48 protein-coding genes (1 of these 48 running past the window's edge) are annotated in these 57,671 nt (G+C 60.9%); 18 read left to right on the top strand and 30 right to left on the bottom strand.

Annotated features, from left to right (window positions below):
- The 5 genes in view from J3P75_RS16390 to pepN are tightly spaced (at most 34 nt apart) and all read left to right on the top strand, a layout consistent with a single transcriptional unit that may run on beyond the window.
- On the top strand, positions 1–739 hold the 3' portion of the coding sequence (locus J3P75_RS16390) for a metallophosphoesterase (protein WP_203422064.1). Its footprint begins 236 nt before the window's first position; the window shows 739 of its 975 coding nt (coding positions 237–975); its start codon lies off the left edge, out of view; it ends in the stop codon at positions 737–739.
- Positions 736–1,605 (top strand): rhomboid family intramembrane serine protease, encoded by an 870-nt coding sequence (locus J3P75_RS16385; RefSeq protein WP_434707443.1) that lies wholly within the window; start codon positions 736–738, stop codon positions 1,603–1,605. The genes J3P75_RS16390 and J3P75_RS16385 overlap by 4 nt, the downstream gene beginning before the upstream one ends.
- A 34-nt stretch (positions 1,606–1,639) precedes the next feature.
- On the top strand, positions 1,640–1,900 hold the full coding sequence (locus tag J3P75_RS16380) for a YeaC family protein (RefSeq protein ID WP_042609561.1): 261 nt from the start codon (positions 1,640–1,642) through the stop codon (positions 1,898–1,900).
- Positions 1,897–2,727 (top strand): DUF2797 domain-containing protein, encoded by an 831-nt coding sequence (locus tag J3P75_RS16375; protein WP_203421741.1) that lies wholly within the window; start codon positions 1,897–1,899, stop codon positions 2,725–2,727. Before J3P75_RS16380 ends, J3P75_RS16375 begins: the two co-directional genes overlap by 4 nt.
- Before the next feature lie 10 nt (positions 2,728–2,737).
- Positions 2,738–5,395, top strand: coding sequence for an aminopeptidase N (pepN, locus tag J3P75_RS16370; RefSeq protein ID WP_434707442.1), 2,658 nt, complete (start codon positions 2,738–2,740; stop codon positions 5,393–5,395).
- 199 nt (positions 5,396–5,594) lie between these two features.
- Here pepN and J3P75_RS16365 read toward each other — a convergent pair whose 3' ends face one another.
- The 5 genes from J3P75_RS16365 to ribBA form a co-directional block, all read right to left on the bottom strand.
- The gene (locus tag J3P75_RS16365) at positions 5,595–6,749 is read right to left on the bottom strand and encodes an ABC transporter ATP-binding protein (protein WP_434707441.1); all 1,155 of its coding nucleotides are present in this window, start codon (positions 6,747–6,749) and stop codon (positions 5,595–5,597) included.
- 17 nt (positions 6,750–6,766) lie between these two features.
- Positions 6,767–7,576 carry an ABC transporter permease gene (locus tag J3P75_RS16360; protein ID WP_008088090.1) on the bottom strand — a complete coding sequence of 270 codons (810 nt, stop codon included), beginning with the start codon at positions 7,574–7,576 and terminating at the stop codon, positions 6,767–6,769.
- A 6-nt stretch (positions 7,577–7,582) separates the two neighbouring features.
- The gene (locus J3P75_RS16355) at positions 7,583–8,491 is read right to left on the bottom strand and encodes an ABC transporter permease (protein ID WP_434711321.1); all 909 of its coding nucleotides are present in this window, start codon (positions 8,489–8,491) and stop codon (positions 7,583–7,585) included.
- Positions 8,488–9,513, bottom strand: a complete 1,026-nt coding sequence (locus tag J3P75_RS16350) for an ABC transporter substrate-binding protein (RefSeq protein WP_434707440.1) — start codon at positions 9,511–9,513, stop codon at positions 8,488–8,490. Before J3P75_RS16350 ends, J3P75_RS16355 begins: the two co-directional genes overlap by 4 nt.
- 321 nt (positions 9,514–9,834) lie before the next feature.
- The gene (gene ribBA / locus J3P75_RS16345) at positions 9,835–10,944 is read right to left on the bottom strand and encodes a bifunctional 3,4-dihydroxy-2-butanone-4-phosphate synthase/GTP cyclohydrolase II (protein WP_434707439.1); all 1,110 of its coding nucleotides are present in this window, start codon (positions 10,942–10,944) and stop codon (positions 9,835–9,837) included.
- 68 nt (positions 10,945–11,012) lie between these two features.
- Here ribBA and J3P75_RS16340 point away from each other — a divergent pair, with 68 nt between their 5' ends.
- Entirely contained in the window at positions 11,013–11,309 is a 297-nt protein-coding gene (locus tag J3P75_RS16340; protein ID WP_434707437.1) for a DUF1330 domain-containing protein, read from the top strand.
- Between the two features lie 123 nt (positions 11,310–11,432).
- On the opposite strand, the gene J3P75_RS16335 is transcribed toward J3P75_RS16340, so the two are convergent.
- From J3P75_RS16335 to J3P75_RS16305, 7 genes are all read right to left on the bottom strand, one after another.
- Positions 11,433–11,996, bottom strand: a complete 564-nt coding sequence (locus J3P75_RS16335; RefSeq protein ID WP_434707436.1) for an NUDIX hydrolase — start codon at positions 11,994–11,996, stop codon at positions 11,433–11,435.
- Position 11,997: 1 nt separating this feature from the next.
- Positions 11,998–12,750 carry a GntR family transcriptional regulator gene (locus J3P75_RS16330; RefSeq protein WP_090282928.1) on the bottom strand — a complete coding sequence of 251 codons (753 nt, stop codon included), beginning with the start codon at positions 12,748–12,750 and terminating at the stop codon, positions 11,998–12,000.
- 58 nt (positions 12,751–12,808) lie between these two features.
- Positions 12,809–13,198 (bottom strand): carboxymuconolactone decarboxylase family protein, encoded by a 390-nt coding sequence (locus J3P75_RS16325; protein ID WP_434589462.1) that lies wholly within the window; start codon positions 13,196–13,198, stop codon positions 12,809–12,811.
- A 149-nt stretch (positions 13,199–13,347) separates the two neighbouring features.
- Positions 13,348–13,833: a flavin reductase family protein gene (locus tag J3P75_RS16320; RefSeq protein ID WP_203421748.1), complete on the bottom strand. Its 486-nt coding sequence runs from the start codon at positions 13,831–13,833 to the stop codon at positions 13,348–13,350.
- Between the two features lie 12 nt (positions 13,834–13,845).
- Positions 13,846–15,327, bottom strand: coding sequence for an aldehyde dehydrogenase (locus tag J3P75_RS16315; protein WP_206416021.1), 1,482 nt, complete (start codon positions 15,325–15,327; stop codon positions 13,846–13,848).
- Positions 15,324–16,157: an alpha/beta fold hydrolase gene (locus J3P75_RS16310; RefSeq protein ID WP_434707435.1), complete on the bottom strand. Its 834-nt coding sequence runs from the start codon at positions 16,155–16,157 to the stop codon at positions 15,324–15,326. The genes J3P75_RS16315 and J3P75_RS16310 overlap by 4 nt, the downstream gene beginning before the upstream one ends.
- 31 nt (positions 16,158–16,188) lie before the next feature.
- A complete protein-coding gene (locus tag J3P75_RS16305; protein ID WP_434707434.1) occupies positions 16,189–16,779 on the bottom strand; it encodes an amino acid synthesis family protein in 591 nt (196 codons plus the stop codon).
- Between the two features lie 437 nt (positions 16,780–17,216).
- On the opposite strand from J3P75_RS16305, the gene J3P75_RS16300 reads away from it, so the two are divergent.
- Together J3P75_RS16300 and J3P75_RS16295 are read left to right on the top strand one after the other, a co-directional pair.
- Positions 17,217–18,260: a WD40/YVTN/BNR-like repeat-containing protein gene (locus tag J3P75_RS16300; protein WP_434707433.1), complete on the top strand. Its 1,044-nt coding sequence runs from the start codon at positions 17,217–17,219 to the stop codon at positions 18,258–18,260.
- The gene (locus tag J3P75_RS16295) at positions 18,257–20,641 is read left to right on the top strand and encodes an efflux RND transporter permease subunit (protein ID WP_203421752.1); all 2,385 of its coding nucleotides are present in this window, start codon (positions 18,257–18,259) and stop codon (positions 20,639–20,641) included. The genes J3P75_RS16300 and J3P75_RS16295 overlap by 4 nt, the downstream gene beginning before the upstream one ends.
- A 313-nt stretch (positions 20,642–20,954) precedes the next feature.
- Here J3P75_RS16295 and J3P75_RS16290 read toward each other — a convergent pair whose 3' ends face one another.
- Positions 20,955–21,674: a FadR/GntR family transcriptional regulator gene (locus J3P75_RS16290; protein ID WP_434707432.1), complete on the bottom strand. Its 720-nt coding sequence runs from the start codon at positions 21,672–21,674 to the stop codon at positions 20,955–20,957.
- 199 nt (positions 21,675–21,873) lie between these two features.
- Positions 21,874–23,610 (bottom strand): IlvD/Edd family dehydratase, encoded by a 1,737-nt coding sequence (locus J3P75_RS16285; RefSeq protein WP_090282935.1) that lies wholly within the window; start codon positions 23,608–23,610, stop codon positions 21,874–21,876.
- Positions 23,611–23,804: 194 nt separating this feature from the next.
- On the opposite strand from J3P75_RS16285, the gene J3P75_RS16280 reads away from it, so the two are divergent.
- The 8 genes from J3P75_RS16280 to J3P75_RS16245 all read left to right on the top strand — a co-directional run bounded on the left by J3P75_RS16280 (position 23,805) and on the right by J3P75_RS16245 (position 30,754).
- Complete coding sequence (locus J3P75_RS16280) at positions 23,805–25,127, top strand: MFS transporter (RefSeq protein WP_434707431.1); 1,323 nt, start codon at positions 23,805–23,807, stop codon at positions 25,125–25,127.
- A gap of 155 nt (positions 25,128–25,282) precedes the next feature.
- Positions 25,283–26,275, top strand: coding sequence for an AraD1 family protein (araD1, locus tag J3P75_RS16275; protein ID WP_434707430.1), 993 nt, complete (start codon positions 25,283–25,285; stop codon positions 26,273–26,275).
- Positions 26,276–26,284: 9 nt separating this feature from the next.
- The gene (locus tag J3P75_RS16270) at positions 26,285–27,865 is read left to right on the top strand and encodes an aldehyde dehydrogenase (NADP(+)) (protein ID WP_434707429.1); all 1,581 of its coding nucleotides are present in this window, start codon (positions 26,285–26,287) and stop codon (positions 27,863–27,865) included.
- A gap of 245 nt (positions 27,866–28,110) precedes the next feature.
- Entirely contained in the window at positions 28,111–28,410 is a 300-nt protein-coding gene (locus J3P75_RS16265; protein WP_434589447.1) for a DUF5629 family protein, read from the top strand.
- Positions 28,410–29,585 carry a lactonase family protein gene (locus J3P75_RS16260; RefSeq protein WP_434707428.1) on the top strand — a complete coding sequence of 392 codons (1,176 nt, stop codon included), beginning with the start codon at positions 28,410–28,412 and terminating at the stop codon, positions 29,583–29,585. The genes J3P75_RS16265 and J3P75_RS16260 overlap by 1 nt, the downstream gene beginning before the upstream one ends.
- 155 nt (positions 29,586–29,740) lie before the next feature.
- Positions 29,741–29,920, top strand: coding sequence for a hypothetical protein (locus J3P75_RS16255; RefSeq protein ID WP_090282941.1), 180 nt, complete (start codon positions 29,741–29,743; stop codon positions 29,918–29,920).
- Between the two features lie 367 nt (positions 29,921–30,287).
- Complete coding sequence (locus J3P75_RS16250; RefSeq protein ID WP_090282942.1) at positions 30,288–30,500, top strand: hypothetical protein; 213 nt, start codon at positions 30,288–30,290, stop codon at positions 30,498–30,500.
- A complete protein-coding gene (locus tag J3P75_RS16245; protein WP_208937732.1) occupies positions 30,497–30,754 on the top strand; it encodes a hypothetical protein in 258 nt (85 codons plus the stop codon). Before J3P75_RS16250 ends, J3P75_RS16245 begins: the two co-directional genes overlap by 4 nt.
- A gap of 159 nt (positions 30,755–30,913) precedes the next feature.
- Here the strand turns inward: J3P75_RS16245 and J3P75_RS16240 are convergent, their stop codons facing one another.
- The 11 genes from J3P75_RS16240 to J3P75_RS16190 all read right to left on the bottom strand — a co-directional run bounded on the left by J3P75_RS16240 (position 30,914) and on the right by J3P75_RS16190 (position 45,984).
- Positions 30,914–31,510, bottom strand: coding sequence for a glutathione S-transferase (locus J3P75_RS16240; RefSeq protein WP_434707427.1), 597 nt, complete (start codon positions 31,508–31,510; stop codon positions 30,914–30,916).
- Positions 31,507–35,148 (bottom strand): AAA family ATPase, encoded by a 3,642-nt coding sequence (locus J3P75_RS16235; RefSeq protein WP_434707426.1) that lies wholly within the window; start codon positions 35,146–35,148, stop codon positions 31,507–31,509. Before J3P75_RS16235 ends, J3P75_RS16240 begins: the two co-directional genes overlap by 4 nt.
- On the bottom strand, positions 35,145–36,389 hold the full coding sequence (locus J3P75_RS16230) for an exonuclease SbcCD subunit D C-terminal domain-containing protein (protein WP_434707424.1): 1,245 nt from the start codon (positions 36,387–36,389) through the stop codon (positions 35,145–35,147). The genes J3P75_RS16235 and J3P75_RS16230 overlap by 4 nt, the downstream gene beginning before the upstream one ends.
- Positions 36,390–36,563: 174 nt before the next feature.
- Positions 36,564–38,201, bottom strand: coding sequence for a BatD family protein (locus tag J3P75_RS16225; RefSeq protein ID WP_434707422.1), 1,638 nt, complete (start codon positions 38,199–38,201; stop codon positions 36,564–36,566).
- The gene (locus tag J3P75_RS16220; protein WP_434707420.1) at positions 38,198–39,937 is read right to left on the bottom strand and encodes a VWA domain-containing protein; all 1,740 of its coding nucleotides are present in this window, start codon (positions 39,935–39,937) and stop codon (positions 38,198–38,200) included. Before J3P75_RS16220 ends, J3P75_RS16225 begins: the two co-directional genes overlap by 4 nt.
- Positions 39,934–41,013, bottom strand: a complete 1,080-nt coding sequence (locus J3P75_RS16215; protein WP_434707419.1) for a vWA domain-containing protein — start codon at positions 41,011–41,013, stop codon at positions 39,934–39,936. The genes J3P75_RS16220 and J3P75_RS16215 overlap by 4 nt, the downstream gene beginning before the upstream one ends.
- Positions 41,006–41,503 (bottom strand): DUF4381 domain-containing protein, encoded by a 498-nt coding sequence (locus J3P75_RS16210; protein ID WP_434707417.1) that lies wholly within the window; start codon positions 41,501–41,503, stop codon positions 41,006–41,008. Before J3P75_RS16210 ends, J3P75_RS16215 begins: the two co-directional genes overlap by 8 nt.
- Positions 41,500–42,444 (bottom strand): DUF58 domain-containing protein, encoded by a 945-nt coding sequence (locus tag J3P75_RS16205; protein ID WP_090282951.1) that lies wholly within the window; start codon positions 42,442–42,444, stop codon positions 41,500–41,502. Before J3P75_RS16205 ends, J3P75_RS16210 begins: the two co-directional genes overlap by 4 nt.
- 5 nt (positions 42,445–42,449) lie before the next feature.
- Positions 42,450–43,409, bottom strand: a complete 960-nt coding sequence (locus tag J3P75_RS16200; protein ID WP_007913915.1) for an AAA family ATPase — start codon at positions 43,407–43,409, stop codon at positions 42,450–42,452.
- 289 nt (positions 43,410–43,698) lie between these two features.
- Positions 43,699–44,052 carry a hypothetical protein gene (locus J3P75_RS16195; protein ID WP_434711319.1) on the bottom strand — a complete coding sequence of 118 codons (354 nt, stop codon included), beginning with the start codon at positions 44,050–44,052 and terminating at the stop codon, positions 43,699–43,701.
- Positions 44,053–44,790: 738 nt separating this feature from the next.
- Complete coding sequence (locus J3P75_RS16190; RefSeq protein WP_434707416.1) at positions 44,791–45,984, bottom strand: colicin-like pore-forming protein; 1,194 nt, start codon at positions 45,982–45,984, stop codon at positions 44,791–44,793.
- Positions 45,985–46,738: 754 nt separating this feature from the next.
- Here J3P75_RS16190 and J3P75_RS16185 point away from each other — a divergent pair.
- Complete coding sequence (locus J3P75_RS16185; RefSeq protein ID WP_434707415.1) at positions 46,739–51,634, top strand: NAD-glutamate dehydrogenase; 4,896 nt, start codon at positions 46,739–46,741, stop codon at positions 51,632–51,634.
- A gap of 62 nt (positions 51,635–51,696) precedes the next feature.
- Here the strand turns inward: J3P75_RS16185 and J3P75_RS16180 are convergent, their stop codons facing one another.
- From J3P75_RS16180 to J3P75_RS16160, 5 genes are all read right to left on the bottom strand, one after another.
- Positions 51,697–52,917 (bottom strand): hypothetical protein, encoded by a 1,221-nt coding sequence (locus tag J3P75_RS16180; RefSeq protein ID WP_434707414.1) that lies wholly within the window; start codon positions 52,915–52,917, stop codon positions 51,697–51,699.
- A gap of 334 nt (positions 52,918–53,251) precedes the next feature.
- Complete coding sequence (locus J3P75_RS16175) at positions 53,252–53,965, bottom strand: ATPase (RefSeq protein ID WP_434707413.1); 714 nt, start codon at positions 53,963–53,965, stop codon at positions 53,252–53,254.
- 217 nt (positions 53,966–54,182) lie between these two features.
- Positions 54,183–54,584, bottom strand: coding sequence for a cupin domain-containing protein (locus J3P75_RS16170; RefSeq protein ID WP_434707412.1), 402 nt, complete (start codon positions 54,582–54,584; stop codon positions 54,183–54,185).
- A 370-nt stretch (positions 54,585–54,954) separates the two neighbouring features.
- Positions 54,955–55,248, bottom strand: a complete 294-nt coding sequence (locus J3P75_RS16165; RefSeq protein ID WP_169430672.1) for a putative quinol monooxygenase — start codon at positions 55,246–55,248, stop codon at positions 54,955–54,957.
- 123 nt (positions 55,249–55,371) lie between these two features.
- Complete coding sequence (locus J3P75_RS16160) at positions 55,372–56,805, bottom strand: PLP-dependent aminotransferase family protein (RefSeq protein WP_434707410.1); 1,434 nt, start codon at positions 56,803–56,805, stop codon at positions 55,372–55,374.
- Between the two features lie 312 nt (positions 56,806–57,117).
- Between J3P75_RS16160 and J3P75_RS16155 the strand changes: the two genes are divergently transcribed.
- On the top strand, positions 57,118–57,558 hold the full coding sequence (locus tag J3P75_RS16155) for a carboxymuconolactone decarboxylase family protein (RefSeq protein ID WP_090282959.1): 441 nt from the start codon (positions 57,118–57,120) through the stop codon (positions 57,556–57,558).
- The last annotated feature ends 113 nt before the right edge of the window (positions 57,559–57,671 follow it).

Genomic DNA, 57,671 nt, shown 5'->3' with positions numbered 1-57,671 from the left:
CAACCACGAATTCAACGCGCTTGGCTGGAGCACCCCGGCGCCACCGGGCAGCGGCAAGCAGTTCGTCCGCGAGCACACGCCGCGCCACGCACGCTTGCTGCAGGAAACCCTGACCCAGTTCGAAGGCCATCCGGGCGACTGGCATGACTTCCAGCAATGGTTTTACCAATTGCCATTGTTCGTCGATGCCGGGCGTTTTCGCGTGGTTCACGCCTGTTGGGACGCCGGATTGATCGAACCGCTGCGCGGCCTGTTCCCCGATGGCTGCATCGATGAGCACTTTTTGCAGGCCTCGGCGGTGCCCGGCAGTTTCGCCTGCACGGTATTCGACCGCTTGCTGCGCGGCACTGACATGCGCCTGCCGGGCGGCCAGACCATGACCAGCGGCGACGGTCTGGTGCGTTCGTTCTTCCGCACCAAATTCTGGGAAGACGACCCGAAAACCTACGGCGACATCGTCTTCCAGCCCGATGCCTTGCCGGAGCCGGTAGCGCAGACGCCGCTGAGCTCCACGGAAAAGAACTCCCTGCTGCGCTACGGCGTCGACGAGCCCTTGCTGTTCGTCGGCCACTACTGGCGCAGCGGCAAACCGGCGCCGATTCGCCCGAATCTCGCGTGTCTGGATTACAGCGCGGTGCTCTACGGCAAACTGGTTGCCTATCGTCTGGATCAGGAAACACGCCTCGATCCGCAAAAATTCGTCTGGGTCGATGTCGAGCGGCCGGAGGTGCTGCAATGAGTGCGGTAGCGGTATTGCGCCTGCCGTTGGCGGTGGACCTGAGCGGTTTCGTCAAACTGCTGCAACGCATGCAGGTGCCGCACCGGGTCAGCGAAGAGGCGGGCGAGCAGGTGTTGTGGGCGCCGGCAGAAATCAGCGACGACGTGCGCTCGCTGTACGAGCGCTTCCCGGCCGGCGATCCCGACCAGCAGCTGGATATTCCTGTAGGCCAGACCTTCAAGCGTCCGAGCTTCGCCGAACAACTGAAACACGCCAAGGCCACCGGCTTGATCCTGCTGTTGAGCCTGATCGTCGGTGGTCTGACGTTCCTCGGCGAAAACCTTGAGACGCTGCGCTGGCTGACCTTTCTCGATTTTCGGGTGATCGGCGAGTACATCCACTTCACGCCATTGGCCGACAGCCTGGCGGCAGGGCAGTGGTGGCGGCTGGTCACGCCGATGCTGATCCACTTCGGCATTCTGCATCTGGCGATGAACGGCATGTGGTACTGGGAGCTGGGCCGGCGCATCGAATCGCGGCAGGGCAGCATCAACCTGATCGGCCTGACGCTGCTGTTCAGTCTGGTGTCCAACTACGCGCAGTTCGTCTGGAGCGGCCCGACCCTGTTCGGCGGCCTGTCCGGCGTGCTCTACGGCTTGCTCGGGCACTGCTGGATTTTCCAGTTGCTGGCGCCCAATCCAGCCTATCGTCTGCCGCGTGGTGTGCTGGCGATGATGCTGATCTGGCTGGTGGTGTGCATGTCCGGGCTGATCTCGTTGATCGGCTTCGGCCAGATCGCCAACGCTGCGCACCTGAGCGGGTTACTCATCGGATGCTTTACCGGTTTGTTGGGTGGTTTGTATAACCGCCGTAAACTGGCCGTCTGAATTTTTAGCGAATTGAAGAGCACGGAGACCCCTGATGTCCTCTTTTAACGACATGATCAGCAACATCACCCCGGACATCTACGAGAGCCTGAAACTGGCCGTGGAAATCGGTAAATGGTCCGACGGCAACAAGCTCACCGCCGAACAGCGCGAGCTGTCGTTGCAGGCGATGATCGCCTGGGAAATCCAGAACCTGCCTGAAGACCAGCGCACCGGTTACATGGGCCCGCAGGAATGTGCGTCGAAATCGATCGAAGTGCCGAACATCCTGTTCAAGTCGGATGCCATCCATTGATCGAGATTGGCCGCGGTGCAATCAGCAAAATGTCGGCGCGCCTGGACGGGCCGAACGTGCAATACGCGTTTCGTCTGGACGACGTCGAGGTGCCGGTCAATCCGTTGATCGGCAGCACGGTGCGTCTGGAGTACCTGGGGGCGATCCACTGCACCCATTGCGGGCGCAAGACCAAAACCAGTTTCAGTCAGGGTTATTGCTACCCGTGCATGACCAGACTGGCGCAATGCGACCTGTGCATCATGAGCCCGGAGCGCTGCCACTTTGACGCCGGCACCTGTCGCGATCCGGCGTGGGGCGAGCAGTTCTGCATGACCGATCATGTGGTCTATCTGGCCAACTCGTCGGGGATCAAGGTTGGCATCACCCGTGCAACGCAGCTGCCGACCCGCTGGCTCGATCAGGGCGCCAGTCAGGCGCTGCCGATCATGCGCGTGTCGACACGCCAGCAATCGGGGTTCGTCGAAGACCTGTTCCGCAGCCAGGTGGCCGATAAAACCAACTGGCGCGCGCTGCTCAAGGGCGACGCGGCGGCGGTGGATCTGGCGCAGGTGCGCGATCAGCTGTTCGAAAGCTGCGCCGAAGGCCTGCAAGGTTTGCAAGAGCGATTCGGCCTACAGGCGATTCAGACGATTGCCGATGTCGAACCGTTGGAAATCCGCTATCCCGTCGAGCAATACCCGGCGAAAATCGTCAGCTTCAACCTGGACAAGAACCCGATTGCCGAAGGCACGCTGCTGGGGATCAAGGGGCAATACCTGATTTTCGACACCGGCGTGATCAACATTCGTAAATACACGGCTTACCAGCTCGCCGTGCATCAATAAGGATTCCAGCATGCGCACCGAACAACCGAAGATGATTTACCTCAAGGACTATCAGGCGCCCGAGTACCTGATCGACGAAACGCACCTGACCTTCGAGTTGTTCGAGGACCACAGTCTGGTCCACGCGCAACTGGTGATGCGCCGCAACCCCGAGCGTGGCCCGGGCCTGCCGCCGCTGGTGCTGGACGGCCAGCAGCTGGAACTGCTCTCGGTAACGTTGGCCGACAAGGAGCTGAGCGCCGCGGACTATCAAGTCTCCGACAGCCACCTGACCCTGCAGCCGGGCAGCGACAGCTTCACCCTCGACACCAGCGTCAGGATCCACCCGGAAACCAACACCGCGCTGGAAGGCCTGTACAAGTCCGGCACGATGTTTTGCACCCAATGCGAGGCCGAAGGCTTCCGCAAAATCACCTATTACCTCGACCGCCCGGACGTGATGAGCAAGTTCACCACCACCGTGGTCGCCGAACAGCACAGCTACCCGGTGCTGCTCTCCAACGGCAACCCGATCGCTTCGGGCCCGGGTGAAGACGGCCGGCACTGGGCGACCTGGGAAGACCCGTTCAAGAAACCGGCCTACCTGTTCGCGCTGGTCGCCGGTGATTTGTGGTGCGTCGAAGACACCTTCACCACCATGAGCCAGCGCAACGTCGCGCTGCGCATCTATGTCGAGCCGGAAAACATCGACAAGTGCCAGCACGCGATGAACAGCCTGAAGAAGTCGATGCGCTGGGACGAAGAGGTCTACGGTCGCGAGTACGATCTGGACATCTTCATGATCGTCGCGGTCAACGATTTCAACATGGGCGCGATGGAGAACAAGGGCCTCAACATCTTCAACTCCAGTGCCGTGCTGGCCCGCGCCGAAACCGCAACCGACGCCGCGCACCAGCGGGTCGAGGCGATCGTCGCTCACGAATACTTCCACAACTGGTCGGGCAACCGCGTGACCTGCCGCGACTGGTTCCAGCTGTCGCTCAAGGAAGGCTTCACGGTGTTCCGTGACGCCGGTTTCTCCTCGGACATGAACTCGGCGACGGTCAAGCGCATTCAGGACGTGGCCTACCTGCGCACCCACCAGTTCGCCGAAGATGCCGGCCCGATGGCCCATGCCGTGCGCCCGGACAGCTTCATCGAGATTTCCAACTTCTACACCCTGACCGTGTACGAAAAGGGTTCGGAAGTGGTCGGCATGCTCCACACCCTGCTGGGCGCCGAAGGCTTCCGCAAGGGCAGCGATCTGTACTTCGAGCGTCACGACGGGCAAGCGGTGACCTGCGATGACTTCGTCAAGGCCATGGAAGACGCCAATGGCGTCGACCTGACGCAGTTCAAGCGCTGGTACAGCCAGGCCGGCACACCGCGTCTGGCGGTCAGCGAGTCGTACGATGCCGCAGCGAAAACCTACAGCCTGACCTTCCGCCAGAGCTGCCCGGAAACCCCGGATAAAGTTGAAAAACTGCCGTTCGTGATTCCGGTCGAACTGGGTCTGCTCGACAGCCAGGGCAACGAACTGGCGCTGCGTCTGGCCGGCGAAGCCTCGGCGCAAGGCACCACGCGGGTGATCTCGGTGACCGAGGCCGAGCAGACCTTCACCTTCGTCGATATCAACGAGCAACCGCTGCCATCGCTGCTGCGCGGCTTCTCGGCGCCGGTGAAACTGAGCTTCCCGTACAACCGCGATCAACTGATGTTCCTCATGCAGCACGACAGCGACGGCTTCAACCGCTGGGATGCCGGCCAGCAACTGGCGGTGCAGGTGTTGCAAGAGTTGATCGGCCAGCAGCAAAAGGGCGAGGCCATGGTCCTTGACCCGCGCCTGACCTCGGCGCTGCGCACGGTGCTGTCCGACGAGTCGCTGGATCAGGCGATGGTCGCCGAAATGCTCTCCCTGCCGGGCGAGGCCTATCTCACCGAAATCAGCGAAGTGGCCGACGTCGAGGCGATCCACAACGCCCGCGAGTTCGCCCGCAAGCAACTCGCCGAAGGGTTGTTCGAAGCGCTGTGGCTGCGTTACCAAGCCAACCGCGACCTGTCCAAACAAACGCCGTACGTGGCCGAAGCCGAGCATTTTGCCCGTCGCGCCTTGCAGAACATCGCGCTGTCGTACCTGATGCTCAGCGGCAAGCCGGAAGTACTGGCGGCGGCGCTGGAGCAGTTCGAAAACGCCGACAACATGACCGAGCGCCTGACCGCGCTGGCCGTGCTGGTCAACTCGCCGTTCGAAGAGCAGAAAGCCCTGGCGCTGGCCAGTTTCGCCGAGCACTTCAAGGACAATCCGCTGGTCATGGATCAGTGGTTCAGCGTGCAGGCCGGCAGCACCTTGCCGGGCGGGCTGGCGCGGGTCAAAGCGTTGATGCAGCACCCGGCGTTCAACATCAAGAACCCGAACAAGGTCCGCGCGCTGATCGGTGCATTCGCCGGGCAGAACCTGATCAACTTCCACGCGGCGGACGGTTCGGGTTATCGCTTCCTCGCCGATCTGGTGATCGAGCTGAACGGCTTCAACCCGCAAATCGCCTCGCGCCAACTGGCACCGCTGACCCGCTGGCGCAAATACGATGCCGCGCGTCAGGCCTTGATGAAGGCCGAACTGGAGCGGATTCTCGCGTCCGGGGCGTTGTCGAGTGATGTGTATGAGGTGGTGAGCAAGAGTCTGGCTTGAGGGCATCCTCGAGTCGGTTTTGCGCACTTGAAAAAAAGGCCACCTCAGCCCGACGCTGAGGTGACCCGAGGGTGAATGCGGTCCAATTGTAGGAGTGAGCCTGCTCGCGATGGCGGTGTGTCAGTTGAAGAGGTATCCACTGATACACCGCCATCGCGAGCAGGCTCACTCCTACAAGGGATTGTGTGAGTCAGGAGAATCAGTGCGAGCCGGCAGCCTTGTTCAGGTCGCTTTCGGTCCATTCGGTGTAGACGCAGGCGTCGGTGGTCGCCCAGCGTACATGCACCGGGTCGCCGGCCTTGAGCGGCATGCCGGCGGCTGACAAGGCTTTCACTGTCATCGAGGTTCCGCCTGCGGTGACCACGCTGCAGGTCTGGCTTTCACCGAGAAACAGCACTTCCACCACGGTCGCTGACACTTCGTTCCAGCCAGACGGCAGCGGTTCGCGGGTTGCCTGCTGCACGCTCAACGCCAAGGCCTTTTCTGGCCGCACCATCAGCAACACATCCTGGTCAGTCTGCAACCCTGCCGTCAGCCGGATCGACAACGGCTGCCCCTCGAAACTCGCCGCGGCATTACCCTGGGCCTTGAGCTTGAGGAAGTTCGAGTTGCCAAGAAATGAGGCGACAAAGGCATTCGGCGGATTTTGATAAAGGTCATAACCGCTGCCCAGCCCGACAATCTTGCCGTGGCTGAAAATCGCGATGCGCTGGGACAAACGCATTGCTTCTTCCTGATCGTGAGTCACGTAGACGATGGTGATGCCCAGGCGCCGGTGCAGTTGGCGCAGTTCGTCCTGCAAGTCCTCGCGCAGCTTTTTGTCCAGCGCACCGAGCGGTTCGTCCATCAGCAGAATGCGTGGTTCGTAAACCAGCGCACGGGCGATGGCCACGCGTTGCTGCTGGCCGCCGGACAGTTGCGAAGGGCGGCGATGGGCGAATTGCTCCAGTTGTACCAGTTTCAACATCGCGTCGACGCGCTTGTCGCGCTCGGCCGCCGCCAGTTTGCGAATCGCCAGTGGAAAGGCGATGTTGTCGCGCACCGACAGATGCGGGAACAGTGAATAACGCTGGAAGACCATGCCGATGTCGCGCTTGTGCGGCGGCACGTTGACCAGTGACTGGCCGTTGACGAGGATCTCGCCGCTGCTCGGTGTTTCGAACCCGGCGAGCATCGACAGCGTGGTGCTTTTGCCCGAGCCGCTGGAGCCGAGGAAAGTCAGGAATTCGCCGTCCTTGATGTCCAGCGAGATGTTGTCGACGGCGGCAAAGTCGCCGTAGTGCTTGTTCAGGTTGCGCAGGCTGACCAGGGGCTTGTCGTTCTGCTGGGAGGCGTCTTTGATCACGGCACTCATGTCGTACTCCTCGGCGCTCAGGCGCTGATTTCGTTGCGCCGGCGCAGAGCGGCGGCGATCACCATGACCAGGACCGACAGGCCGATCAGCAGCGTCGAAGCGACGGCGATCACCGGGGTCAGGTCCTGGCGCAGGGTGGTCCACATTTTCACGGGAAGGGTTTGCAGCGTCGGGCTGGCCATCATCACGCTGAGCACCACTTCGTCCCACGAAACCAGAAAGGCGAAGAGGGCGCCGGCGACCATGCCCGGACGAATTGCCGGAAACGTCACCTTGAACACCGCTTGCAGGCGTGAGGCGCCGCAGATCACCGCCGCGTCTTCAATCGACTGATCGAACAGCTTCAGCGAGTTGATGATCGAGATAATGGTGAACGGCAGCGCGACGATCACATGGCTGACGACGAACGCGAACATCGTCCCGGTGTAACCGAGCTTGAGAAACAGTGCGTACACCGCCACGGCAATGATCACCAGCGGCACGATCATCGGCAGGGTGAACAGGCCGTACAGCATTTCCCGGCCAGGAAAGCGCCCGCGCACCAGCGCAAACGCGGTCGGCAAGCCGAGGGCCACGGCGCAGATCGTGGTCAGCACGGCCACCTTGAGGCTGGCCGCAGCGGCGCTCATCCAGTCCGGATTGGAGAAGAACTGGCCGTACCATTTCAGCGTCCAGCCCGGTGGTGGAAAGACCAGCCACTGCGAGGAACCGAACGACAGCAGCACGATGAACACGATCGGCAACAGCAGGAACAGACCGATCAGCCCGGTGGTGGCATACAAGCCGAAACGCATGCGCCGGCTCATGGCGTTGGGAGTCAGGAGCATGTCGGCTTACCTCGCGTTGCTGGCGCCAACCGGGGATTCCGGCTGAAGCTTCAGGTAGAAGTAGAACAGCACCAGCGTGATCGCGATCAGCAACGCGGCACCGGCACTGGCCAGGCCCCAATTGAGGAACGATTGCACCTGCTGAATGATGAACTCCGGCAGCATCATGTTCTGCGCGCCGCCGAGCAGCGCCGGGGTGACGTAGTAACCGAGCGACATCACGAACACCATCAATCCGCCGGAAGCCAGGCCCGGCCGGCACAGCGGCAGGAACACTCGGAAGAAGTTGGTCCACGGGCTCGCGCCGCAGATCGAGCCGGCCTGCAGGATCATCGGATCGATGGCCTGCATGGTCGCCTGCAACGGCAGCACGATGAACGGGATCATGATGTAGCTCATGCCGATCACCACGCCGGTGAGGTTGTGCACCATTTCCAGCGGCTGGTCGATGATGCCCATGGCCATCAGCGCCTTGTTGATCACCCCCGAGGCTTGCAGCAACACCAGCCACGAATAGGTGCGGGCGAGCAGGCTGGTCCACATCGACAGCAGCACGATGTTCAGAATCCAGCGTCCCCAGCCGCGCGGTACCAGGGTGATCGCCCAGGCCAGCGGAAAGCCCAGCAGCAGGCTGAACAGGGTCACCAGCCCGGCCACCGAGAAGGTGTTGAGCAGCACCCGCGCATACGCCGAGTTGGCGAACAGTTGTTCATAGTTGCCAAGGCCTGGCGTCGGTTCGAGCACACCACGCAACAGCAGGCCAATCAACGGCGCGAGAAAGAACAGGCCGAGGAACAACAGCGCCGGGGCGAGGTTGCCGGCGCCGCGCCAGCGTTGCTTGAGGGACGCACCGGCAGCGCCGGCGGCGCTCCCGGTGGCAGTGGACGGAACGGGCGCAGTGGCCGCCATTTTCATTTGACCAGCCATTCGTTCCACCGTGTCGCGATGGCCGGACCGTTCTTGGCCCAGTACGCGAAATCAAGAGTGATCTGATCCTTGGCGTAGGCAGTCGGCAGGTTGGGGGCCAGCGTCGAATCCAGACGCTCCACACTGTCGAGGTTGACCGGCGCGTAGGCGGTCAGGTTGGAGAAGTCGGCCTGGCCTTTGGCGCTGCTGGCGTTGGCGAGGAACTTCATCGCCGCGTCCTTGTTCTTCGCGCCTTTGGGCACGACCAGAATATCGGCCATGACCAGGTTCTGCTTCCAGCTCACGCCGACCGGCGCGCCGTCTTCCTGTAGAGCGTGGACGCGACCGTTCCAGAACTGGCCCATGCTCGCTTCACCGGAGGCCAGCAGTTGCTGCGACTGCGCGCCACCGCCCCACCAGACGATGTTTTTCTTGATGGTGTCGAGTTTCTTGAACGCGCGGTCCAGGTCGAGCGGGTAGAGTTTGTCTGCCGCGACGCCATCGGCCAGCAGTGCGAGCTCGAGCACGCCGGGGCTTGGCCATTTGTACAAGGCGCGTTTGCCTGGGTAAGTCTTGGTGTCGAACAGGGCGCTCCAGTCCTGCGGCTTGTTGGCGCCGAGCTTGCCTTCGTTGTAGCCGAGGACAAAGGAGAAGAAGAACGAGCCGACGCCGTGATCGTTGACGAAGCGCGGGTCGATCCTGTCGCGCTGGATCACTTTGAAATCGAGGGGTTCGAGCAGGCCTTCAGCCGCGGCGCGCAGGGCGAAATCGGCTTCGACATCGACCACGTCCCACTGCACGTTGCCGCTCTCGACCATGGCCTTGAGTTTGCCGTAGTCGGTCGGCCCGTCCTGGACGACGGTGATGCCGCTGGCCTTGCTGAACGGATCGGCCCAGGCCTGTTTCTGCGCATCCTGGGTGCTACCGCCCCAACTGACGAAGTTGACGCTTTCGGCAGCCATCGCAGCCTGGCCGGTGACGCTGAGCAGTCCCGCAAAAAGAATTGCGGTTGCAGCTTTGTTCAACACCATTTTTACGCCCTCATTGTTGTGTTTATTGAGCGGGCTTGCGTTGTTGCCCGCCTCACGGGAGCAGTAGATGGACGTTCGTTGGAGTGTCCGGTCTATGGAATATCATATTATGGTATTCCAAACTTTGTGCAAGCACTTTGCCTTACCGGTTATCTGGCGAGTGGGCTTTTATGTTGTTTGAAGGACTCGATCTGAAATGCAAAACCCCTGTAGGAGTGAGCCTGCTCGCGATAGCGGTGTATCAGCCGACATCATTATTGAATGTCACACCGCTATCGCGAGCAGGCTCACTCCTACATTTGGATTTGTGCTCGTCTTGGGTTATTCGGTGAACGGAATACTCTCGACCACCTCAAGGTCATACCCGGTCAACCCCGCATATTTCAGCGGCGGCCCCAGATGCCGCAGCTTGCCAACCCCGAGGTTCTGCAGAATCTGCGCTCCGGTGCCGACCTCCGAATAGATCCGCGACTGCGAGCGGCTGAACTGCCGCGGTGGCTGGGTCAGTTGCGGCACCCGCTCCAGCAGCGCCTGTGACGACTCATGGTTGGCCAGCACCACGACCACCCCGTGACCTTCGGCAGCGACCCGTTGCAGCGCCGCCCACAGCGTCCAGTTCTTCGGCCCGCTGTATTCTGCACCGACCAGATCGCGCAGCGGATCGATCACATGCACGCGCACCAGGGTCGGCTCATCACGGCGCAGATCGCCCATGACCATCGCCATGTGCACGCCGCCTTCGATGCGGTCTTCAAAGGTGATCAAGCGGAAGGTGCCATGCACCGTCGGCAGTTCACGTTCGCCGATGCGTTCGATGGTGTGCTCGGTGCTCAGGCGATAGTGGATCAGGTCGGCGATGGTGCCGATCTTGATCCCGTGCTTGCGTGCGAACAGTTCCAGATCCGGGCGCCGGGCCATGGTGCCATCGTCGTTCATCACCTCGACGATCACCGAGGCCGGAGTGAAACCGGCCAGTCGCGCCAGGTCACAGCCGGCTTCGGTGTGGCCGGCGCGGGTCAGCACACCGCCTTCCTTGGCGCGCAGCGGGAAGATATGGCCGGGCTGCGCCAGATCCTCGGCACGGGCATTTGGCGCCACGGCGGCGGCGACGGTGCAGGCGCGATCGGCTGCGGAAATCCCGGTAGTTACGCCGACGGCTGCTTCAATCGATACGGTGAACGCGGTGCTGAATACGCTGCCGTTGCTCGGGACCATTTGCTCCAGGCCCAAACGCTGGCAATGTTCATCGGTCAGGGTCAGGCAGATCAGCCCGCGCGCTTCGCGGGCCATGAAGCTGATCGCCTCGGGCGTGCAGCGGTCGGCGGCCAGCAACAGGTCGCCTTCGTTCTCGCGGTCTTCGTCATCGACCAGCAAAACCATTTTGCCGAGGCGATAATCGTCGATGATTTCTTCGATGCTGTTGAAGGCCATGCTGGACTCTCAGGGTTCGTTGGAAATATATTGGTATACCATAATACAAAATCAACAAAGAGGTCACTATGAAGGCGTACTGGATTGCTCATGTGGATATAGCCGATGCCGAACACTACAGCCAATACACCCAGCGCACGCCGCAGGCGATTGCCGCGTACGGTGGCGTATTTCTCGCCAGAGGCGGACGCAGCGAAGCGATGGAAGGCCGCGAAACGCCGCAACGCACGGTAATCATCGAGTTCGAAAGCTATGAGCAAGCCGTGGCGTGCTACCGTTCGGCGGCGTATCAGGAAGCGAAAAGTTATCGCGAGGACTGGGCGAGGGCGGAGATCATTATCGTTGAGGCCTACGCACCGATCTGAGCCGCATGATCGTTCCCACGCTCCGCGTGGGAATGCAGCCCGGGACGCTCTGCGTCCCATCCAGAGCCGAACGCGGAGCGTCCGTAGAGGCATTCCCACGCGGAGCGTGGGAACGATCAGACATCAGCGCATGAAGTGAATTTTGCCGCTGTCGTCATTGCCCATGTAAATCCCGTAGACCCCCGCCTGGCGCTCTTCGATATAGCGCTCGAGAATCTGCCGGATCGCCGGGTAGTAGATCTGTTCCCACGGGATGTCTTTAGGGGCAAAGAACTTGTAGTCCAGCGTCTCCGGCCCGTACTGCCCGGTAATCTCCAGGGCGATGGCGCGGAAGATGATGTACACCTCGCTGATCTTCGGCACGCTGAAAATCGAATACGGCGAGACAATCTCGGCGCGCACGCCGCTTTCTTCCCAGACTTCGCGCAACGCCGCCTGCTCGGTGGTCTCAAAGCTTTCCATGAAACCGGCGGGCAGCGTCCAGGTGCCCGGACGCGGCGGGATCGCCCGTTGGCACAAGAGGTATTTGCCGTCCTGCTCGATGATGCAGCCGGCAATGATTTTCGGATTGACGTAGTGGATGTAGCCGCAGCCGCGGCACATCAGGCGCTCATGCGTATCGCCCGCTGGTATCTGCTGACCGAGGTCAGGGCCACCGCATTTCGGGCAATAGCTCGGGCTGAACATCTCAGTGACCTATACGCGGTTCTTTCAGCGCGATGGGCAGGGTGATCGCCGGCGTCGCGCCAGTCTCTTCCTGCTTGCGCTTGAGGTAGTCGAGGGCCACGGCAGCCGCGGCGCGCACGTGATCCACACAGGCCTGATGCGCCGCCAGCGGATCGCCGCTCTTGATTGCCGCGACCATTTTTTCCATCTCGTGGTTGCTGGCGCCGCGACGGTTTTCCTGCGACACCGAGGTCGCGCGCAGGTAACTGATGCGCGCCTGCAACTGGCGCAACTGGGTGGCGGCGACGTGGTTGCCCGAACCTTCGAGCAGCACGTCATAGAAGCCCTGCACCGAGTCGATCACCTGCTGTAGCTCGCCGTCTTTCAACGCCTTGCGGTTGTCGTCGAGGGCTTTTTCCAGGGCTTTGATGTCCTTGGCCTTGGCGCGCAGGGTGAACAGCTGAACGATCAGGCCTTCGAGCACGCAACGCAGCTCGTAGATATCGACGGCGTCGGCGAGGGTGATGATCGCCACGCGCGGGCCTTTGGCGTCGGCGAATTCGACCAGACCTTCGGATTCAAGATGACGCAAGGCTTCGCGTACCGAAGTACGGCTGACGCCGAGGCGATCACACAGGTCGCGTTCGACCAGACGATCGCCCGGCATGAGCTGGAAATTCATGATCGCGCTACGCAGCTTGTCCAGCACGATTTCGCGCAGGGTAACGGGGTTGCGATTGACCTTGAAGCTGTCGTCGAGTGGCTGGCGTTTCATGGGGTCCGCTCTTTAGCTTGGCTGTCCATGCCAGACGGGCATCTAAACAGCCGAGGGGTTAACTGGAGGCCTCGGCGTCGGCTTCGGCAAAGGCTTCACGGGCCAGCCGGAAACTGTCCACGGCTGCCGGAACGCCGCAATAAATGCCGACCTGAAGCAGAATTTCGCGTATTTGCTCACGACTCAGGCCGTTACGCAAGGCGCCACGCACATGCAGCTTGAGTTCGTGCGGGCGGTTGAGCGCCGAGATCATCGCCAGGTTGATCATGCTGCGCTCCTTGAGCGACAAACCCTCACGCCCCCAGACATGGCCCCAGCAGTACTCGGTGACCATTTCCTGCAGCGGACGGGTGAAGTCATCGGCGTTGTCGATCGAGCGCTGCACGTAGGCTTCGCCCAATACCTGGGTGCGGATTTTCAGGCCTTTTTGGTACTTTTCGTTACTCATGAAATCCTCCATTCACCACAATTCCCCTGTAGGAGTGAGCCTGCTTGCGATCGCGGTGGATCAGTCGACATCAATGTTGAATGTCAGTCCGCTAACGTCGGATCGCCGCCCGGAGCAGGCTCACTCCTACAGGGATTTGTGTGAATTTGTCAGGCCAGGGTCGGCAGGGGGCCGAGCTTGCCCTTGTGATAAATCATCGGCGTGACCGGTTGCTCGGGCAGGATCAGGTGCTTCACTGCGCCGACGATGATCGCGTGGTCGCCGCCATCGTATTCACGCCACAACTCGCACTCGATGATCGCCGTGGCCTTGGCGAGGATCGGGTTGCCCAGATCGCTCAAGTGCCACTCGATGTCTTTGGCCTTGTCCTTGCCCTTGCCGGCGAACGCATAGGCTTCGGCGGTCTGCTCGGCGGAGAGCAAGTGAATGGCGAACTTCTTGCTATCGCGCAGCACCGGGTAGGTGTCGGAGGCGTAGTTGGGGCAGAACAGCACCAGCGCCGGGTCAATCGACAGCGCGCTGAAGGCGCTGGCGGTGATGCCGACGATGCCGCCGTCCGGGTCCAGCGTCGTGACCACCGTGACGCCGGACGGAAACGAGCTCATGACGTCTTTGTAAATGCCGGGTTCGATCATTTCGCAGGACTCCTAGCGCATCACAAACGGATCAGGCATTGGCGCCTGGGAGAGATTGATCCACACCGTTTTCAGTTCGGTGTAGGCCAGCACCGAATCGATGCCGCTTTCGCGTCCATAGCCACTGTTCTTGAAGCCGCCGATCGGCGCCATCGCCGACACCGCGCGGTAAGTGTTGACCCAGATGATCCCCGAGCGCACATCGCGCGCCAGGCGATGGGCACGGCCCAGGTCGCGGGTCCAGATGCCGGCGGCGAGGCCGAACTGCGAGTCGTTGGCGATTGCCAGCGCTTCGGCTTCATCTTTGAAACGGATCACCGAAGCCACCGGACCGAAGACTTCCTCCTGCATGATCTTCATCGAGTTGCGGTCGCATTCGAACAGCGTCGGCTCGTAGAACCAGCCTTCGCCGACATCGCTCGGACGCTTGCCGCCAGTGCGCAGGCGCGCGCCTTCAGCAATGGCATCGGCGACCAGGCCTTCGACTACCGCCAATTGCTGCGCGGTGGCCATCGGGCCCATCTCGCTGTGGTCTTCCTGCGGATTGCCGATGCGGATGCGCTGGGCACGTTCGACCAGACGATTGACGAACTCGTCGTAGATTTCGTCCTGCACCAGCAGGCGCGAACCGGACACGCAACTCTGCCCGGACGCCGCGTAGATCCCGGCAATCGCGCCGTTGATCGCGCTGTCCAGATCGGCGTCGGCGAAGATGATGTTCGGCGACTTGCCGCCCAGTTCCAGCGACAGCTTGGCGAAGTTCTCGGCGCTGCTGCGCACCACATGCCGTGCCGTCGCCGCGCCGCCGGTGAAGGCGATCTTGCGGATCAGCGGATGGCGGGTGAGGGCGGCGCCTGTGCTCGGGCCGTAACCGGTGACGACGTTGACCACGCCTGGGGGAATCCCGGCTTCGAGGGCCAGCCGCGCCAGTTCCAGAATCGTTGCCGAAGCGTGCTCGGACGGCTTGATCACAATGGTGTTGCCGGCGGCGAGCGCCGGGGCCAGTTTGATTGCCGTCAGATACAGCGGGCTGTTCCACGGAATGATCGCGGCGACCACACCCATGGCTTCGTGCACGGTGTAGGCAAACAGGTCGGGCTTGTCCAGCGGCAGGGTGCCGCCTTCAAGCTTGTCGGCGAGGCCCGCGGTGTAGTGGAAGAACTCCGGCAGATAGCCAACCTGACCACGGGTTTCGCGGATCAGCTTGCCATTGTCGCGGCTTTCCAGCTGCGCCAGTTGTTCCTTGTTTTCGGCGATCAAATCACCGAGGCGACGCAACAGCTTGCCCCGTGCGGTGGCGGTCAGGCCGCGCCAGGCCGGGCTGTCGAACGCCGTTTGCGCAGCTTGCACGGCGCGTTCGACGTCGGCTTCATCGGCATCGGGCAGTTCGGCCCAGGCTTGCGCCGAGGCCGGGTTGAGGCTTTCGAAGGTCTTGCCGGAGAGGGCGTCGACCCATGCTCCGCCGATGCACATCTGGAAGCGTGCGAGTGTCATGCAACGATCCCCTTTATATGGTTTTGTCGGGAGTGTGCGAATTGCAGAAATTGCAGCAAGGTCTGGTTGACCAGACGCGGCGACTCTACCGGCATCATATGCCGTTGCTCGGGGAGCACGGCAACCTTCGCACCGGGAATGCGCTTGGCCAATTGCTCGGCCATTTCCGGGGTCGAACCGGGGTCGAGCTCGCCAGTGGCGATCAAGGTCGGTGCGGTGATCGTGCCGAGGTCGTCGGCGCGGTACATGTCCTGGGTGGCGAACAGTTCGTAGGTGGTCAGGTAACCCTGCGGATCGTTGTTGGCCAGGGTCTGGCGCAGCGCGGCGATCTGCGCCGGGTTGGCCGCCTGATACTCACGGCTGAACCAGCGTGACAGCGCCGCTTCGGCGTTAGCGTCCGGGCCATGCTCGGCGGCCTGCGCGGTGCGTGCGATGACGCCGGCACGCTGCTCTTCGCTGCGGTTGAACACGCTGTTGAGCACCACCAAGCTTTGCAGGCGCTCAGGGTGGTGCAGGGCAAACGCCCGCGCGACCAGGCCGCCCATGGAGAAGCCGATCACTGCGGCCTGCGGCAGGTTCAGGTGATCGAGCAGCTCGAGCAACTGATCGGCGTAACCGAGGAGGTCGGTGCCGCTGGCCGGCCGTGGACTGGCGCCGTGGCCGAGCATGTCGTAGGCGATCACCTGATAGTCGCTGGACAGGCCAACGATCTGGCCGCCCCACATTTCTTTGTTCAGGCCCACGCCGTGGATCAAAACCACGGGCTGGCCTTGGCCGGTCGCCAGGTAACTGGTGCCAGCCGGGGTGAGTTCAGCGGTGAGCCGAATCATGGAGCGCTCCTGCAATGCCTTTTTATTGTGGTTACTGGGCTTTTTCGGCGGCCAGTTCTTCCAGATCGATGTAGCGGCTGCCAATGCGCGGATGCAGGCGACCACCGTCGGCACAACCCAGTACCACGACGATTTCGTCGGCACGCGGGGCGTCTTCGATCTGCATTTCCAGGGTGATGTAGTGCGAACGCTGACCTTCGTCGTCCTTGTGCATCATCGGGATCTGGATCGAGGTGCCCGGGCCGCCGCGCTTGTTGGTGAAGCTCAGGTAGCTCTTGGCGTTGACCGCTTCGCGATAATGGTTGCCGAAGCGCAGGGTGTGGATCACGGCGGAGGCGTGTTCGATCTCGCCATCAGCGCCGACCACTGCGGCTTTACCGTAGGCTTCGATTTTCTCCGCGCCGCCAATGATGCCGACCAGACGCTCGACCATCAGCGCGCCGAGGTCAGAGCAGTTGGCGCGGATCTGCGGCTTCAGGTCTTCGACAAAACCGTTGCCCACCCAAGGGTTCTTCATCACCACGGCGAGGCCAACCATGGTCACAGGCTTGTCGGTGGCTTTGCCGCCTTCGATAAAGGTTTCTTCGACATAGCTGACGATCTTGCGGATTTCGAAACTCATGAGCTGCTCCGTAGGGGGATTGAGAGTATCTGTGCGTCTGATGGTATACCATAATACCGATCGTGCAAGTCCCCTCGCGCATTTTTGCCGCATCACCCCGGCGAATGGTCATGTATTCAAATCCCTAAACCACCGCCGGCCCCTGTAGGAGTGAGCCTGCTCGCGATAGCAGTGTGTCAGTTAGCAAATCACTGGCTGACACACCGCTATCGCGAGCAGGCTCACTCCTACAGGGGAATCCATCGGCAATACGGTTAACAAAAGATAACGTGGCGCCGATTGTCAGACGTTTCGAAAGCCCGATAGGATGAGCCAGCTTCCGAAGGGGCTCTGGATGGCGGGTTTCAGGACGATGCTTCTGATCAGCCATCATCGCAGCACCCTTGCGGCGCCCTTGAAGGCCGGATGGCCCAACAATAATAAATAGGGGAAGGTCTATGAGTCGTTGCCGCCCGCCGGCGTTGCGCAACACCGCGTTGCTGGTCACAGCACTCTCTCTGCTGGGTTTTGCCACACTGTCGGCGCCAGTGATTGCCGCCGAGGCGCCCGCCGACGTGGTGTATGCCACCGAATCGGCGAAGGCCGCGAAAAGCCTGATTCTCGATGTGGTCCATGCCGGCACGCGCCTGGTCGCGGTTGGCGACCGTGGGCACATTCTCTATTCCGATGACCAGGGCAAGACCTGGGTCCAGGCCAAAGTGCCAACCCGGCAACTGCTCACCGCCGTGTATTTCGTCGACGACCAGCGCGGCTGGGCAGTCGGCCATGACGCGCAGATCCTCGCCAGTGCAGACGGCGGTCTGACCTGGACCAAGCAATTCGAAGACCTCAAACGTGAATCGCCGCTGCTTGACGTCTGGTTCAAGGACGCCAACAGCGGCTTTGCCGTGGGCGCGTACGGCACGCTGCTGGAAACCACCGACGGCGGCAAGGACTGGCAAGACGTCAGCGACCGCCTCGACAACGAAGACCAGTTCCACCTCAACGCCATCGCTGCCGTGAAAGACGCCGGGCTGTTCATCGTCGGCGAGTCGGGCAGCATGTTCCGCTCGGCCGATGACGGCCAGACCTGGGAAAAGCTCGAAGGCCCGTACGAAGGTTCGCTGTTCGGCGTGATCGGCACGGCACAAGCGCAGACCCTGCTGGCCTACGGCTTGCGCGGCAATCTCTACCGCTCCACCGATTTCGGCAGCAACTGGGAGCAGGTCGAGCTTAAAGCCGCGCGCGGTGCGCTGGAGTTCGGCCTGTCCGGCGGCACGCTGCTTGAAGACGGCTCGATCGTCATCGTCGGCAACGGCGGTTCGGTGATCAGCAGCAGCGATAACGGCGAAACCTTCAGCGTATTCAACCGCCCGGATCGCATTTCGCTGTCGTCGGTCGCTGCGGCCGGCGACGGCAATCTGATTCTGAGCGGGCAGGGCGGGGTGCACCTCACCCAGCCAAACGGTGCCGAGACCAATAACAAGAAGGCGGGCCTATGACTTCCTTGATCACTCCCCAGCAGGAAAAGGCGACGTTCCTCGAACGCCTGATTTTCAACAACCGCCCGGCGGTGATTCTGATCTGTCTGGTGGTGAGCATTTTCCTGTTCTGGCAGGCCACGCTGATCCGGCCGTCGACCAGTTTCGAAAAAATGATCCCGCTGCAGCATCCCTTCATCGAAAAGATGATGGAGCACCGCAACGATCTGGCGAACCTCGGCAACACCGTGCGTATTTCGGTGGAAGCCACTGACGGCGACATCTTCTCCAAGGAGTACATGGAGACCCTGCGGCAGATCAACGACGAGGTGTTCTACATCTCCGGCGTCGACCGCTCCGGGCTGAAGTCGCTGTGGAGCCCGAGCGTGCGCTGGACCGAAGTGACCGAAGAGGGCTTCGCCGGTGGTGAAGTGATCCCGCAGAGCTACAACGGCTCGCAGGACAGCCTCGATCTGCTGCGCAACAACGTGCTTAAGTCCGGCCAGGTCGGGCGTCTGGTGGCCAACGATTTCAAGTCGAGCATCGTCGACATTCCGTTGCTCGAGTCGTATCCGGACCCGCAGGATCAGGGCAAGTTGCTCGCCCTGGACTATCGCCAGTTCTCCCATGAACTCGAAGACAAGATCCGCAACAAGTTCGAAGCCCAGAACCCCAACGTAAAGATCCATATCGTCGGTTTCGCCAAGAAGGTCGGCGACCTGATCGATGGGCTGGTGATGGTGGTGCTGTTCTTCGGCGTCGCCTTCGTCATCACCTTGATCCTGCTGCTGTGGTTCACCAACTGCGTGCGCAGCACCATTGCCGTGTTGAGTACGACGCTGGTGGCGGTGGTCTGGCAGCTCGGCTTGATGCACTTCTTCGGCTTCGGCCTCGATCCGTATTCAATGCTGGTGCCATTCCTGATCTTCGCCATCGGTATTTCCCACGGCGTACAGAAGATCAACGGTATCGCCCTGCAATCCAGCGAGGCCGATAACGCGCTGACTGCCGCGCGCCGCACGTTCCGGCAGTTGTTCCTACCGGGGATGATCGCGATTCTGGCCGACGCGGTGGGTTTCATTACCTTGCTGATCATCGACATCGGTGTGATCCGTGAACTGGCGATTGGCGCGTCCATCGGCGTGGCGGTGATTGTCTTTACCAACCTGATCCTGCTGCCGGTGGCGATTTCCTATGTCGGCATCAGCAAGCGCGCGATCGCCAAGAGCAAGAAAGACGCTAACCGCGAACATCCGTTCTGGCGCCTGCTGTCGAACTTCGCCAATCCGAAAGTCGCACGCATCTCGGTGGTGCTGGCGCTGATCGCTTTCGGCGGCGGCCTCTGGTACAGCCAGAACCTGAAAATCGGCGACCTCGACCAGGGTGCGCCGGAACTGCGCCCGGACTCGCGCTACAACAAGGACAACAACTTCATCATCAGCAACTACTCGACCAGCTCCGACGTGCTGGTGGTGATGGTTAAGACCAAGGCCGAAGGCTGCTCGCGCTACGAAGCCATGGCGCCGATCGATCAGTTGATGTGGAAGATGCAGAACACCGAGGGCGTGCAGTCGGCGATCTCGCTGGTGACCGTGTCCAAACAGATGATCAAGGGCATGAACGAGGGCAACCTGAAATGGGAAACCCTGTCGCGCAACCCGGACGTGCTGAACAACTCGATCGCCCGTGCCGACGGCCTCTACAACAACAGTTGCTCACTGGCGCCGGTGCTGGTGTTCCTCAACGATCACAAGGCTGAAACCCTCGATCGTGCGGTGAACGCGGTGCAGGAATTCGCCAAGGAAAACAACAAGGACGGCCTGGAATTCATCCTCGCCGCCGGTAACGCCGGGATCGAAGCGGCGACCAACGAAGTCATCAAACAGGCCGAGCTGACCATCCTGATTCTGGTGTACATCTGCGTCGCGGTGATGTGCATGATCACCTTCCGCTCGTGGGCGGCAACCCTGTGCATCGTCCTGCCGCTGGTACTGACCTCGGTCCTCGGCAACGCGCTGATGGCGTTCATGGGCATCGGCGTGAAAGTCGCGACGTTGCCGGTGGTGGCGCTTGGGGTGGGGATTGGCGTCGACTACGGCATCTACATCTACAGCCGTCTGGAAAGTTTCCTGCGTGCCGGGCTGCCGCTGCAGGAAGCCTATTACCAGACTCTGAAATCGACCGGTAAAGCCGTGCTGTTCACCGGACTGTGCCTGGCGATCGGCGTGTGCACGTGGATCTTCTCGGCGATCAAGTTCCAGGCTGACATGGGGCTGATGCTGACGTTCATGTTGTTGTGGAACATGTTTGGCGCGCTGTGGCTGCTGCCGGCGCTGGCCAAGTTCCTGATCAAGCCGGAGAAACTGGCGGGGCAGAAGGGCAATTCGTTGTTTGCCCATTGATCTGAGTGGCTGAAACGACAAAGCCGCAACCTTTGGGGGTTGCGGCTTTTTTTGTGGATCAAGATCAAGATCAACAGCCCCTCACCCTAACCCTCTCCCAAGGGGAGAGGGAACTGACCGAGGTGTGCGGCTTGAGACGTCGACCTGAAAGATCGAGTCGATTATAGATTCAAAGCAAATCACTGGACCTGCAATACCAAGCGATGTTGGATTCAGCGCAAATCGTTCAAGTCGGCGTAAATCTCGAATATCCCCTAATCGGTCCCCTCTACCTCTGGGAGAGGGCTAGGGTGAGGGCAAGCGGTCTGAAGCCTTAAGAAAGCTCAGCGCCAAGCACCACACTCAACGCACTCCGCGCATCATCCAGCTGCACCAGCGTCGCATGCCTTGCACCCAGCGCATCGCGATTTTCAATGGCGGTCAAAATCGCCTTGTGTCGCGGCAACGCCAATTCATGCAGATTCGGCCGCTGATTGGAATGCTTCAACGCCTCGGCAATCGCCACCGCGAGCATGTTGCACAGATTCGCCAGCAAATCGTTGTGCGTCGCGTCGGCAATCCGGCTGTGAAAGTCCAGGTCCGGTTGCAACAAGGCTTCCGGCGTCGGCGCCGCTTCCATGCGTTGATACGCTTCATGGATGGCGGCGATGTCGGCATCGGTGGCGTGCTGGGCGGCGAGGGCGGCAGCGGCGGGTTCGATGATGCTGCGCACGCTGGTCAGGACGTTGAAGAATTCATTCTGCGGGCTGCTTTGCATCAGCCAGTGCAGCACGTCCGGGTCGAGCATGTGCCATTCGCGGCGCGCCTTGACCACCGTGCCGACGCGCGGCCTAGAGTACACCAGCCCCTTGGCCACCAGCACCCGCGTGGCTTCGCGCAACACCGGCCGGCTGACCGCGTACTCCTCGCAGAGCAGGGCTTCGGCGGGCAGTTTGTCGTCGGGCAAAAAGCGTCCGGAGACGATCTGCATGCCCAGTTCCTGGACGATGCGCGAGTGCATGCTTTTACGGTCGGAGGGTTTGCGGTAATCCATGGGGAGCGGCGCGATCCTGAGCGATGGAGATGCCGCGCATCATAGCAGGCACCAGACAATCTTGAGGCAGGCAATGATCGTTCCCACGCTCTGCGTGGGAATGCAGCCCGGGACGCTCTGCGTCCCATTTCAGAGCTGGAACGCGGAGCGTCCCTTGAGGCATTCCCACGCGGAGCGTGGGAACGATCGGTGGCGGTTGTTAGTGTGAGTGGCGCGGGACTTCAGCGCCGCGGCAGCCGACCAGGAAGTCGAAGTCGCAACCCTGATCCGCTTGCAGCACATGGTCGATGTACAGCTGACGATAGCCGCCCACCAACAATTGCTGCGGTGGCTGCAGGTCGGCCATGCGCGCGGCCAGTTCGGCATCGGAAATGTCCAGGTGCAGACGCCCGCTGGCGCAATCGAGTTCGATCCAGTCGCCTTCCTTCACCGTCGCCAGAGGCCCGCCGGCCGCCGCTTCCGGCGCGACGTGCAAGACCACCGTGCCGTAGGCGGTGCCGCTCATCCGTGCATCGGAAATGCGCACCATGTCGGTCACGCCCTGCGCCAACAGTTTGGCCGGCAAGCCCATGTTGCCGACTTCGGCCATGCCCGGATAACCCTTCGGCCCGCAGTTTTTCATCACCAGGATCGAATCCTTGTCGACGTCCAGCTCCGGATCGTTGATCCGCGCCTTGTACATGTCGAAGTTCTCGAAGACCACGGCGCGGCCGCGATGCTGCATCAGTTCAGCGGTGGCGGCAGAGGGTTTGAGCACCGCACCGAGTGGCGCGAGGTTGCCGCGCAGTACGCAGATACCGCCGTCGGCGCGGATCGGGTTGTCCAGCGTGCGGATCACTTCGTCTTCGCCGTAGATTGGCGCGTCCTTGGTGTTCTCGCCGATCGATTTGCCGTTGACGGTCAGCGCGTTCGGATTGGGGATCAGATTGGCTTCGCCGAGGCGACGCAGCACCGCAGGCAATCCACCGGCGTAATAGAACTCCTCCATCAGGAAGCGTCCGGACGGCTGCAGGTCGACGATGGTCGGCATGCCGCGACCGATGCGCGTCCAGTCGTCCAGATCGAGCTCGACGCCGATGCGCCCGGCAATGGCTTTCAAGTGAATTACAGCGTTGGTCGAACCACCGATGGCGGCGTTGACGCGAATGGCGTTTTCGAAGGCTTCCTTGGTGAGGATCTTCGACAGTTTCAGGTCTTCGCGCACCATTTCCACGGCGCGCATACCGGACATGTGCGCCAGCACGTAACGGCGCGCATCCACCGCCGGGATCGCTGCGTTGTGCGGCAGGGAAGTGCCCAGTGCTTCGGCCATGCAGGCCATGGTCGAGGCGGTGCCCATGGTGTTGCAGGTGCCCGCCGAGCGCGACATGCCGCCTTCGGCCGCGAGGAAATCGTCGATGGTGATGGTGCCGGCCTTGACCTGTTCGCTGAGCTGCCAGACCACCGTGCCCGAGCCGATGTCCTTGCCCTTGTGCTTGCCGTTGAGCATCGGCCCGCCGGTGACAACGATCGCTGGCACGTCGCAACTGGCCGCGCCCATCAGCAGCGCCGGGGTGGTCTTGTCGCAACCGGTCAGCAGCACTACGCCGTCGATCGGGTTGCCACGAATCGCTTCCTCAACGTCCATGCTCGCCAGGTTGCGGGTGAGCATGGCGGTCGGGCGCAGGTTCGATTCGCCGTTGGAGAACACTGGAAATTCCACTGGAAAACCACCGGCTTCGATCACGCCGCGTTTGACGTGCTCGGCGATCTGGCGGAAATGCGCGTTGCACGGCGTCAGCTCCGACCAGGTGTTGCAGATGCCGATGATCGGCTTGCCGTGAAACTGATGGTCGGCGATGCCCTGATTCTTCATCCAGCTGCGGTACATGAAGCCGTTCTTGTCGGCCGTGCCAAACCATTGGGCGGAGCGCAGGGTGGGTTTCTTATCAGCCATGATCGATTCTCTTATTGTATGACTATAGTGTTCCAGCGATGGCCTAACATAAGCGCAAATTCGCCGCTTTGGAAGTGTTGTTGCGTAATTAGTATTACTATATAGTCGTTTTCGACGGAGGGATGGCCCTGGCAGCTGTGCAGCGAGAGGCGTCCCCCGAGGTTCTATAAAAACAACAATCGGAGACCGATCTCATGAGCCAGGAATTACGGCTTATCCGGCGCATCACACTGAAACTGATTCCCTTCCTGATCCTGCTGTACCTGATCGCCTATGTGGATCGCTCCGCCGTCGGCTTCGCCAAGCTGCACATGGGCGCCGACATCGGCATTGGCGATGCCGCCTATGGCCTGGGCGCCGGGCTGTTCTTCATTGGTTACTTCCTGCTCGAAATCCCCAGCAACCTGATGCTCGAACGCTTCGGCGCGCGGCGCTGGTTCGCGCGGATCATGATCACTTGGGGCGCAATCACCATCGGCATGGCCTTCGTTCAGGGCCCGCACAGCTTCTATGTGATGCGCTTTCTGCTCGGCGCGGCCGAGGCGGGCTTCTTTCCGGGCGTGCTGTACTACATCACCCAATGGTTCCCGGTGCGCCATCGCGGCAAGATCCTCGGCCTGTTCATCCTCTCGCAACCGATCGCGATGATGATCACCGGACCCGTGTCCGGCGGTTTGCTCGGCATGGACGGCATCCTTGGCCTGCACGGCTGGCAGTGGCTGTTTATCGTCATCGGCACCCCGGCGATTCTGTTGACCTGGCCGGTGCTGCGCTGGCTGCCGGACGGCCCGCAACAAGTGAAGTGGATGGATCAGGCAGAAAAAGACTGGCTGACCGGCGAACTGAAAAAGGATCTGCAGGAATACGGCCAGACCCGTCACGGCAATCCGCTGCATGCGCTGAAAGACAAACGCGTATTGCTGCTGGCGCTGTTCTACCTGCCAGTGACCCTGAGCATTTATGGCCTCGGCCTGTGGCTGCCGACGCTGATCAAGCAGTTTGGCGGCAGCGACCTGGTCACCGGTTTCGTCTCCTCGGTGCCGTACATCTTCGGCATCATCGGCCTGCTGATCATTCCGCGCAGTTCCGACCGCTTGAATGATCGCTACGGGCACCTGGCGGTGCTGTATGTACTCGGGGCGCTGGGTCTGTTCCTCAGTGCCTGGCTGTCGCTACCCGTCGCGCAACTGGCGGCGCTGTGTCTGGTGGCGTTTGCGCTGTTTTCCTGCACGGCGGTGTTCTGGACCTTGCCGGGGCGGTTCTTTGCCGGCGCGAGCGCGGCAGCGGGGATCGCACTGATCAACTCGGTGGGCAATCTGGGCGGGTACATCGGGCCGTTCGTGATCGGCGCGTTGAAGGAATACACCGGCAATCTGGCTTCGGGGCTGTACTTCCTCTCGGGCGTGATGGTGTTCGGGCTGATTCTGACCGGCATCGTTTATCGCGTGCTGGAGCGCAAGCATGTGCTGCCGGTTGAGCAGTTTGCTGCGAGTGCACGCGGTGCGACCCGCACCTGAATTCTGAAAGCAACACAGATCCCCTGTGGGAGCTAGCCTGCTAGCGATTGCGGTCTAATCCTGAAGTTTTCGCTGACTGACACACCGCTATCGCTGGCAGGCCAGCTCCCACAAAGATTTATAGCGTTCTTGAGATTCGTTTAAAGGAGAACAACATGCATCTGGTTCAATTCGAATTAACCAACGGCGAGCGCCGCGTCGGCGTGGTCGACAAGGCGCGGGTGCGTGAAGTACAGGGCGCGCGCAGCGTGCGCGATCTGGCGCTGGCTGCCATCGAGGCGCGCAACACGCTGGAGCAGCACGTACAAACCCTCGGCTTCGGCGCCGATCACGATTACCCCGAACTGCTCGCCGAACTGCGCATCCTGCCGCCACTCGATCACCCGGACCCGGCACACATGCTGGTCAGCGGCACCGGCCTGACCCATCTGGGCAGCGCCTCGGCGCGGGACAAAATGCACCAGCAGGCCGGCGACGAAGCGGCCATGACCGACACCATGCGCATTTTCAAATGGGGTCTGGAGGGTGGCAAACCGGCGGCGGGGCGGGCCGGTGTGCAACCGGAGTGGTTCTACAAAGGTGACGGCAGCATCGTCGTGCGCCCGGGCCAACCGTTCCCGTTGCCGCCGTTCGCCGAAGACGCGGGCGAGGAGCCGGAAATGGCCGGCCTCTACGTCATCGGTCACGACGGCAAGCCGTATCGCCTCGGCTTCGCGGTAGGCAACGAGTTCTCCGATCACGTCATGGAGCGCAAGAATTACCTGTACCTGGCGCATTCGAAATTGCGCAGCTGCAGTTATGGTCCGGAACTTCGCACCGGTGAATTGCCTCAACACCTTGCAGGTGCCAGTCGCATCCTGCGTGACGGTGAAGTGCTGTGGCAGAACGAATTCCTCAGCGGCGAGGCCAACATGTGCCACAGCCTGGCGAACCTCGAATACCACCACTTCAAATACCGGCAGTTCCTGCGTCCGGGCGACGTGCACATTCATTTCTTCGGCACCGCGACGCTGTCGTTCGCCGACGGCATTCGCACCCAGCCGGGCGACGTGTTTGAAATCAGTCAGGCTGAGTTCGGCGCACCGCTGGTCAATGGTATCGTGCCGATCGACGCAGTGTTTGCCCCCGACAGCATTGGCACCCTTTAAGGAGATCCCATGACTCAGATTCTCGGTCACAACTACATCGGCGGTCAGCGCAGTGCCGCTGGCAGCGTCAAACTGCAATCGGTCGACGCCAGCACCGGCGAAGCACTGCCGCACAACTTCACCCAGGCCACCGCTGAAGAAGTCGACGCCGCCGCCAGGGCAGCCGCCGCCGCTTACCCGGCCTATCGCAGCCTCAGCGCCGAACGCCGCGCACAGTTTCTCGACGCGATTGCCGACGAGCTGGACGCGCTGGGCGATGATTTCGTCGCCGTGGTCTGCCGCGAAACCGCACTGCCGGCCGGGCGCATTCAGGGCGAACGCGGTCGCACCAGCGGGCAGATGCGTCTGTTCGCCAAGGTCCTGCGTCGCGGCGATTTTTACGGCGCGCGCATCGATCAGGCGTTACCCGATCGTCAGCCATTGCCACGCCCGGACCTGCGTCAATATCGCATCGGCCTCGGCCCGGTCGCTGTGTTTGGCGCGAGTAACTTTCCGCTGGCGTTCTCCACTGCCGGCGGCGACACCGCAGCGGCGTTGGCCGCCGGTTGCCCGGTGGTGTTCAAGGCGCACAGCGGCCACATGGCCACCGCTGAGCTGGTCGCCGACGCGGTCATTCGTGCGGCGGAAAAAACCGCCATGCCGGCCGGTGTGTTCAACATGATCTACGGCGGTGGCGTCGGCGAGTGGCTGGTCAAGCACCCGGCGATTCAGGCCGTCGGTTTCACCGGTTCGCTCAAGGGCGGTCGCGCGTTGTGCGACATGGCCGCGGCGCGTCCACAGCCGATTCCGGTGTTCGCCGAAATGTCGAGCATCAACCCGGTGATCGTGCTGCCGCAAGCGCTGGCGACACGTTCGGAAACCGTCGCCCGCGATCTCACCGCGTCGGTGGTTCAGGGCTGCGGACAGTTCTGCACCAACCCGGGTCTGGTCATCGGCATCCGCTCGCCGCAGTTCAGCGCGTTTGTGCAGCAGGTCGCTGCAGCGATTGGCGATCAGCCGGCGCAGACCATGCTCAACGCCGGCACCCTCGGCAGCTATGGCAAAGGCCTGGAAAAACTCCTGGCGCACAGCGGCATCGAGCATCTGGCCGGTAATCCGCAGCAGGGCAATCAGGCGCAACCGCAGCTGTTCAAGGCGGATGTCAGCCTGTTGATCAACGGCGATGAAGTGCTGCAGGAAGAAGTGTTCGGCCCGACCACGGTGATCGTTGAAGTGGCCGACCAGGCGCAACTCAGCGCTGCGCTGCACGGCCTGCACGGGCAACTGACCGCAACGATCATCGGCGAGCCGGCCGACTTCGAACAGTTCGCCGAACTGACGCCGCTGCTCGAACAGAAGGTCGGGCGCATCCTGCTCAACGGTTACCCGACCGGTGTCGAGGTGTGTGATTCGATGGTCCACGGCGGGCCGTATCCGGCGACGTCCGATGCGCGCGGCACTTCGGTGGGCACGCTGGCGATCGACCGTTTCCTGCGCCCGGTGTGCTTCCAGAACTACCCGGACAGCTTGCTGCCTGAGCCGTTGAAAAACGCCAACCCGCTGCGCATTCAGCGTCTGGTGGATGGCAAGCCATCGCGTGAGGCGATCTAAAGCCCACCAGCTGTTGATCGTTCCCACGCTCCGCGTGGGAATGCAGCCCGGGACGCTCTGCGTCCCAGTGGAACGCGGAGCGTCCCTAGAGGCATTCCCACGCAGAGCGTGGGAACGATCAACAACATCTGCCAGTTATTTGCTGACTGACACACCGCTATCGCCAGCAGGCTGGCTCCCACACGGGTTTCAGCGCGACATTAAGCTATCATTGGCCCTTTCCCCCCCAAGAAAGACTGTTTGCCATGACTGCCCAAACCCTTCTCAACGCCCTCGAACACTGCGGTATGGTCGTAATCGACGACCTGCACGCCTTCGAATTCGCCCTCGACGAAGACGATAACCTGCACATCGAATGCATGGTTGGTCGTGAGGCCAAACATTGGGAATTCACCCCGGCACAAGTCGAGGCTGCCACCTTTGATGAAAAGCTGAAGAACTGGCTGATCATCGGTTACGCCAGCCACACCAAGACCACCGGCGAACACCGCCTGGTCTGCCTCGGTGATGTAGTCAGCAGCAGCGACGATGAGGATGAACAATAATGAAAATGCGTAATTTCTGGCCGCTGCTGATGGCCGGCAGCGTCGGCGCGATGGGCTTTTCCAGCGCCTACGCGGAAAACTTCCAGTTGCTGGTCGGCTCGTACACCGCCGGCAGCAGCGAAGGCATTTACCGGATGAGCTTCGACAGCGCCACCGGGCAGATCGCCGCCAAGCCGCTGCAAGTGGTCAAGACCGAAAACCCGTCGTGGCTGACCCTGTCCAGGGACCAGAAACGCCTGTTCGTAGTGAACGAAAACGGTCCGGGCCAGCAGGACCCGGTCGGCCGCGTCAGCAGCTTCGCCATCGATCCGAAAACCCACGCCCTGAGCCTGATCAATCAGGTGCAGAGCCTGGGCAACGAGCCGACCCATTCGAGCCTCAGCGCTGACGCCAGCCATTTGTTCGTCAGCAACTATTCGGTGGTGGAAGATCCGGGCGGCACCCTGGCGGTGTTGCCGGTCGGCGCCGACGGCAAGCTCCAGCCGGTGGTGCAGATGAGCGCGCACCCGGCCAGCGGGGTCAATCCTGAACGTCAGGCGTCCAACCACGTGCACTCGACGGTGTCCTCGCCGGATGGCCGCTACGTGTTCTCCAACGACCTGGGCGCGGACAAGATATTCATCTATCAATTCGATCCGAAAGCCAATCCGCACCTGCCGCTGACACCCGCGAAGACGCCTTCCGTGGCGTTGCCGGCCGGCAGCGGCCCGCGTCATCTGCTGTTCAGCGCCGACGGCAAGCACGCCTGGCTGACCATGGAAATGAGCGCGCAGGTCGCGGTATTCGACTACATGGATGGCGTCCTGACCCAGACGCAACTGGTCGATCTGGCCGCCGGTCAGCCGACGTCGGACAAGGCCGGCGCCGCGTTGCATGCCTCGGCAGACGGCAAGTTTCTCTACGTCAGCAACCGTGGCACCGCCAATCAACTGGTGGTGTTTGCCATCGATCCGGCCAACGGTCAGTTGAAGGAGCTGCAAAAACGTTCGGTGGAAGGCGACCATCCGCGTGAATTCGCCCTCGATCCGAGCGGTAAATTCGTGTTGATCGCCAACCAGAAGAGCAACGAGATTGTTGTCGTCGAACGCGATGGCAAGACCGGTCTGCTCGGCAAAACCGTGCAGAAACTGCCGATCGACGCGCCCAGCGACATCAAGTTTCTAGTGCGACAATAAGCCACAGGCCCCGTTATTCGGGGCCTGTGCCTTTGTATTAATTACGCTGATAACGGCTAATGCTACAAAAGATTTCAAGCGGCAACCCTGCAGCGTTACGTTTGTTTCACAGCCCGACCGGGCAAACCAAGCAAACGAACACGAGGGTTACCGCCATGAACTTCAATCTCTTCTCCGTTATCGCCGCCTCCGCCATTTCCGCCACCGTAGTACTGCCTGCCGGTGCCAACGTCGAAATCGCCGAGAAAAAATCCCACACCCAGAGCTACACCCAGAAATACCTGCAACAGAGCGCCAACTTCTACGCCGCGCTGGATCACAAAACCCAGGCCTGAAATTCCCGTCACCTGAAAAGGGCTGTCGAAGGCTGCGATCTTTTGATCTTCAACGTCAAAAGATCGCAGCCTTCGACGGCCCTTTTTGCGCGCGCTCAGCACCCGATCGTTCCCACGCTCTGCGTGGGAATGCCTCTAGGGACGCTCCGCGTTCCAATGGGACGCAGAGCGTCCCCGGCTGCATTCCCACGCAGAGCGTGGGAACGATCAACTGTGCGCGGCATTCGGTCATAGGTTTCTTCAAGCGAGGGAATAGAGCGGGTAAATAATCGACGAAGCTGATGTTTACTATGGCAAACCCTGAGTGGTTGCTACGGCTTTTTTGATTGATTCTGTGGGCATCGAAACCTGCCTACGGGAGAACACCATGGCCAGCGCAATCCTTCACTCCGCCAAACGCGGCGCCTACCTGGCCATTGGTGTGTACCTGGCCGTGGTGCTGTTTGTCAGCATCGCCTCGCAGATGGAACACAGCTTCGACGCGCCTATTGACGTCGCTCATCCCGGTGTCCAGTTCGAAGTGCGCTCGCAGAGCGTCATGGTCGACCGGGCCGAACTCGCAGGAGTCGGCGGCGCATGAAAGGCTACAGACTCTGGGTGATCGCCGGTCTGGCGTTCTTCACCAACGGCACTTCGTTACTGGGTATCGGCCAAGGCTCGGTCGGCGCGCTGGCCCGGGCCATCGAGGTCAATCACAGCATCGCTCACAACATCGAACGCGCCAACACGCTGGGGCTGATGGCCGGCAATCCTCCGGCCAAGATCGCGGTGGATTTCCTCGGCCCGTTCGAAGTCGATTGCATGGCGCTGGGCATGTGCCAGGTGCTGGCCTGATCGGTGATGATCGTCCCACGCTCATCGACTGATCGTTCCCATGCGCAGCAAAGGAATGCCTCAAGGGACGCTCCGCGTTCCAGCTCTGGAGTGGACGCGGAACGTCCGGGGCTGCATTCCTTTGCTGCGCATGGGAACAGTCAAGTCAGGAAGTTCGAGCTACTTCTTCATAACCGACGTAAACAGTTCAGACTCGAGCAACCGCTGCAACCATCCCTGCAAGGCTACATACGGCGTCTGCGCAAACCACTCGCGATCAACATGGGCGAACTGGCGAATGAACGGCAGCAGGGCGACATCGGCGAGGCTGAGCTGATCACCCAACAAGTGGTCCTGATCCGCCAGCATCAAGTCCAGCGAATGGGCGATCATTTCGCATTCCATGCGATAGACCTCCATCGGTTTTTCCGGGTAGCGCTCGGCGTACTTGTAGTGATTCAGTGAAGTCTTGAACTGCGTGTCGTTGGTCTCGATCAGCATATTGGTGACGAGCTCTGCGGCGGGGTCGTTCTTCAGGCGCCAGTCGTCCGGATCATGCTGCTCCAGGGCCCAGTGCATGATCGCCAGGCTTTCATCGATCACCCGGCCATTGGCATTGAGCACCGGCACCGTGCCTTTCGGCGACAGTGCGAGCATCTCGGCCGGTTTGTCCTTGAGGCTGACCTCAACGATCTCCACCGGTACGCCTGAGTAGTGCAAGGCCATCCGCGCACGCATCGCATACGGGCAGCGGCGGAAGGAATATAACGTGTTCATTTCACCTCCAGTGTGCTCAAACCATTGCCTTGGCGCTGCACCTGAATTTGCACCGGGATGCGCTCGTGCATTTCCTGCACATGGGAGATCACCGCGACCTTGCGGCCCTGCGCCTGCAGGCCGTCGAGGGCGTCCATTGCCAGTTGCAGGGATTCCGGATCGAGGCTGCCAAAGCCTTCGTCGATAAACAACGATTCGATTTTCAGCGTGCTCGACGCCATCGACGCCAGCCCGAGTGCCAGCGCCAGCGACACCAGGAACGTCTCGCCGCCGGACAGCGAATGCACCGAGCGCAGTTCATCGCCCATTTCCGTGTCCAGCACCAGCAGGCCGAGCATGCTGCCGCCGCGTTTGAGGCGATAGCGTTTGACCAATTGGCGCAATTGCACGTTGGCGTGATGCACCAGCAGATCCAGGTTATAGGCCTGGGCGATCTTGCGGAAAGTGTCGCCGGTGGCCGAGCCGATCAACGCACTGAGGCGCGCCCAGCGCTGATATTCGGCATAAGCGCCGGCGATCTGCTGCGCCAGAGCCTGATTGGCGTTCTGCCGGCGCTGGTCTTCGACCTGCTCGGCGCGCAGTTCGGCGCATTGCTGCTCACTGACGTCGAACTGGTTTTGCAGGTTGGCGAGGGCGCTCGCCAGTTGTTCGGCATCGAGGTTGCCGTTGTGTTGTGCCTGATGATCGAGCAGACGCTGGTCGCGCTCCTGCAACAACACCTGCGCCTGTTCGATGGCTTTTTCGTTGTGCTGCAAACGCTGGCGCAATTCGCTGAGTTGCGTGTCGTCGATCTGCAACAGAGCTTCGAGACCTTGGTCATCCAGTTCCGGATGACGGCCCCGCCAATCGGCGATCTTGCCGCGCAGGTCTTGATCTTCGCTTTGCAGCGCTTGCAAGCGTTCCTGCTGCGCCTTGAGTTCAGCGGCGATCTGCACGAGTTGCGTGCGCACACTTTGCAGTTCCTGCGCGGTAATGGCTTCGCCGCTGCGCGCCTGTTCAACCGCCTGTTCGAGCTGCTGCTGCCATTGCTCGGCGCTGCTGTGTTCGCCGAGCAGTTGCGCGAGTTTTTGTTGGCAGACCTGCTGCTGTTCGGTCAGGCCGTTGAGTTGCGCCTCGGCGCTGTGCAATTGCTGGGCGCGGGTCTGCTGGCGGTCCTGTTCCTTCTCCAGCGTCTGCTGGCGCTGCAACTGTTCGGCCTGTTCTTCCTTGTGCTGATCGAGCTGAGCCAGACGCTCGGCAATCTGCCGGTCGAGTTGCATGAAGGTCGCGGCCGGCTCCTGGCGCAAGGCTTCGAGGGTGTCAGCGGGTAGCAGGCTGGCGAACGCGGCGAGTTCTTCGTCGAGACGCTGACGGTCGCTGCTCAGTTCGCGCTGCTGATTGCTCAATTGCTGCGCGGCTTGCTGATGCGCGGTTTCGGCCTGACGCAGTTGCTGAGTGAGGCGCGCGGCGTCCTGTTGCAGGGTGAGCAGAGCGCTCTGGCGCTGCTCGTCCTGGCTGATGCTCTGGTTCAGTTGCTCGTTTTGCCGGGTCAGCCAGGCGTCGCGCTTGGCCGCGTCCTGATTAAGCAGTTGCGCTGCCAGCGGATGCGCCTCGAGGCTTGGCGCCAAGGCTTGTTGCTGCGCGGCCAGTTGCTCCTGCTGCTGCAGCAGTTCTTTTTGCTGCGCGATCACGCCACCGACTTCGGCGCGCAATTCGGCGAGTTTTTCCTTGAGCTGATCGACCACCTGCTGCGCATTGGCCTGCTCGCTTTCGTCGTGACGACCGAGGCTTTGCAGCAGTGCTTCAGGCTGGTGATACGGATGCTCGTTGCTGCCACAGACCGGGCAGGGCTGGTCATCCTGCAATTGCGCGCGCAACTCTTCGACACTGGCACTGCGCGCCAGACGCTGGCGCTCGAGCAACTCGCGGGTGACGTTGAGGGTTTGCTCGGCGATGGTCAGCTCGGCTTTGTTTTTCACCCCGTCCTGGGTCAGATGCTCGCGTTGTTGCTGGGCGCTGAGCAGGCGTTGTTGCAGTTCGTTGGCGCGCTTGTCGAGGTCCTGTTGGCTGGCCCACAGGCGCGACAGATCTTCGAAGGCGCGCAACTGTTTACGGTTGTCCTGCAGCAACGTACCGAGCAGGCCGATCTGTTCGGCGACGGCATCAGGCTCGGCGCCAGCCTCCTTGAACAACACTTCCAGTTGCTGTTTCTGTGCGGTCAAAGCTTCAGCGCTGCGAGCGGCGCTGGCTTCGAGGCTCGCCAGTTCTGCCTGGCCCTGGTTCAAGCGGTTGCCGATCAGCATCAGTTGTTGCAGGCGATCGCGGTAGGCATTCCAGGCATCGCTCAGCGGTGCCAGATGAGCGCTTTGCTCCAGTTCGCTGGCGATGCGCTGCAGGCGCTCGGCGGCCTCGGCCTGCTTTTCCTGCAAGGCCTGAATGGCCTGCTGGCCGTCGGTGCATGCCTGCTGCGCCGCGAGTTTGGCCTCGGTACTTTGCGCGACCTCCTTGACCAGACGGGCGAGGGTGCTGTGTTCTTCGAAAGCCTGACGCAACAGCGGCGCGTTCTCGCTTTGCTGTTGTTGCGCCTGGCTCAGGGCAACTTTCGCGGCCTCAAGGGTTTGCTCCAGCTGCGTCTGGCGCTCGCTCAATTCGACGTGTTGTTGCGTGTGCGCGGCGATCTGCGCGGCCAACGGTGTGAGCAGTGCATCGAGTTCGGTCTTGCGGGCGAACTGGTGCCGTTGCGGCGCCAGTTGCTCCAGTTGGCTCAGCTTGACGCGCTCACCGGCCAGCGCTTGCCATTGCTGCTGCGCGCTGTGCAATTGCTCGGTGGCGGCTTGCTGCGAATCCTGCAACAGGCGCAAATCCTTGAGCCAGCCGTGCTGTTGTTCGAGTTGTTTGAGCTGTGCCTGTTGCAGCTTCATTTGCTGCTGCGCGGCGTTGCAGCGCTCGTCCAGTTCGGCGCGGGCTTCAGGGGCGAGCGGGGTGACGCCGCTGGCCTGATCCTGCAACAGCTTGTGTGCTTCGCGAGCCTCTTTGGTCTTGTCAAAAGCGCGGCGACCGAGGCGCGTGTACAGCGCGGTGTCGGTGAGTTTTTCCAGCAGCTCGCTGCGATCGTTGTCGTCGGCTTTGAGGAACGCGCTGAACTCACTTTGCGCCAGCAACACGGCGCGGGTGAACTGCTCGAAGTTCAGGCCCAGCGCGGCTTCGAGCTGGGTTTTGTATTCGCCTTTCTGGCTGGCGAGCAACTGATCCTGATCGATGTCGCGCAGGCTCTGCCGACTGGCCTGCAACTTGCCGCCGGCCTTCTCGCGGGCACGGTTGGCTTCCCAACGCGCGCGATAACGTCGACCGTCGACACCGACAAAATCCACTTCCGCATAGCCTTCGCCGGTGCCGCGGCGCAGCAAGGTGCGCGGATCGCCGGTGGCGATTTCGCCGTCGGCGTCGGGGACTTTGGCGTCGCGGCCGGTGTTGTTGAGGCGCGGCACCGCGCCAAACAGCGCCAGGCACAAGGCATCGAGCAGGGTACTTTTGCCGGCGCCGGTCGGGCCGGTGATCGCGAACAGACCGGCGCTGGCCAGCGGTTCGGCAGTGAAATCGATTTCGAACGGACCGGCCAGCGAGGCCAGGTTCTTCAAACGAATGGCGAGAATCTTCATGGCTGCTCGCCCTCCGTCTGTACGTCTTGCAGCAGTTCGGCAAAGTCCTTGAGGGTCTGTTCGTCGACCTCGCTGCCATAGTTGTCGAGCCAGGCGCGGCTGAACAATTCCTGCGGGGTGAGCTGGTCGAGTTCGATCAGCGCGCTGCCATCTTCGGCGCCGTCAGCGCCACGGTTGCCAGCGTATTCAGCGGCGATGCGCACCAGACGCACGGCTTTGCCTTGCAGCGCGGTTTCCACTTGATGACGCAGATCCGGCTGCGGCTCGTCGAGGCGCACGCGCACTTCCAGCCACGGCTGGCGCTGGGTTTCGGCGAGCAGGTCGATGTTCGGCAGATCGGCCAGTTGCAGCAGAATCTCGGCCAGTGGCGCCGGGCCGATGCGCTGCAGATTGACCGAGCGCGGGATCAGCTTCGGCTCGACGCTGACCAACGTTTCACCGTCGAGGACGACATCGAGAATCTGGTGCTGATAACCGATTTCCGAGAACGACAACGGAATCGGCGAGCCGCTGTAGCGAATGCGCTCCTCGCCATTGACCTTCTGCGGCTTGTGCAGATGGCCGAGGGCGACGTAGCTGATGCTCGCACCGAACAGGCTGGCGGGCAGGGCTTCGGCGTTGCCGATGATCAGGCTGCGCTCGGAATCCTCTGACACCGAACCGCCGGCCATGTGCGCGTGGCTGATGGCGATCAGCGCCTGACCCGGTTGGCGCTTGGCGTTGGCCGCCTCGATCAGCCATTCATGCACCTGACCGATACCGCGCAAATAGTTGTCGCCCAGATGCGCACCGGTGACTTCAGCGGGACGCAGGAACGGCAGCGCCAGGCACCATGCGGCGATTTCACCGTTTTTATCCGGCAACGGCAGCAGCAGCCGTTCGGCGTCCAGCTGCCCGTCATCGAGCCACAACACTCGACCCAGCGCATGAGTGCGCAAACGCCGCATCAACGGCGCGGGCAGCTCGATCCGCGAGCCGGAATCATGGTTGCCGGCGATCATCACGATGGTCAGCAACGGCTGCTGTTCGTGGGCGCTGACGATGAAATCGTAGAGGCGTTCCTGAGCTTTGACCGGCGGGTTGACCGTGTCGAAGATGTCCCCGGCAATCAGCAGCACATCCGGCTGCGCCAGTTGCAATTGGCGCAGCAGCCATTCGAGAAAGCACGCATGCTCGAAATCGCGCTCTTGGCCATGCAGGTTTTGCCCAAGGTGCCAGTCGGAGGTGTGGAACAGACGCAAGGTGGACTCCGCTAAAAATCAGGTGAAGGCCGCTGGAAAATGACGGCGGCAAAATAAGGGAAGTTTACAGATTATTGTCGGGGCAGGGCTGTCGTGGCGATCAATGCTGAAGCAACTGCGTGAGGCGCAGTCGTGCGGCCTCGCCACAATCGCCACGAGGTACAGTGAGCGCGGTCACTTCGGATAAAGCGGCGGCAACCCACTATCACCCACCGGATCCTGAACCCGTTCCGCCGGCGGTATCGTGCGGATCGCCCGCCACAAATCCTCACCCTGCCAATGCTGCCCGGTCTCGCTGTACAGCGCGCCGTTCAAACCATCCAGCGCATCCGAAAGCGGCACAAACCGCGCCGCCATGTCCGCCAGTGTCTCCGGCTGCTGCCGCGCCCAAGCATCCAGCGCCTGCCGCGTTGCCTGCGGATCATTCGCCTGACTCGCACGCTTGATGTCGTCCATCAACGTGCGTGGGCTCGGGCCGGTTTGGGCGGCGCGGTGGATTGCCGGTTGCCAGCGGGCGCGCCACCACAGGCCGAAGCCCAGAAGGGTGGTGCAGGCGAGGATCAGGGTGCTGAGTTTCCACCACCACAACACGTCGTTGTCGACGCTGTTCGGTTGCAGGGTGCCGGCCGGGGTGTCGATTTGCAGGCTCGGGTTGTTGGCCACCTGCAGGGTGCGCGCGGGCAGGCTGCTGTGTTCGAGATGGTCTTCGAAGGTGTTCCACCAGACCACGTCGACGGTTGGCAGGTCGATTGCGCCGCTGCGGTTGGGCACCAGCGCTTCGCGCTCTTCGCGGCTGCCGATGAGGCCGCGCTCGCTGCTCTGGTTGCTCAGCACCGGTTGGTCGGGATAGCGGCGCACGCCGGCGACGTCGGTGGCGGGCAGGGGGGGTAATTGCGAGCTGGCAAGGCCTTCGACTTTCAGGGTCAGGCTGCGGGTCAGTGAGTCGCCGACCTGAGTGTGTTCGGGCTCGGGGTTCCAGCTTTCGCTCAGGCTCAGGCTGCGCGCGGGCAGCCAGGGCGCGTCGACCGGGTAGGTCAGCGGTTTCGGTTTTACCGTCAGCGGAATTTCTGCGGAGCTGACGCGCATCAGTTTGCCCGGTTTCGGCCCCTGCGCATTTGCGTCCTGAGATGGCTGCGTGTCGACCAGGGTGGCGCTGAACGTTTGCGGGGCAATGGTCAGCAAGCCGCTGTGCTGCGGATAGATCGCGTAGCGCATCTCGATCACGCCGTGGCGCACACCGTTGAGGTCTTTCTCGTAGGTGCGCGTGTCGCCCAGTTGTTCAATGCGCGCGTCGGCGATGTGCAGCGGGGTCAGGCTGCTGTCGTCGTACAGCGACACCGAATGGTAAATGCGCAGCGTCAGAATCGCTTGGGCCTGCACATAGACGCTGGACTGATCCAGGCTGGCTTCGATGAACACCGGGTCGAGGCTGTTTTTGCTTTCGCGGGTGTCGCTTTCGATGACTTGTACGGTGATCGGCTGGCTCTGCGCCTCGCCCAGTTGCAGCGGCGGAATCACCACGCTGCCGTTTTCTTTCGGCAGCAGGGTGATGATCCAGCGGGTGGTCGCGCGGTTGGCACCGTTGAGGGTGTTCAACTGGTTGACCTGGCGTGTGCCGCGCACCTCGAACAGCGGTTCCAGCGCAGTCAGGTCCGGTTTGCCAAATTGCGTGACGTCGTCAGTTTCGAGGGTGAGCTCGACCGTCTCGCCGGAGTTCAGGCGACTGCGATCCACGCTGGCGGTCAGCTCGGCCGCCTGGGCGGTGGCCGAGCAGATCAGCAGGGGCAGCAAGAGAGCGGTGAAGCGGGTCATCGAATGTTTTCCTGATCCTGATGTTGTTGCTGTTCGTACCAGAATTTGCGCCGCAGCAGTTCCCCCGGGTCGTCCGGGATCTTGCCCAGCCATTGTTCCAATGCCTGACGCTGCTCACCTTCGAGATTATTCTCGCTCGGGCGCAGGGTTGGCACGGTGTCCGTTTCTTCGGCCTCGTTACTGCCTGGCACCTCATTGGGGCCGGGCTGCGGCGGTGTGGCCGGTGGCGGCTCGTTGGGCGACTCGGCCGTCTGCGCCTCGCTTGGGCTTTCGCTGCTGACCGCTGGCGGCGGAGCGCTGGCGGGCGAAGGTTCCTCGCCGGGCAGGCTGGGCTGTTCGTTCGGCTTGCTCTCTGGTTCAACTGGCGGCGGGGCGTTTTTCTGCTTGAGCAGATTTTCCACCAGCGCCTTGTTGGTTTGCGCCGGACGCAGATCCGCTTGCAGTTCCAGCGCCTGTTCATAGGCGTCAATCGCCGCTTCCAGCTCGCCGCTTTTCGCCAAGGCATTGCCACGATTGTAGTGGGCGCGGGCATCGCTGCCTTCGGCGAAGCGCTGGGCGGCGCCACTGTAGTCGCCGGCCTCGTACAACGCCACCCCTTGCCATTGGTGATCTTCAAAATGTTGCGCGGCGTCGGCCGGGCGCTTCTGTTTGAGCAGGTGCAGGCCTTGCTGATCCGGGCGCAACCACAGGTCTTCAAAGTCAAAAGCGTAGCTCGGTTGTGGCAGGCACAGCAGCAACGGCAGGCAGAACAGCCAGCCGCGACGCCCGGCGCACGCGGCGAGCAACAACAGCGGCAGCAGCAGCCAGTAGCCCTGATCGGCCCAGGTGTCGAGGCGCACGGTCTGGCCATCGTCGCGCAAGCTGCGCGGACCGTTGAGCAGGCCGAGCGCGCCGAGGTCGCCTTCGTCCAGCCGTGCGGCGTGGTATTCACCACCGACGCTGTCGAGGAACGCCGCCAGGCCGGGACTGTCGAGTTGCGGGACGCGAATCGCGCCTTGTTCGTCCTTGAGGAAACTGCCGTCCTCCTGAGCAATCGGCGCACCTTCAGCGGTGCCGATGCCGAGCATCAGCAGTTGCGCCGACTGCCCGCGCAGCGCCCGACGTATGCCGTCGCGTTCTTGCTCATCAAGTGAAGAACCGATCAACAGAATCCGCCCCTGGCCGAGCGCACCCTGTTTCAGCAAGGCCAGGGCTTTGCTGACAGCCAGATCGGCGCGGTGACCGCTTTGCGGCATCAGCGACGGTTTCAGCGCATCGAGCAGGTTGCGGCTGGTCGCCAGGTCATCCGACAGCGGCACCAGCGTGTGGGCGCTGCCGGCGTAGACGACGATGGCGGTTTGCGCATCGCTGCGCGCCTGTAACAGGTCGAAGAGCTTGCGTCGCGCCTGCTCCAGACGCGTCGGTGGCGAGTCGGTGGCGAGCATTTCCGCAGTCAGTTCCAGCACCACCACCAACGGATCGGCCGGTTTCTGGCTGGTCTGTTCGACGCGCTCCCAGCTCGGCCCGAGCAGCGCCAGAATCGTCAGCAGCCACGCCACGCCGAGGGCGACCCACGGCAGTTTGCTGTCGCGGCCATTGCCGCCACTGAGCAGGGTGGCGTGGAAGGCCGGCGGCAGAATCATTTGCCAGCGCCCGGCGCGTTTCTGCCGGTGCCAGAGCTGCCAGATCATCCAGCCCAGCAGCGGCAACAGCAGCAGCCACCAGGGACGGAACCAGTGCGGCCAGAGCGCGATCATCGACGCCTCCGCAAGCGCAGGCGCTTGAGGCGCTCGCGCCAGTCAGGCAACGGACTTTGCAGATTCAATTCCTTGTTGAGCAGGCGTTGCAGCGGGTTGTCCGGCCATAGTTCGCGGGCGACCAATAACAGGCTCAACCACAGCGCCAAGGCCAGCGGCCAGTGATACAAGGCCTGGGCCGGGCGCGCCTGGGTCGGTTGCTGAGTCACCGGTTCGAGCTGGTCGAGGGTGTCCTTGATTGCTTGCAACTCGAGGCCATCGTGGGCGCGGAAGTATTGCCCGCCGGTGACGTCGGCGATGGCTTTGAGCGCTGGCTCGTCGAGGTCCAGGCTCGGATTGACGCCGAGCAGGCCGGTGGAGCCGCTGTCTTCGGGGTTGGCGCCGATGCCGATCGGGTAGATTTTCACGCCTTCGCTGGCGGCGAGTCGGGCGGCCGTCAGCGGATCGATTTCGCCACCGTTGTTGGCGCCATCGGTCACCAGAATCAGCACGCGGCTTTGTGCCGGACGCAGGCGCAGACGTTTCAACGCCAGACCGATTGCATCGCCAATCGCGGTGTTCTTGCCGGCGATGCCGATTCGCGCCTCGTCGAGCCAGATGCGCACGGTGCGCCGATCAAAAGTCAGCGGCGCTTGCAGATACGCCTGGCTGCCGAACAGGATCAGGCCGACCCGGTCGCCCTCGCGGCTTTCCAGAAAATCGCCGAGCAGGTGCTGAACCAGCGACAGGCGGCTGACTTCTTCGTCCTGCCACTGCATGTCGGGAAAATCCATCGAACCGGATACGTCCACTGCCACCAGCAGATCGCGACCACTGGCAGCAATCGGCAGCGGCTCGCCGAGCCATTGCGGGCGCGCTGCCGCGACCAGCAGCAGCAACCACAAAAGGATGAACGGCGCCTGTTGCCGCCACGCTGGCAGGTTGGCGCGGGCACGGCGGCGGGCGAGGCCTTCCAGGTCGGCGAGAAAACTGACCTTGAGTGCCGGCTCGCCGCTGTCGGCCACTGGCAGCAGCACCCGCATCAGCCACGGCAGCGGCAACAGCACGAAGATCCACGGCCAGGCGAACTCAAACATGTTTGCGAATCCACGTGTCGACCGCCTGGGTCAGGCCGGCGATGGCTTTGTCGTCGAGTTTGCACTCCGGCTTGTAGGCGCCTTCGACCAGCACCATCCAGCGCGTCAGACCCGCCGCCGGGCAGCGGTTGTCGAGAAATGCCAGCCACTTGCGCCCGTTGAGCGTGTGGCTCTGGCTGTAGGGATAGTGGTTGCGGCACAGGCGTTTGAGCAGGCCGTTGAGCTGCTGCAACCAGGCACCGGCCGGCGCGCCGTCATAGGGCTTGGGCATTTGCGCGAGTTCCGCGAGGGCGGCGACGCGCACCGGGTCGAGCGGTTGTTCGGCGCGCACCACCGGGCGTTTTCTGACCGGAATGAAACGGCGCAGCTTCCACACAGCGAAACCCAGCAGCGGCAACAGCAGCAATAACAGCCACCAGCCCGGCGCCGGCGGCCAGAAGCCGATCGGCGGCGGAGAGATCAGCGGTTGCAGTTGTTCGAGGCCGTTCATCGACCGGTCCCCGGCCGCTGTGGATTGAGAAATTCGCGCATCTGCTCGACCATTTCGCTCTGCGTGCTGAGTGGCATCAACAGCACGCGCAATTTCTGCGCGAGCAATTCCCAGCGAGCGATGCGCGCTTCGGCCTGGGCGCGGTAGGTCTGGCGCAGGTCGAAGTTCAAGGTGTCGAGTTCCAGTTGCGCGCCTTTCTGGGCGAAGCGCAAAAGCCCGGCGGCGGGCAGGGCGTGATCGAGCGGGTCGGACAGCGGCAGCAGCAACAGATCGCAATGCCGCGACAGCAGGCTCAGTTGCTGCTCGGCACTGTCGGACAACGCGCGCTCATCGCAGATCACGATCACCAGACTGCCCGGGCGCAGTACTTCGCGGGCACGGCGCAGAGCCACGCCCAAGGCATCGCGATCCGGCTCGCGCTCGCTGTGCAGCGACTGGTTGACCTTGACCAGCCGGTTGAGCAGTTGCAGCAGGCTTTGCTTGCTGCGTCGCGGCTTGATTTCGTAATGCTCGTTATCGCCGAATACCAATCCGCCGACGCGGTCGTTATGGCCCAGTGCGGCCCAGCCGATCAGCGCGGCCACTTGTGCCGCCAGCACCGATTTGAACATCAGCCCGGAGCCGAAAAACAGCCGCGTGCTTTGCTCGACCATAATGAAGATCGGCCGCTCGCGTTCTTCGTGGAACAGTTTGGTGTGCGGTTCCTGGGTGCGCGCCGTCACGCGCCAGTCGATGGTGCGCACATCGTCGCCGGCCTGATAGACCCGCACCTGATCGAAGTCGACGCCGCGCCCGCGGAATTTCGAGTGATGCAGGCCGATCAGCGGGCTGCGCTGACTCGGCGTGGAAAACAGCTGCACCTCGCGCACGCGGTGACGCATCTCGATCAACTCGGTGAGGTTGATGCGGATACCGGGCTCGGCGGGCAGGGCGGCGTTCATGGGGCTCAAGCGACGGCGACGACGTCGAGAATCCGCTGCACCACGCGGTCCTGATCGATGCCCGCGGCCTCGGCTTCAAATGACAGAATGATGCGGTGGCGCAACACGTCGAACAGCACCGCCTGAATGTCTTCCGGGCTGACGAAGTCGCGACCGGCCAGCCAGGCATGGGCACGGGCGCAGCGGTCGAGGGCAATCGAACCGCGCGGGCTGGCGCCGTAGGCAATCCACTCGGCCATCTCCGGATCGAACTTGGCCGGGTTGCGCGTGGCCATGACCAGTTGTACCAGGTATTCCTCCACGGCGTCGGCCATGTACAAGCCAAGGATTTCCTTGCGCGCGGCGAAAATCGCCTGCTGGCTGACGCGGCGCTCGGGTTTGGTTTCGCCGTTCAGCGCTTCGCCCCGGGCCTGCTGCAGAATGCGCCGCTCGACGGCGGCGTCGGGGAAGCCGATCTTGACGTGCATGAGGAAACGGTCGAGCTGCGCTTCCGGCAGCGGATAGGTGCCTTCCTGCTCGATCGGGTTCTGCGTGGCCATCACCAGAAACAGCGGCGACAGTTCGTAGGTGCTGCGCCCGACGCTGACCTGACGCTCGGCCATCGCTTCGAGCAAGGCCGATTGCACCTTGGCCGGGGCCCGGTTGATTTCGTCCGCCAGCACCAGGTTGTGGAAGATCGGCCCTTGCTGGAACACGAAGCTGCCGGTTTCCGGGCGATAGATCTCGGTGCCAGTGATGTCGGCCGGCAACAGGTCAGGGGTGAACTGGATGCGATGGAACTGGGCTTCGATGCCCTCGGCGAGCTCTTTGATCGCTTTGGTCTTGGCCAGCCCCGGCGCGCCTTCGACCAGCATGTGGCCGTCGGCGAGCAGGGCGATGAGCAAACGCTCGATGAGCTTTTCCTGGCCGAGAATCTGCGTTGAAAGAAAGGTTCGCAGCGCGAGCAGCGCTTCACGATGTTCCATCGGTGACGGTTCCTGCAAAGGGGTGGCCACAGGCGTTCGCTAACGCTGTGGCTGGGGGCGTTACTTTAATCCATCGCGGGGGGTGGCGACTAACGGCATTTTGCGCAAAGTGCGGGAAATGACTGGGGGATTTGTTGGTTTTTTGTTGGGCAGAGTGCTGAGGTGGCAGTTCCGGCCCCATCGCTGGCAAGCCAGCTCCCACAGGTTCCTGCGTCGTGCGTGCGATTTGTGCAACACATCGATCACTGTGGGAGCTGGCTTGCCAGCGATGGGGCCAGACCAAGCGGTATCAAACTTCGTTGATGAACGTGCCAGTCCCATCAAGGATGTTCTTGAGGGTCTCGACCACCTCATCCATATCCACCATATCCGGATTGAAGCTGATCTCCAGCACATCATCCCCGTTCAACGCATCGGCATCCGCCGCGGCGATCTCGATCTTCAACAGATTCGAACTCAAGGTGACCTTGACGCCCTCCAGCGTCGACGGCTCGCCATCCAGGGTGATCTCCAGCTCATCCTCATCCGGGTAGCGGCTCATCAAGAACATCTCGCTCTTGTCGCTGTGGCAGCAGAGCATGGCCATGTTGTCTTCTTCGTCATCGCACGGGTTGACGATGAGCAGGGCGGTGGTCATTTGCATGGGAGGATTCCTGGTTAGCCGGGCGCGGCGGATGCGCCAAAAAGCTGATTTTGCCAGCCCGATGAAGATTTTGCTGCGATGGTTGCGGGATTTTTGTTTTGTGCACCACCATTTTTTGATAAGGCGACAGGGAATATAGAAAAAGCAGCGATGCAGCATGAACGGGACCAGGAAGTACAAACAAATGGAATTTGCTGAGTAATAAACCGAGAAGGAAATAATGTTGATGCCAAAAATACGCCCATATTTTCCCTTGGCTGTTGCCAGATCGCTGGAATTTACATAAAAGTTCCATGCATAAACAACAAAAAGAAAACCGCCCCCCACAAGAATGACAAGGTAGCGTTTAAGAGTCATCTCATCAAATTGTGCGGGGTCAAATTCTATAGTAAAGGCTTGGTAGGTTGAGAACAAAGCCAGGCAGGGGCCGAATATAGCCACGTAGTTTGCCGTTGCCTTCGAGCTGAAGGGGAAAAAAGAGGACCAGAATCCGATACGGCCAAGTAGTTGATTGTCCAGAAAGTCGTCGATAATAAAGTCAAAGCTGCTTTGCGGATATGCGGGCAAAAAAAGGTTTATGAAGAAAATAGGGGCGCAAAATAGTGCGAATGCTAACAATAGAGGAGTCTGTCGGAATTTATTTTTATTCATGAGGAAGCTCGGATATACCACGGTTTCAAGTGGTTCAATCGGGCTTGAGACGCTGTAATCGACTCAAGCCCTGCAAAAAAGCAATGGTTATTCTGGCGATGCAGTATTGATTTGCTCGAGAATCATGTTGTTGATTTTTTCTACGTTATTTGCATCCAGCATGAATGCTGCCACTGCGATCAATAACCCAGCCGCCACGATGACCGGTGCGCTGGTGGCTGCGGCTGCAGGAAGAAGCGCGACAGCGGCAGCCACCATCACACCAACCGCGATCCCTGCGGCGATACTCTCAAGCTCCAGCATCAGGGGTTTCCAGTTGCCGTCCCGGAAGCCAGTTACGGTCTTTTCTATAACAGAATGCGCCTGCACGATTTTCCCGGTCACGCCAAAACCTTTGGCGAGCCGATTTACGTTGTCCGTGTAAGTCGCTTTGTCCAGGGCATTCAGCGCGTCCGCGATCGCTCGCGTATCCTGCGGGCTTAGCCTCGCATTGCGATTCGTGCGGACTCTTTCAAAAGTCTGCATCGCTTCGTCGTAGCCTCTGATCTTCTTCCCCGAAATATCCTTCTGAAGATCCAGTACTATCTGGTGCAGGTTGGCACCATGTTGTTCAAGAATGTATTTGTTCGCATCGGCCACGAAAGCTACGGCGCGTTTGTAGTCTTCAAGGCGTTCGGCTTCTGCTTCGGACTCGATCCGCTTTTTTTCGTCCTCCAGACGTCTGGCTTCTGCCAGCGCTGCCTGCCGAGCTTGTTCTGCCGCATGCTTGCGCACTTCCTCGGCGCGTCTTGCTGCATCAGCAGTTTGTTGCACGGCAATAGCCTCAGCCTGGCGACGTTCCACTTCTGCATACAACTTGGTTTGTCTGTTCTGAAGGCTTGCGATTTGATCATTGAGAATCATTGCATTGTAAGTGGCCTCCAGCTTTGCATATAGTTTTGCGGTTTTTACAACTTTCAGTTGCTGTTGCAGTTCGTTGTTTTTCTTGAATAATAATTCATTGACTATGTTCAGGGTGCGTGACAGCCATGCGTCGGGTGTTACGTTTGCAAGGGGCGGGTGTGCATTGTCGACTTGGTTTAATTCAGACTGCAGGTTGGTTTCAAGATTTTGTTTGCGTGCATGGAAGTCGTTTTGAATGGCGAGTGTGAATCCGTGCATTGGATTACCCAAAGGGTAATTCTTGCTGATATCGCCGCGAATCTTTTTCGGGTTCAGATTGATGATTTCCCACGAACCGTCGCGGTAAGTAATTATTCCTGGTAATTCCAGCTGAGACATTTGCAAGTTCCTTGTGCGTTTGAAGCCCGATCCGTCAGGCGTCAGGTGTTTCATATTGTTAGCGCTCTATGGAAGTTCGAACAAGTCGCAGTGTCCTAAAGTGTTCTGATAATTGTGTGGGTCATTTCGATGCGGTTTGTAAGAAAAGATGAAGCGGTTTTTAACTGTTTGTTTTTATGTGATTTGTTTAAGCGAAACTTGATAAGTTCGGCGATGCTGGATGGTGTGATCAGCCCTCGCGGTAACGTTGTTGTCAAACAGCCTGCAAACCGACCCGCGACAACCGCCTGCGCTGAACCGGATGCGACGCTCAGGGTCGGTAAAAAGGCCCTAAGGGTTTTCGTTTCCGGATATGTAAGGTCCAAAAGGAGGTGTCCTGGCACGAGAGTCCTGTAAATCCGGGCTTTCGAACCTGCGTTTTGCCTCTCGCCTGCTAGGGTTGAAGCAGGCTAAACCCAGCATTTACGTGCCGATGACCGAATATGTCGCAGCACCGCAAGCAGACACATTGTCGCACCCTTTAAGCTGCGCATCGGATGGGCACCCGTAAAGGCATTGTCGGCAGTCAGGACAGTCGCTTTTGCAGCTGCCCATCCAATGGAAGGTGAATGTGACCTGAGGGTCTCGTCCAGCTTCACCCACCTGTCACCCTGTTTCCTCTGCCCGAGAATCAGGAACAGGGCGACACAGGCCCCGAAAGGGGTGTTGCACGCGACGCTTTCCATCAATAACAAGCTTAAGCGGAGTACCACAGATGGCGTTCTTCACCGCAGCCAGCAAAGCCGACTTCCAGCACCAACTGCAAGCGGCACTGGCGCAGCACATCAGTGAACAGGCACTGCCACAAGTGGCGCTGTTCGCTGAACAATTCTTCGGCATCATTTCTCTGGACGAGCTGACTCAACGTCGCCTCTCCGACCTCGCTGGCTGTACTCTTTCCGCGTGGCGCCTGCTTGAGCGCTTCGATCACGCGCAACCGCAAGTGCGCGTCTACAACCCTGATTACGAACGCCACGGCTGGCAGTCGACCCACACTGCGGTCGAAGTCCTGCACCACGACCTGCCATTCCTGGTCGACTCGGTGCGCACCGAGCTGAACCGCCGCGGCTACAGCATCCACACCCTGCAAACCACCGTGCTCAGCGTACGCCGTGGCAGCAAGGGCGAGCTGCTGGAAATCCTGCCAAAAGGCAGCACCGGCGAAGATGTGCTGCACGAATCGCTGATGTACCTGGAAATCGACCGCTGCGCCAATGCGGCCGAGCTGAACGTGCTGAGCAAAGAGCTGGAACAGGTGCTCGGTGAAGTCCGCGTCGCGGTCGCCGATTTCGAGCCGATGAAAGCCAAGGTGCAGGAAATCCTCGGCAAGCTCGACGCCAGCGCATTCGCTATCGATGCCGATGAAAAGAACGAAATCAAAAGCTTCCTGGAATGGCTGGTGGGCAACCACTTCACCTTCCTTGGCTACGAAGAATTCGTGGTCACCGATCAGGCCGACGGCGGCCACATCGAGTATGACCAGAACTCCTTCCTCGGCCTGACCAAACTGCTGCGCACCGGCCTGACCTACGAAGACCTGCGCATCGAAGACTACGCCGTTGCCTACTTGCGTGAACCGACTCCGCTGTCGTTCGCCAAGGCCGCGCACCCGAGCCGTGTGCACCGCCCGGCTTACCCTGACTATGTGTCGATCCGCGAGATCGACGCCGATGGCAAGGTCATCAAGGAACACCGCTTCATGGGCCTGTACACCTCCTCGGTGTATGGCGAGAGCGTGCGGGTCATCCCGTTCATTCGTCGCAAAGTCGAAGAAATCGAACGTCGCTCGGGCTTCCAGTCCAAGGCTCACCTGGGCAAGGAACTGGCGCAGGTGCTCGAAGTGCTGCCGCGTGACGACCTGTTCCAGACCCCGGTCGACGAACTGTTCACCACGGTGATGTCGATCGTGCAGATCCAGGAGCGCAACAAGATCCGCGTGTTCCTGCGCAAAGACCCGTACGGGCGTTTCTGCTACTGCCTGGCCTACGTGCCGCGCGACATCTATTCCACCGAAGTTCGCCAGAAGATCCAGCAAGTGCTGATGGAGCGCCTGAAGGCTTCCGATTGCGAATTCTGGACGTTCTTCTCCGAGTCGGTACTGGCGCGCGTGCAGTTGATTCTGCGCGTCGACCCGAAAAACCGTCTCGACATCGACCCGGTGCTGCTGGAAAAAGAAGTGGTTCAGGCCTGCCGCAGCTGGCAGGACGATTACGCCGCACTGACCGTCGAAAGCTTCGGCGAAGCCCACGGCACCAACGTGCTGGCGGATTTCCCGAAAGGCTTCCCGGCCGGCTACCGCGAGCGTTTCGCGGCGCATTCGGCCGTGGTCGACATGCAACACCTGCTGAGCCTCAACGAAAAGAATCCGCTGGTGATGAGCTTCTATCAGCCGCTGGGCCAGGTTTCCGGCCAGCGCGAGCTGCATTGCAAGCTGTATCACGCCGACACGCCGCTGGCGCTGTCCGACGTATTGCCGATCCTGGAAAACCTCGGCCTGCGCGTGCTGGGTGAATTCCCGTACCGTCTGCGTCACACCAATGGTCGCGAGTTCTGGATTCACGATTTCGCGTTCACCGCCGCTGAAGGTCTGGACCTCGACATCCAGCAACTCAACGACACCCTGCAAGACGCCTTCGTCCACATCGTCAGCGGCGACGCCGAAAACGATGCGTTCAACCGTCTGGTGCTGACCGCCGGCCTGCCATGGCGCGACGTTGCGCTGCTGCGTGCCTACGCGCGTTACCTGAAGCAGATTCGTCTGGGCTTCGATCTGGGCTACATCGCCAGCACCCTGAACAACCACACCGACATCGCTCGCGAACTGACCCGGTTGTTCAAGACCCGCTTCTATCTGGCGCGCAAGCTCAGCGACGATGATCTGGAAGACAAGCAACTGCGTCTGGAACAAGCGATTCTGACCGCACTGGACGACGTCCAGGTGCTCAACGAAGACCGCATCCTGCGTCGTTACCTCGACCTGATCAAAGCCACGCTGCGCACCAACTTCTATCAGACTGACGCCAACGGACAGAACAAGTCGTACTTCAGCTTCAAGTTCAACCCGCACGCGATTCCTGAACTGCCGAAGCCAGTGCCGAAGTTCGAAATCTTCGTTTACTCGCCACGCGTTGAAGGCGTGCACCTGCGCTTCGGTAACGTCGCTCGTGGTGGCCTGCGCTGGTCCGACCGTGAAGAAGACTTCCGTACCGAAGTTCTTGGCCTGGTAAAAGCCCAGCAAGTGAAGAACTCGGTCATCGTGCCAGTGGGCGCGAAGGGCGGCTTCCTGCCGCGTCGTCTGCCACTGGGCGGCAGCCGTGACGAGATCGCGGCCGAAGGCATCGCCTGCTACCGCATCTTCATTTCCGGTCTGCTGGACATCACCGACAACCTGAAAGACGGCGCGCTGGTACCGCCGGCCAACGTCGTGCGTCATGACGACGACGACCCGTACCTGGTCGTGGCAGCAGACAAGGGCACTGCAACCTTCTCCGACATCGCCAACGGCATCGCCATCGACTACGGCTTCTGGCTGGGTGACGCATTTGCCTCCGGTGGTTCGGCTGGTTACGACCACAAGAAAATGGGCATCACCGCCAAAGGCGCGTGGGTTGGCGTACAACGCCACTTCCGCGAACGCGGCATCAATGTTCAGGAAGACAGCATCACTGTGGTGGGCGTCGGCGACATGGCCGGTGACGTGTTCGGTAACGGCCTGTTGATGTCCGACAAGCTGCAACTGGTCGCGGCCTTCAACCACATGCACATTTTCATCGACCCGAATCCGAACCCGGCGACCAGCTTCGTCGAGCGTCAGCGTCTGTTCGACCTGCCGCGTTCGGCCTGGACCGACTACGACACCAGCATCATGTCCGAAGGTGGCGGGATCTTCTCGCGCAGCGCGAAGAGCATCGCGATCAGCCCGCAGATGAAAGAACGCTTCGACATCAAGGCTGACAAACTGACCCCGACCGAACTGCTCAATGCCTTGCTCAAGGCCCCGGTGGATCTGCTGTGGAACGGCGGTATCGGCACGTACGTCAAGGCCAGCACCGAAAGCCATGCAGACGTCGGCGACAAGGCCAACGATGCATTGCGCGTCAACGGCAACGAGCTGCGCTGCAAAGTCGTGGGCGAGGGCGGTAACCTCGGCATGACCCAACTGGGTCGTGTGGAGTTCGGTCTCAATGGCGGCGGTTCCAACACCGACTTCATCGACAACGCCGGTGGCGTGGACTGCTCCGACCACGAAGTGAACATCAAGATCCTGCTGAACGAAGTGGTTCAGGCCGGTGACATGACCGACAAGCAACGCAACCAGTTGCTGGCGAGCATGACCGACGAAGTCGGCAATCTGGTGCTGGGCAACAACTACAAGCAGACTCAGGCCCTGTCCCTGGCGGCGCGTCGCGCGTATGCGCGCATCGCTGAGTACAAGCGTCTGATGAGCGATCTGGAAGGCCGCGGCAAGCTGGATCGTGCCATCGAGTTCCTGCCGACCGAAGAGCAATTGGCCGAGCGTATCGCTGAAGGCCACGGCCTGACCCGTCCTGAGCTGTCGGTGTTGATCTCCTACAGCAAGATCGACCTCAAGGAGCAGCTGCTGGGCTCGCAGGTACCGGATGACGATTACCTGACCCGCGACATGGAAACGGCGTTCCCGCCGACCCTGGTCAGCAAGTTCTCCGAAGCCATGCGTCGTCACCGTCTGAAGCGCGAGATCGTCAGCACCCAGATCGCCAACGACCTGGTCAACCACATGGGCATCACCTTCGTTCAACGACTCAAAGAGTCGACCGGCATGAGCCCGGCGAACGTGGCGGGCGCTTATGTGATCGTGCGCGACATCTTCCACCTCCCGCACTGGTTCCGTCAGATCGAAGCGCTGGATTATCAGGTATCCGCTGACGTGCAACTGGAGCTGATGGACGAGCTGATGCGTCTGGGTCGCCGTGCCACGCGCTGGTTTCTGCGTGCCCGTCGCAACGAGCAGAACGCTGCCCGTGACGTCGCGCACTTCGGTCCGCACCTGAAAGAGCTGGGTCTGAAACTCGACGAACTGCTCAGCGGCGAAATCCGCGAAAACTGGCAGGCGCGTTATCAGGCTTACGTGGCTGCCGGTGTGCCGGAACTGCTGGCGCGTATGGTTGCAGGCACTTCGCACCTGTACACGCTGCTGCCGATCATCGAAGCCTCCGACGTCACCGGGCAGAACCCGGCCGAAGTGGCCAAGGCCTACTTCGCCGTCGGTTCGGCGCTGGACGTGACCTGGTACCTGCAACAGATCAGCGCGCTGCCGGTTGAAAACAACTGGCAGGCGCTGGCCCGTGAAGCGTTCCGTGACGACGTCGACTGGCAGCAACGCGCGATCACCATCTCCGTCCTGCAACAGGGCGACGGCACCCAGGACGTGGAAGCACGCCTGGCGCTGTGGATGGAACAGCACGAAAGCATGATCTCGCGCTGGCGCGCCATGCTGGTGGAAATCCGCGCCGCGAGCGGCACGGACTACGCCATGTATGCCGTCGCCAACCGTGAACTGCTGGATCTGGCGTTGAGCGGGCAGACGATCGTGCCTGTGGCTGCTGCGAATGCCGAGCTGGAACTGGCGTAAGTAGTGGTTGAATGAAAAAGCCCCGGTGTCGTGAGATGCCGGGGCTTTTTTGTACCTGTCAGCTACGGGAGAAAACGCAATATTGCGGGGACTCTATAACCATCGCGCGTCACGTTTCCGCCGGCAAGGATGCGACCGTTGCTTTGCAATGCAATCTGCCTCGCACTACCCTCGCTCGGGAATGTACTCAAACCGCCTTCGCCAAAGTCGGTATCGAGAGGTCCGCCCGGATAATAACGCCCCAGCCTGCCAAGACGTCTATCATAGTCCCAGCCTGCCAACACGATTTTGCCGTCTTCCTGGATTGCCATGGCTTCCCAACGAAAAATAAATCCAGGCGGTGAGAGCACCGGATTGCCGTGATTGAAGGTAGTGTCGACATGGCCGTCTTTGTCAAGCCTGGTCAGGAAACCTTCCTTTACCGCCCCATTAGCTGTGCCGCCAGTTACCCATAGCTGAGACCCCGGCCCTTGTTGCATATCCATTACTTCCGCGTGGAGATAATCAGGGCCCTGGAAGAGTGCATACCCTTGGGTTGCGAATGAATGCTCAAGCTTTCCGTTCTGGTTATATGCTGCCAGCATCCCATATCCAGCGTCCCCAGATATATGTCCACTGACAATAATGCGCTCACCTTGGATGATACTTAGTGACCTAGGGGATATCTCTTCTTCCTTATAACTGACTTTCGTGTATCCGATGTCGTTGAAGGACGAGTCCAGTTGACCGGTATCTGTAAATCGAACGAGATAAGGACCATAGTTATGACCCGCCCTGCCATAAAACAGTATTTTGCCATCGCTAAGTACTCTACAAGCGTTTGACGAAGAGCCCACGCTGTCGGGTTCAGAGTCGGTGGCAGTTGAGCGTTCCGGTCTAATGCTCAGCGACATTACCACTTGGCCGTCAAGGGAAAACGAAGTGTCTGGATTGCCCTGCGGTGTGAAGCGCGCTAAACAAACTGCACCGTCGTCTCTGAATTGGTTACCGGTGATCAGCACCCGATCTTTCAGATCGACATTGATCGTCAAGGCTTGTGATTGGGAGGCATCGCCAAAAAGTCCAGAAACACGTCCTGCGTCACCGAAGGTTGTATCGACCTTTCCCTCAGAGGTGAGACGATCAACGTAGAATCTATTGTCCTCTGTCCGTCCCGCTGCATATATTCTGTCTTGCCTGTCCACCATCAGTGCGAAAATATGGTCGACACCTTGGAAGGTAAATTCGCCATTTACCCCGAACGAAGGATCGAGGCTTCCTGCTTTGCTTTCTTTGTTTTCCATTGTCTGCTCCATGAGTTCGCGCCCTGTCGGGATGGAAGATCACAAGGACGGTTCATTCATTAGGACGCCGGTCGCCGAGGCTGTCTACTGTAAGACCTGACAGTAGACAAGTATCGAATTGCGTGGTTTAAGCACGGTAGTCAACAGGATTGAGCTTGCTACTTTGCGACTCGATCAACCTGTCTGATAAAGATTTAAAACAAGAATGCCGGGGTATTTGATGCCAGAGGATTTTCTGGTGTCCGATCCAGCGCTATCGCGAGCAGGCCCACTCCTACAAGTGGAGCGCATTCCTATTGTAGGAGTGAGCCTGCTCGCGATAGCGTCATTTGATTCAATACAACTTCGGACTTTGTTTACCTTCAAGCATCGACACAGCCCCCGCCGGCCGCGCCACCAGATTGCTCAGTGCCCGATCAAACGCTTGCAACGCCCGAACCTGCACTTCCTGCTGCTGATTGATATCGGCAACAATCTCCTCCGAACGTTTGAAATCCGCCCACACCGGTGTCAGCTCTCTGGCCTCGGAGCCTTTTGCCGTGCCGATGTAATTGAGCTGTGCATCATAAAAATCGGCACTGACATTGGCCTTGATGTCGGAGCTGCGCGAGGTGATCAACTGGCTGTGGGTGTCGATGATCGCCACGACATCCGGGTTGGCGGCGCGCAGGCTTTGCATGTCCGGGTACACCGTCACCGAGCCGAACTTGCGTTGCAGGGAGGCGTTGACCCATTCCACTGCCATGTCCGGTTTTGAACTGGCGACGTAGGCGTCGTGGATCGATTGCACCAGCAGGCTCTGGCCGAAACCGGTGCCGGCGTTGGCCTGGTAGTCGCGCAGGTATTGGCGGTTGGTCTGGGTGCTTGGGCTGTAGATCACGCCAAGGGACACGCCTGGGCCGCTTTTAACCTGGGTTGAGCTGCTGCGGCCGGTCGGGTGGGGCAGAAGCGTGTCGAGGGATGAAACCGCTTGCGGCGCGGTGGGGACCGAACAGGCGGACAAGGTTAAAAGCGATAAGGCGAAGGCACTGACTAACGCACGGTTCATGGTGTTACTCCCGTGAGACAACAGCAGTCGGTAAGTTCTGAGTGTCGTCATTGACGACGGAGTATGCAGACTAAACCCGTCAACCTGACAATTGCCTGAGGCAAATGCGCGTCGCTAGTTTTATTTGCTGTAACCCATGGCGGGTAATGACTGGCGGAAATTAAAAAGCGCCAATCCACGATTGGCGCCGGTTTATTTATGGCTGGTTGCGCAGCCATCAGTTTTTCAGCGGGATCAACACAGGTTCGTCCGGGGCCAGGACCATGAACACCAGCAACCTGGCAGGCTTGCTCTGGCTGGCGTTTTTCGACACCAGATGCTCGGAGCCGGCCGCTTCGTACCAGAATTGACCTTTCTTGTAAGTGACCGGTTGTTCACCTTTGACCTGGGAAATCACTTCGCCTTCCAGCACATATGCCATCGCCGTGCCGTCGTGTTTGTGGGCGATGGAGGATTGGCTGGGCTGGTAGTCGACCTCGATCATCATGGCTTTTTTGCCGGGGGCGTTTTTCAGCAGTTGCTCTTGCAGCACGGTGACTTTTTCCGAGGGATCATGGGCCAGGGCGGCGGTCGAAAGACTGAAGGCGAGGGCGGCGGCGAGCAGGGGCAGGGCTTTCATGGCGGGTTACCTGTGAGGGGGGGGGTGTGGCTTCACGGTAATCCGCGGGAGGTGGCGTGCAAACGGCCAATGTTCGGGAAGATGGGGTGACCAATTGCTGGCGTCCGACAGTTTTTCGGTGCGGCACAAGACGCTTTCGCGAGCAGGCTCGCTCCCACAGGGATTCGGGTATGGAGTGAGATTTATTGCTTGGCAAATACCCATGTAGGAGTGAGCCTGCTCGCGATAGCGGTGGGTCAGGCACTACCAATGTTGACCAGGCTGACGCCTTCGCGAGCAGGCTCGCTCCCACAGGGTCCAAGGTTGCTCAGATATATCGTGAGCAAACACATAACCTTGTGGGAGCGAGCTTGCTCGCGAAAGGGCCGGTTCAGACGATGGGAAAGCTGTTGAAATCCACACTATTGGCCAGCCGGCTATCGATCAGGTCGATGAAGCCCTGCGCCTCGGGCCGGTTGAAATGCGCTTGCATCGCCGCTTCCGACTGCCAGCGCGCGCTGACTGTCCAGCGGTGGCTGTCTTCGGGGCAGCGGTCGACCAGGTAGGAATCGCAACCGGGAGTTTCGCGCAGGGTGTCGACGATCTTCTGCAACTGCTTGCCCAGCTCCTCCGAACGGCCGGCGGCAGCCTGCACCTGCACGGTGTTGATCACTTCGTTGGACATTGCTCACACTCCTGAATCAGGCCGGACGAATCCTGCTCATTGAGGGATAACGCCTGTGCAGAATAGGCCTGCAACCCTCGAAGACCAATAACCAATCGGCGGTTAAATCCTTAGGCCAATGGCTCAGGTGAGCTGTTCGAGGATGTCGCGCAGGCGATCCAGCGCGGTGTCGATGTCCAGGGTTTCGATCGCGCCGAAGCCGAAATACAGACCGTTTTTCGCCGGTTGCTGGTAATAGAAACCGTTGATCGCGTACAGGCCAACCTCGACCTTTTTCGCCAGCTCGATCACCAGCGGCAAGTCGATCGGCACCTTGCACCACACGGTCATATGGAAACCGGCACTCGGTGGCACCGCTTCCAGCCACGGCGACAGATCATCGGCCATGCGCGCCAGAATGCGCTCGCGGCGCTGAGCGTAAATCGTGTGACAGCGACGGATATGCTTAAGCAGGCAACCCTCGGCGATGAACTTGGCCAGCGCCCATTGCGGCAGGGTCGAGGCGTGCAGGTCGGTCAGTTGCTTGGCGCGGATCACCGCTTCGAGGATCGCCGGCGGTAGAATCGCGTAACCCAGACGCAGCTCCGGCAGCAGTGTTTTCGAGAAGGTGCCGACGTACGCGACGATGCCGCGCTGGTCGAGGCTGAACAGGGAATCGGTCGGCCGGCCTTCGTAGCGGAACTCGCTGTCGTAGTCGTCTTCGATGATGATTGCGCCCAGCTCATGGGCGCGGGCCAGCAAAGCTTCGCGGCGCGCGTGACTCATCGGCATGCCCAGCGGGAACTGGTGCGATGGCGTGACATAAATGAGGCGCGTGCCATCGGGAATGTGCTCGACCTGCATGCCTTCGGCATCCACCGGAACGCCGACCACTTCGGCGCCATGGGTGCCGAACAGCAGGCGAGCCGGCGGATAGCCGGGATCTTCCATCGCCACGATGCTGCCGGGACGAGTGAGCACGCGGCTGATCAGGTCCAGCGCCTGTTGCGCGCCGTTGCACACGACGATGTCCTCGTCCTGACAATTGACCCCACGGGAAAACGCGATGTGTCGGGCAATCGCGTTGCGCAGCGCCGGCAGGCCTTCGGGCAGGCTGTAAAAGCCTTTGGACTGGGCCATCTGGCGCATCGCGTGAGACACGCAGCGGCGCCAGTCATCGTGGGGGAACTGGCCCTTGCTGGTGGCACCGCCGATGAAGTCGTAACGCAGCGAACCTTCCAGCGTCGGATGGCGCAGGAATACCGGCAGATTGCACCAGCTCTCGATCACCTCGGCACTGGCCAGCTCGCTGTGGCTCTGTTTGCGCTGGATCTGCGCCGGGCGGGCGTTGACGTAGGTGCCTTTGCCGACGACCCCGGTGAGGAAGTTTTCGTAGGTCAGCTGCGCGTAGGTATCGGAAATGGTCTTGCGCGAGATGCCCAGTTGCTCGGCGAGCAAGCGGCTGGGGGGCAATTGTGTACCCGCCGCCAGCCGCCCGGACTCGATCGCCCCGCGCAGTTGCTGATACAACTGACCGGCCAGATCCTTGCGGCCGTTGATCACGACATGAAGTTCCATACCGACGCGGCTCCGGGGGCGGTGAATGAAGTGTCGGCCAGATTACTGCTATTGCCGGACTGGCAATAGTTGCCTACCGCAAATACCCGGAATTGGCCTACAACCTGTGGGAGCTAGCCTGCTAGCGATGAGGCCGCAACAGGCACCATCTCGGTTGACTGACCCACCGTCATCGCTAGCAGGGCTAGCTCCCACAGGGTCGGTGTAAGGCTTGAGATCAGTGGTGTAGCGGTTTTTCGAAATATTGGGGCTGTAACCCGCGCCCGTCAGCGCTTACGGTGCACTCATCATTCTGTCCACCGAGACCTGCCCATGTCCCCGCGCCTGGATTACTACAACGCTTCGCCCAAGGCGATGAAAGCGATGATTGCCATGGAGGCGCTGACCGCCAACCTGAGTATCGAGCCGCCGTTGCTGCAATTGATCCGGATCCGCGCTTCGCAGCTCAACGGCTGCGCATTCTGCACCGACATGCATTCGGTGGACGCGCGGCGGGCCGGGGAGAGTGATCGGCGCCTGTATGCGATTGCGGTGTGGCGCGACAGCAACTTCTTCAACCCGCGCGAGCGAGCTGCGCTGGCCTGGGCAGAAGCGGTGACGCTGCTGGCGGACAGCCGCGTACCGGATGACGTTTATCAGCAGGCGCGCGAGCAGTTCAGTGAAGGTGAACTGGTCGACCTGACCATGGCGGTGACCACGATCAACAGCTGGAATCGCCTCGCCGTCAGCTTCCGCCAAGTCCCCAGCGACTGAGCTTCGGACTACCGAAGGTGCGCGCTGATCGTTCCCACGCTCCCGCGTGGGAATGCCTCAACGGACGCTCTGCGTTCGGCTCTGGAGGGGACGCAGAGCGTCCCGGGCTGCAT

Source organism: Pseudomonas sp. R1-1 (assembly GCF_051132135.1).
Lineage (GTDB): Bacteria > Pseudomonadota > Gammaproteobacteria > Pseudomonadales > Pseudomonadaceae > Aquipseudomonas.
Note: the sequence above shows the minus strand (reverse complement) of the source record. Positions and strands in the feature narration are given on the sequence as shown.

What these genes read in the sequence shown, in the direction of transcription:
- J3P75_RS16250 (WP_090282942.1), top strand. Translation starts at nt 30,288, where the DNA reads ATGGCCAGCGCAATCCTTCACTCCGCCAAACGCGGCGCCTACCTGGCC.
- J3P75_RS16225 (WP_434707422.1), bottom strand. Translation starts at nt 38,201, where the DNA reads ATGACCCGCTTCACCGCTCTCTTGCTGCCCCTGCTGATCTGCTCGGCC.
- J3P75_RS16260 (WP_434707428.1), top strand. Translation starts at nt 28,410, where the DNA reads ATGAAAATGCGTAATTTCTGGCCGCTGCTGATGGCCGGCAGCGTCGGC.
- J3P75_RS16295 (WP_203421752.1), top strand. Translation starts at nt 18,257, where the DNA reads ATGACTTCCTTGATCACTCCCCAGCAGGAAAAGGCGACGTTCCTCGAA.
- J3P75_RS16305 (WP_434707434.1), bottom strand. Translation starts at nt 16,779, where the DNA reads ATGAGTTTCGAAATCCGCAAGATCGTCAGCTATGTCGAAGAAACCTTT.
- ribBA (WP_434707439.1), bottom strand. Translation starts at nt 10,944, where the DNA reads ATGGCCTTCAACAGCATCGAAGAAATCATCGACGATTATCGCCTCGGC.
- J3P75_RS16315 (WP_206416021.1), bottom strand. Translation starts at nt 15,327, where the DNA reads ATGACACTCGCACGCTTCCAGATGTGCATCGGCGGAGCATGGGTCGAC.
- J3P75_RS16360 (WP_008088090.1), bottom strand. Translation starts at nt 7,576, where the DNA reads ATGCTCCTGACTCCCAACGCCATGAGCCGGCGCATGCGTTTCGGCTTG.
- J3P75_RS16195 (WP_434711319.1), bottom strand. Translation starts at nt 44,052, where the DNA reads ATGCAAATGACCACCGCCCTGCTCATCGTCAACCCGTGCGATGACGAA.
- J3P75_RS16215 (WP_434707419.1), bottom strand. Translation starts at nt 41,013, where the DNA reads ATGTTTGAGTTCGCCTGGCCGTGGATCTTCGTGCTGTTGCCGCTGCCG.
- J3P75_RS16240 (WP_434707427.1), bottom strand. Translation starts at nt 31,510, where the DNA reads ATGAACACGTTATATTCCTTCCGCCGCTGCCCGTATGCGATGCGTGCG.
- J3P75_RS16170 (WP_434707412.1), bottom strand. Translation starts at nt 54,584, where the DNA reads ATGAAAGCCCTGCCCCTGCTCGCCGCCGCCCTCGCCTTCAGTCTTTCG.
- J3P75_RS16270 (WP_434707429.1), top strand. Translation starts at nt 26,285, where the DNA reads ATGACTCAGATTCTCGGTCACAACTACATCGGCGGTCAGCGCAGTGCC.
- J3P75_RS16285 (WP_090282935.1), bottom strand. Translation starts at nt 23,610, where the DNA reads ATGGCTGATAAGAAACCCACCCTGCGCTCCGCCCAATGGTTTGGCACG.
- J3P75_RS16335 (WP_434707436.1), bottom strand. Translation starts at nt 11,996, where the DNA reads ATGTTCAGCCCGAGCTATTGCCCGAAATGCGGTGGCCCTGACCTCGGT.
- J3P75_RS16160 (WP_434707410.1), bottom strand. Translation starts at nt 56,805, where the DNA reads ATGGAACTTCATGTCGTGATCAACGGCCGCAAGGATCTGGCCGGTCAG.
- J3P75_RS16255 (WP_090282941.1), top strand. Translation starts at nt 29,741, where the DNA reads ATGAACTTCAATCTCTTCTCCGTTATCGCCGCCTCCGCCATTTCCGCC.
- J3P75_RS16245 (WP_208937732.1), top strand. Translation starts at nt 30,497, where the DNA reads ATGAAAGGCTACAGACTCTGGGTGATCGCCGGTCTGGCGTTCTTCACC.
- J3P75_RS16235 (WP_434707426.1), bottom strand. Translation starts at nt 35,148, where the DNA reads ATGAAGATTCTCGCCATTCGTTTGAAGAACCTGGCCTCGCTGGCCGGT.
- J3P75_RS16385 (WP_434707443.1), top strand. Translation starts at nt 736, where the DNA reads ATGAGTGCGGTAGCGGTATTGCGCCTGCCGTTGGCGGTGGACCTGAGC.
- J3P75_RS16190 (WP_434707416.1), bottom strand. Translation starts at nt 45,984, where the DNA reads ATGTCTCAGCTGGAATTACCAGGAATAATTACTTACCGCGACGGTTCG.
- J3P75_RS16330 (WP_090282928.1), bottom strand. Translation starts at nt 12,750, where the DNA reads ATGAAACGCCAGCCACTCGACGACAGCTTCAAGGTCAATCGCAACCCC.
- J3P75_RS16180 (WP_434707414.1), bottom strand. Translation starts at nt 52,917, where the DNA reads ATGGAAAACAAAGAAAGCAAAGCAGGAAGCCTCGATCCTTCGTTCGGG.
- J3P75_RS16380 (WP_042609561.1), top strand. Translation starts at nt 1,640, where the DNA reads ATGTCCTCTTTTAACGACATGATCAGCAACATCACCCCGGACATCTAC.
- J3P75_RS16175 (WP_434707413.1), bottom strand. Translation starts at nt 53,965, where the DNA reads ATGAACCGTGCGTTAGTCAGTGCCTTCGCCTTATCGCTTTTAACCTTG.
- J3P75_RS16155 (WP_090282959.1), top strand. Translation starts at nt 57,118, where the DNA reads ATGTCCCCGCGCCTGGATTACTACAACGCTTCGCCCAAGGCGATGAAA.
- J3P75_RS16320 (WP_203421748.1), bottom strand. Translation starts at nt 13,833, where the DNA reads ATGATCGAACCCGGCATTTACAAAGACGTCATGAGCTCGTTTCCGTCC.
- J3P75_RS16300 (WP_434707433.1), top strand. Translation starts at nt 17,217, where the DNA reads ATGAGTCGTTGCCGCCCGCCGGCGTTGCGCAACACCGCGTTGCTGGTC.
- J3P75_RS16220 (WP_434707420.1), bottom strand. Translation starts at nt 39,937, where the DNA reads ATGATCGCGCTCTGGCCGCACTGGTTCCGTCCCTGGTGGCTGCTGCTG.
- J3P75_RS16355 (WP_434711321.1), bottom strand. Translation starts at nt 8,491, where the DNA reads ATGAAAATGGCGGCCACTGCGCCCGTTCCGTCCACTGCCACCGGGAGC.
- J3P75_RS16365 (WP_434707441.1), bottom strand. Translation starts at nt 6,749, where the DNA reads ATGAGTGCCGTGATCAAAGACGCCTCCCAGCAGAACGACAAGCCCCTG.
- J3P75_RS16310 (WP_434707435.1), bottom strand. Translation starts at nt 16,157, where the DNA reads ATGATTCGGCTCACCGCTGAACTCACCCCGGCTGGCACCAGTTACCTG.
- J3P75_RS16280 (WP_434707431.1), top strand. Translation starts at nt 23,805, where the DNA reads ATGAGCCAGGAATTACGGCTTATCCGGCGCATCACACTGAAACTGATT.
- J3P75_RS16205 (WP_090282951.1), bottom strand. Translation starts at nt 42,444, where the DNA reads ATGAACGCCGCCCTGCCCGCCGAGCCCGGTATCCGCATCAACCTCACC.
- araD1 (WP_434707430.1), top strand. Translation starts at nt 25,283, where the DNA reads ATGCATCTGGTTCAATTCGAATTAACCAACGGCGAGCGCCGCGTCGGC.
- J3P75_RS16200 (WP_007913915.1), bottom strand. Translation starts at nt 43,409, where the DNA reads ATGGAACATCGTGAAGCGCTGCTCGCGCTGCGAACCTTTCTTTCAACG.
- J3P75_RS16325 (WP_434589462.1), bottom strand. Translation starts at nt 13,198, where the DNA reads ATGAGTAACGAAAAGTACCAAAAAGGCCTGAAAATCCGCACCCAGGTA.
- J3P75_RS16185 (WP_434707415.1), top strand. Translation starts at nt 46,739, where the DNA reads ATGGCGTTCTTCACCGCAGCCAGCAAAGCCGACTTCCAGCACCAACTG.
- J3P75_RS16210 (WP_434707417.1), bottom strand. Translation starts at nt 41,503, where the DNA reads ATGAACGGCCTCGAACAACTGCAACCGCTGATCTCTCCGCCGCCGATC.
- J3P75_RS16350 (WP_434707440.1), bottom strand. Translation starts at nt 9,513, where the DNA reads ATGGTGTTGAACAAAGCTGCAACCGCAATTCTTTTTGCGGGACTGCTC.
- J3P75_RS16265 (WP_434589447.1), top strand. Translation starts at nt 28,111, where the DNA reads ATGACTGCCCAAACCCTTCTCAACGCCCTCGAACACTGCGGTATGGTC.
- J3P75_RS16165 (WP_169430672.1), bottom strand. Translation starts at nt 55,248, where the DNA reads ATGTCCAACGAAGTGATCAACACCGTGCAGGTGCAGGCTGCCGCCGGC.
- J3P75_RS16340 (WP_434707437.1), top strand. Translation starts at nt 11,013, where the DNA reads ATGAAGGCGTACTGGATTGCTCATGTGGATATAGCCGATGCCGAACAC.
- pepN (WP_434707442.1), top strand. Translation starts at nt 2,738, where the DNA reads ATGCGCACCGAACAACCGAAGATGATTTACCTCAAGGACTATCAGGCG.
- J3P75_RS16290 (WP_434707432.1), bottom strand. Translation starts at nt 21,674, where the DNA reads ATGGATTACCGCAAACCCTCCGACCGTAAAAGCATGCACTCGCGCATC.